Source organism: Pseudomaricurvus sp. ABR4_320, assembly GCF_056159445.1.
Genome location: NZ_JBSWVF010000009.1, coordinates 115,344 through 173,014 on the forward strand (window position 1 = coordinate 115,344; position 57,671 = coordinate 173,014).

The following is a 57,671-nucleotide window of genomic DNA, read 5'->3' on the forward strand; positions in this document are numbered from 1 at the left end:
CCGAATGTTTGAATGGCATCGACAGTTCATCGGAAGGCTGGTTGCATGCCGTCGACACTGTCATCGGTCTGGGTTCGGGATTGACCCCGACAGGTGATGACTTTCTGGCAGGTTTTATCCTGGGCTGCCATTGCTATAAAGATACCGGTGAGAGATGGCGATCCTGGCTAGGCTTCGGCCGATTACATCCGTTGCTGCAGAAGACGCATGTTCTGTCGAGAGAATTCATCCGCGCTGCCGCACAAGGGGGATGCAGTCGCACTTGGCAGCAGCTGCTGGCAGCTGGCCCAGGTGCACAGCTCTCGTCCTTTGTAACACGCATACTGTCGTTTGGCAGCTGCTCAGGTGCCGATATGCTGGCAGGTTTTATCTGGGCGCTTTACTGCCTTGATCGCTAACCTTAACCTCGGGTTGATTGATTAACGATGGCGTCTGCACCCGCTTGGGCAACCGCTTCGTCAATATCTCCGCTGGCACCACCTGCACCAATGGCGCCGACCAGAATGCCGTCGATCGTGATCGGCACTGCGCCCTGACCAAAGATCATATTGTTGCCTTCCAGCTCGGCGATGCGTCGCATCACGGGTTGCTCTGGTGGAATCTTGCCGCTGGCGACGCCGGTGGCTGCCGCGCAGAGTGCTTTACCCTGAGCGCCGTAGATGCTGGCCCAATTACAGCCATCCATGCGGGCAAAGGCCATCAGTCGACCTCCGGCATCGCAGACGGCGATGCAGAGCGCCACATTTCTTTCGGTCGCCGCCTGTTTCGCGGCAGCGAGGGCGTGTTCCGCGTTTTCCAAGGTAAGCAGAGTCATAGAGAAATATCCATTCATGCAAGGAGGTCTAAAACTTTAGTTCATAATACGAATAAATGTTCAAAAATAGTAGGGGGTCTGTTATGGTTTGGAAAATGGCCAGCGAGCGTGGAGCGGCACATTGCGGAAAAGTAAAAGCGGCGGTTACAAAGTTCTTCTCAATACGTGGGTTGCCTTAACGCTCATGTTGGCGTTGACCGGCTGTGGTAGCGAGAAGACATCCGTGAGTGGTTCCGCCGCGGAGGACCCTGCGGCGAGTCAGGCGAATGCCCGCTTTCAGCAGGGCCGTTTAATTCTCGCGGCGACCAAGCCGGGAACGCGACTGGATCCTCATCTCGATATCCAATGGGAAGTGCTCTACGTGCTCTCGGCGGTTTACGATACGCTCATTTATCAGGATGGCGAAGAATTTATTGCAGGGCTCGCCAAAGACTGGCAGCTGCTTGATGACGGCTTGCGATACCGCTTTACCTTGCGAGAAGACGTTCACTTCCACGATGGCAGTCGTTTTGATGCGGCTGCGGTAGCGTACAATATCGAGCGTATTCGCGGTTTTGGTCCCAGGTCTTTTAAAGCTGCGTCGCTTTTACGCAGTGTCTCGAGGGTAGAGGTTCAGTCACCTTTTGTGGTGGACATTGTGTTATCACAGCCTGATGGCAGTTTCTTGTTTAATCTAAGTTTGCCGTATCTGTCGATGGTTTCTCCCGCGGCCGCGCAGCAATGGGGCGACCAGTATCATCTACATCAGAGTGGTACTGGCCCTTATCAATTCAGTGAATATGTGCCCGGCGATCATTACACGTTAACTCGCAATCCCAACTACCAGTGGGCCCCTCAATTTAAACAGCAGGCTGTCAAAGAGGTTGGTGATATGCCTCGTGCGACGGATCAGCCGGTCGCAGAAATGGTCTGGCGATTTCTTCCCGAGCCTTCCACCCGAGCGCCGGCGTTGGAGGCGGGCGATGTGGATGTCGCTTTTGATTTGGTGCCGACGAATCTGCAGCGCATCAAAAACGCTCCGGATTTATCGGTGACCTACGCCTATCTGACCGGGCAGCCTGCCTATTGGTTTATCAATACTCAGAAGGCTCCAACCGATGAGTTGGCTGTGCGTCAGGCCATTCTTTATGCCGCCGATATGACGGCGGGAACTCAGGCCATTACTCGCGGTATTTGTCCACCGGCTCACGGCCCATTGTCTGCGGTAACGGCGGAATATTCACCCGCGCTGGACGATTTGTACGCGCACGATCCCGCCAAGGCAAAGCAGCTTCTCGATGAGGCCGGGTGGCGCGACCAGGACGGCGACGGTATTCGCGAGCGCGACGGCAAGCCCCTGGCCATCGATTTATCCATGGTTTCCTGGGGACAAAGTCGCCATTTCAGTGTGTTGCTGCAGGCGCAATTGCGAGACGTGGGCATACAGGTCAATCTGGAAATGATGGATTACGCGGTGCAGCTGGAAGCCGGACAGGCGGGCCGTAAAAATTTACTCTTTACAGGCAGTACAGGGTATTCGGCGGCGGATTCCCTGCGTCCGTATTTTCATTCAGATAATGTGGATTCCGGTTTTGCATTTTCCAAATACGAGGATCCGGAACTGGATCGTCTGTTGGATCGTGCTGCGGTCACCATGGAGACGGATCAGCGCACGGCACTGTATCAACAGGCTCAGACTCGCATTATGGATGCGGCACTGATTTTACCCATCTACGATTTTGCGCTGTTGATTGGAACACGCCAAGAGGTTGAGGGGCTCAGCTGGCGTTCTGTCGGCTTGGTGCCGACCTATGATCAAATGACTTTGCGCACGGCGGGAGATTAATCATGTTCAGATTTATCTGTCGTCGCTTGCTGCTGACTCTGCCCGTGTTGTTTGGCGTTATCAGTATTACCTTTGGCCTTCTGTATTTGTTGCCGGGGGATCCCGCCGCGACCATGTTGGCCCGCTCCGGCGCATCGGCTCAGCAGGTCGCTGAGTTGCGTGCGTCTCTCGGTCTGGATCGTCCGTTGGCGGTGCAGTTCTTCAGCTATATCGGTGACATCGCCCGCGGTGATCTTGGCAGCTCGCTGGCCAGTAATGAATCAGTACTGGCATTGCTGGCCGATCGATTGCCTAGAACCTTGGCATTAGTGCTGGCGGCACTGGCGATCGCCATACCCCTGGGAACCTTGATGGGGGTTGTCGCCGCCATCTACCGGGATAAATTTTTGGATCGGCTTCTGAGCGGAATCGCAGCGCTCGGCGTTTCTGTACCCTCGTTTTGGTCGGGGCTGATGTTGATTTTGATTTTTGCGGTCGGGCTGCGTTGGTTACCTGCCTCTGGGGCTGGAAGCTGGCAGCATCTGGTTCTGCCTGCAACGGTATTGGCGCTCGGTGCGATCGGCACCATTGCCCGGACCGCAAGGGCCAGTATGCTGGAGGCGCTGCGGCAGGATTTTATTCGCACTGCTCGGGCCAAAGGTCTGCGTGAATCCACCATTATTTGGCGTCACGCGTTGCCCAATGCGTTGATTCCTGTCGTGACCATTATTGGTTTGCAATTTGGCTGGCTGATCTCCGGTTCTTTTATTGTCGAAGAGGTCTTTTCCCGGCAGGGATTGGGCACTTTGTTAATCAATGCCATTCTCGATAAAGACTTGCCGATTGTGCAGGGCGTGGTGTTGGTTACCGCCGTACTTTATGTTTCCGTTAATCTCCTGGTTGATCTCGCCTACGGTTTGATTGACCCTCGTATCCGCTATGATTGATTGTCTATGTTATGCGCTTCCTTGTTGCTCTGCCAGGTAGTTTTCAGAGATCGCGCAGGGCGGGTCGCTCCGTGTTGAACCATCGTTTTTTTCGTCATCGAACGGCGGTTGTCTCTTCGCTTATTTTGCTGATTATGGCGGTTGCCGCGTTGTTGGCGCCCTGGCTGTCGCCCTTTGATCCGCTGGCGGTTAATCCGCCGGATTCTCTCTTGCCGCCGAACGCAACTCACTGGCTGGGTACGGATTTATTGGGGAGAGATATTTTCAGTCGGGTGTTAGCGGGGGCACGGGTGTCGCTCACCATTGGGTTTGTGTCCGTCGCAATTTCTGCCTCTGTGGGCGTCTTGCTGGGACTGTTTGCCGGTTATTATGGCGGTTGGCTCGATCAAGTCATTATGCGATTTATCGACATTCTGATGGCGTTTCCGGGCATTCTGCTGGCGCTGGCAATTGTCGCATTGCTTGGCCCCGGTCTGACCAACGTTATGATCGCGGTCGGTATCAGCGGTGTCGCCAACTATGCACGACTGGTTCGCGGCTCGGTGTTAGCCATTCGAGAAGAGGTTTACATTACTGCGGTGCGCAGTCTTGGCGCCAGCGATCTGCGCATTATTTTTGGCCATGTTCTTCCCAACGCCTTACCGCCCATTCTCGTGCTCGCCAGTATGTCCTACGGTTGGGCTCTGTTGAGTGCGGCCGGTTTGAGCTTCCTCGGATTGGGAGCGACACCGCCCACGGCGGAGTGGGGAGCGATGTTGAGCGATGGGCGTGAGTTGATTTGGGATGCGCCCTGGACAGCAATTTTCCCGGGTATCGCCATTATGCTGGTGGTTTTGGCGGCAAACCTGTTGGGGGATGCGCTGCGGGATGTGTTGGATCCCCGTATGCGTGTTTGATTGGAGCCTTCTGTGTCTGTTTCTCAAAGCGCTTTGAAAGAAACCTGTGATCTTTTGCTGCGTGCACGCTGGGCATTGCTGGATCCAGACTCGCCCGATGGTGCTCAGGAAAATGCAGGTTTGGCCATTCGCGACGGTGATGTTGTTGCTGCAGGGCCCTGGCAAGATATCGATGCACGCTTTGCAGGCCGGGAGCTACTGCACCTCGACGACGCCATATTGATGCCCGGCTTTGTCAATGCGCACGATCATGGGCGTGGTCTGACCGCGCGCCAGTTAGGCATAGAAGACGATTATCTCGAGCCCTGGCTGGTCGATTTAATGGCAATGCCGACATTGGACTGTCGGTTGGATACCCAGCTGGCGGCGCTGGACCAGCTGACAACGGGCATTACAACCTCTATTCATAGTTACTATCACGTCGACGGTGAGGGCTATGGTTCTACGCTGGATGCGGTTGCCGCTGGCTATCAGGACGCCGGGATGCGGGCAGGTGTCATCGCCAGTTTTCTCGATCGCAGTCAACTGCGAGAACTTTTGGTAGCCGTGCTGCCAGAGTTGGTCGGCGACGTGCGTGCGTTTGTTGACGACCGCTTAGCTCGGTCGCAAGCCCCCCTTTATGAGCCTTACTTCCAATGTCTTGAGCAACGTGCCGAGCAAATGAGTGATGCGCTCTGGTATTTATGCGGCCCGGTATCCATTCACTGGGCTAGTGACAGCTTGCTGTCTGAAATTGGCGTCCGCGCAAAACAGCTAAAAATGCCAGTGCAGGCTCATCTGCTGGAAAGCCCTCTACAGAGAATTCAGCAGGATCAAGGCGATGATTTGCTACAGCGATTGGATCGTGCTGCCTGGCCTTCTGACGCTGTTTCCATGGCCCACGGTGTCTATCTTTCGGAAGACGAAATGCGGGGGCTCGCGCAAAGAAACATCAGTGTTGTGCACAATCCCAGTTCCAATTTGAGGCTTGGCAACGGCGTCGCCCGTGTTACCCAGATGCTTTCAAAGGGGGTGACGGTGGCGCTTGGCTTAGACAGCCAGCCACTCGGTGATCGACCGGATATGTTTCAGGAAATGCGTCTTGCCGATGCCTTACAACGGCAGGCGGGTCACAACATTTCCCATCGGCAGTGGTTGGCTATGGCGACCAGCCAGGGCGCAAAAGCCATAGGCAAGTCCACACGGCTGGGCCGGTTGTTACCCGGCTACTGCGCGGATTTTATGGTGTTGTCGCTGGGGCAGATGGACCCTTGGTTGGGGGCAGAAGATCCCTGGGCGATGGCCGTTGAAACGGGCCGCCCGCAAGCCATAGAGCGAGTGTATGTCGGAGGACAGTTGCGAGTTAAGCACGGAGGCCATGTTGCTCTTGATCGCAGGCAGCTGCAGCGGCAACTCGAACAGCAGGCGCGATCCCAAGAGGCTGGATTGATGGAATTGCGCCGTCACCTTCGAGCGCTCAAACCCTTTTTACAAGGTTGGCGTCAGCGTCAGTTGGCATCGACCTTCCCGTGAGGCCAAACAGATGACCCAAGAAACCCGTTATTTTCCAGATGAAGAATACCAACAGCGCTGGGTGCGTTTGCAGCAGCACATGGTGCAGCAACAGATTCCGGCGGCGGTCATTCTCGGGCGTACCGCCGGTACTTATGATCGTTGCGCAGATTTGGTCTGGCTGACCAATTATTACGGTAATCAGCCTGGGCAGGGGCGGCGTGGTCCGGCGGGGTTTGCCGCGGTGTTGGTTGAGCAGGGCAAAGCTCCCGTGCTGATCGCCGATAACGTCGATCCGCAACTGCACCTTCTGGCGGCGAGTGACGTCATCCCCAGTACCAACATTTTTGCTGATCTTGCGGTGCAGGTGCAGGTGCGTAACCTGGATCAGCTCACCCTTTGTGGGTCAGACATAGTCCCGCTGAAGTACTGGTCGCAACTGAGTGAGAGTTTGCCCGGCGTCCAGTGGCGTTTTGAGGATTTATTGATTGCGACATTGCGGCAGCGTAAAAGCCCTCGTGAGCTGGTCGCCTTTCGGCAGGCCGGTAAGGTGGTCAGTGCCGCTTTGCTCGCAGGTTGTGATGCCTTGCGCAACGGTGCCAGCGAGGCCGATGCCGCCGGAGAGGCCGCGCGGGAAGTGTTTCGCGGAGGCGGTCAGGTTCATATGCTGCCGATTGCCCATGGCGAGGAGCTGCGCTATCTGGCATCAGACCCGCTGCCGGGCTTCAGTCGTCGAAAGCCTGCGACGGGAGATCTGGCGCGACTGTGGATTACCGGCCCGATGTTTCAGGGCTATTGGCTTGGACCCGGGCGCACGGTTGTGTGTGGACGAGATGCCGATGCCGGACAGCGCGAGTTGTTGGCCGCCAACGCCAACACGGTGAGCGAAATCATCGCTGCGATACGTCCGGGTCTTTCGGTGCGGGAGTTGGTCGCCGTTGGTGATCAGCAGTTGGAAAATTTCCGCGGAGATGCCGCCAGCTTGTCGAAAGAATGGCCCTTGTATGGCCACGGCAATGGTTTGTTTTTTGAGGGCCCTACCTTGTCGACGAAGGTGGGGCCAGATGCCGATATGATTCTACAGGCGGATATGGTCATCAGTATCGAGGTGTTTTATGAGCTCGAAGGGGTTGGCAGTTCCGGATTTGAAAACTGCGTCATTATCACCGAGCAGGGCACCGAACTCTTGACGACAACGCCTCTCCTGTTTTGATGTTTTTCTCTTTTAAACCTGTCTAAAAACTTGTCGTCAATGCTTGATCTGCGACGCAAAGTTGTTAATATGAACATAAGTTCATAATGCGCACATTTGTTTTGGGCGCTCGCATGCAAATGTTCTGCATGTGTTTATTGGCAGGCTGATGTCGTTTGTGGAGGGTGTATGGGTACAGCAGGGGCTAAAATTCGAGTAGGTGTTCACTACGAGCCCTCGACCGTAGATCCGCAGATTGGCGCCGCTGAGTTGGCGCTACAGATGACCAACGGTGTCTTTGATACCTTGGTGAACCGCACCGCCGATGGCAACTATTTGCCTGGTCTGGCTGAAACGTTCGAGATGTCAGAGGATGGTAAGCGCTATCGTCTGGTGTTGCGTCAAGACGTGCTCTTTCACGATGGCACGCCGTTTAACGCTGCGGCCGTGGCGTTTACCCTGGATCGCGCACGCGACCCCATCAATGAATCCAAGCTGGCCGGCTGCATGTTGGGCAGTTACCTGCGTTCTGAAATCGTCGATGAGTTCACCATCGATATGTATCTCGCCAAACCCTACGGACTGTTTCTCGATGCCTTGAGTCAAGGTTGGTTGGCGCCGGTATCGCCAACGGCAGTTGAGCGTTTCGGCGAAGCGTTCGGTCGCTGCCCAGTAGGCACAGGCCCTTTTCGTTTTAGCGAATGGCGAGCCGGTCACAGTATTACGCTGGTCCGCAATGAGGCTTACGCCTGGGCGCCACCTATGGTGAACAACACTGGGCCGGTGGCGATTGCAGAAATTCAATTTTGTTTCCTGGCCGATCCCGCTGAGCGCAGTCGCGCCCTGGAAAGCGGCGAAGTAGATATGATTTTCTATGTCGCGCCTGACACGGTTCAGACCTTTCGGGAATCCGCTGGCTTTAAGGTGGACACCTTTCCCATTCGCGGTATTCCCGTGTGCATGATGATGAATCTCGAAAAAGTGCCGACTGACTCTCTTCTTGTAAGGCAGGCCATCAATACGGCCATCGACCAGGACGCCTTAGTTGCTGAAGTGTTTCGCGGCGAGTTTGAACGCGCCTATGGCCCCGTCTCTCAATTTACTCTTGGGTTTGAGCCAGAGGTTCAACATTTTTACCCCTATCGGCCGTCTTACGCTGAAGAATTTCTGGACGAGGCCGGATGGCTGAAAGAGGCAGACGGTTATCGCTACCGCAATGGACGTATGCTGTCGGTTGAATTTTTTGCGCTGCCGGTTAATTTCTATCCGGAGTTTGGGCGCATTGTCACGGAGCAATTGCGCAAGGTGGGCATTGAGGTCAATGTTCAAATTCTTGATCCGGTACCGTGGATTCAAGCGGGAATGGCCGGTAATCACCATCTGATTCCCCAGGGTAAATATGCCAGCACGGCGGAACTTCTGCCCTTTGTCTATCACTCGCGCAACAGTGGTGCCGATGGTTATGGTTGGAGCAAACGCACCGCCGATCATCGCCCGGGTCTTGATGCTTTGTTGGAGTCGGTGGAAGAGGCCAGTGATCCTGAAGTCTATCTGCCGCTTTTAAAAGATATACAGAAAATGGTGATGCAAGAAGCCCTTGTTGTGCCTCTGCATTGCAACACCAACATTGTGGCCAGCCGTGATGACATTCGTGGTCTGGCATTTGATGCTATTGGCGCCTATCCCCTGTGGCACGATGTCGAACGAACTTGCAGTGAGGTTAACCATGCCCGTTAAAACGCTTGTAAGGCGTGGTGAATATCACGATTCGGTACGCTTGATGCAGCTTTCTGGGCAGCTCAGAACCTCCGCGGGCGTTGAAGAAGCCATGGTTATGATGGCGACGCCCAACAACTGCCGTATTCTCGCTGCCGCTGGGTTGCTGGAAGGAGACGCTGCTGACGCCCGTGCCGATGATCTGGTGATTGCGATTCGGGCAGAAGACAGCGATGCCTTAGACGCGGCTGTTACGTCGGCGTTGGAAAAATTGCAGCAGCGTATCGAGACTGCGTCACAGTCCTATCAGCATCGCAGCTTGGATACCGCGCTAAGGGATGCGCCCGAGGCGTCTCTGGCATTAATTTCAGTGCCTGGCATCTACGCTGTTCGGGAAGCGCGACGCGCGTTGGAAGCCGGGCTGAATGTCATGATGTTCAGTGACAATGTTCCGCTGGAAGATGAAGTGAGCCTTAAGCTTTACGCCCGCAGTCAAAATCTTCTATTGATGGGGCCGGATTGTGGCACGGCCATTATTGACGGCGTCGGGCTGGGTTTTGCCAACCGGGTTGAACGCGGCAAGGTGGGAATCATCGGTGCATCGGGAACTGGGATGCAGGAAATTATTTGCTTGCTGGACAGTATCGGCATTGGGATTTCTCAGGCCATTGGCACGGGTGGTCGGGATCTGTCGATAGAAGTGGGCGGCATCACCATGTTGATGGCGTTTGATCGATTGCTCGCTGACCCTCAGACTGAGGTGATTTGCCTGACATCCAAACCACCGTCCGCAGAAATTGCCAGCATACTGGTGAAAAAAGCCAGCGAAAGTGCTAAGCCAGTCGTTATCAATTTTCTCGGTTGTTCCCCTGAGCAGTTTTCTGACGATGGCGGAGATGCCGATCATATTTCTTGGGCTGGAACCTTAGAGCAAGCCGCCGAGGTGATCGCCGTGAATGCGGTCGCCGCGAATGTGGTCGCCGTGAATGCGGCTGCTGCGACCGCTGAAGAATCTCCAGCCCTGCCGCTCTTGTCTGCAGCAGAGCTGCAAGCTGCAGCGGCAGAGCAAGCCCAAAAGCTCGACGGCGCTCAACAGTATGTGCGAGCACTCTATGCCGGTGGAACCCTGTGCTATGAGGCATTATTGCAGCTGCAGCCGGTCATGGGGCCACTGCATTCGAACTTGCACGTGGACGGTGTGCTCGAGTTGGCAGACAGCTTTTCCAGCCAAAAGCACACCCTCCTCGATATGGGGGAAGATGAGTTTACCGCCGGTCGTGCACATCCCATGATCGATTCCAGCCTCCGTCATCAGCGCATTATTGATGAAGCTGGCGATCCAGACGTTGCCGTGTTACTGCTTGATCTGGTGATCGGCGAAGGCGCCGTCGCAGATCCAGCCGGAGAGCTCGTCCCGGTGATTCGACAAGCGCGAGACATCGCAGCCAAAGAGCAACGATGGCTACCGGTGGTGGTCCATGTCTGTGGCACACGGGCAGATAAACAGTCACTCGCTGAGCAGGTGGCGCAATTAATGGACGCGGACGTGATGGTCGCCGCGACGAATTGCGAAGCCATCCGATTGGCGGCGGCGATTGTTGCTCAGAATTCCATTTCTCCAAATTAATAAGCGGGAGTCTAAGCGTGAGTGAGCAAAGTTTTTTAGGCAAGCCCCTAACGGTGATTAATATTGGTCTCGATTTGTTTGCCGACTGTTTGCACGATCAACAGCAGCCGGTGATCGCTGTGCAGTGGGAGCCTCCCGCCAAAGGCGATTCCGAATTGCTCGATATACTTGATGATCTGCTTTAAACGCTTAGGAACCACTGATTAATTATCTGCGTTTCCATCGCCAACATTAATCAGAGGTTCCCTAACGTAGTGTTTTCAATGTTCCCTTTTTATTACCGACAGTTTTCTAGGAAGTAGATGTGACCAGTTTAAAAGAACACATTGCCTCGGCGAATGCGGAAGCCTTGCAACGCTTGTTGGCCGGGCGTCCCACTCTGGTTGATGTCGCACCGGCCATCGACGTTGTGCCCAATATGGCACCCAATCTTATTTTGCATTCAGCCCCGCAAATTGAATGGGCGCGGATGTGTGGTCCCCATCGTCACGGGGTTATCGGCGCGGCACTTTGGGAAGGTTTGGCAACCTCCGCGGAGGAGGCTGAGCGACTGATCGAAATGGGTGAAATTCGCGTTGAGCCCTGTCATCACCACGACAGCGTTGGTGCTGGCGCAGGGATTACGTCGGCCTCGACACCGATGTTGGTCGTGGAAAACCGTGGCTTTGGCAATCGTGCGTTTAGCTGTTTGTCTGAGGGTGGCGGCTTGCGACTGATCAAGTGGGGCAGCTACGACGACGAGATTGGACGTCACCTTTCGTGGCAGGCAAAGGTGCTGGGTCCCGCTCTGTCTGCGGCATTGCAGCGCACCGATGGTATTGATATTCGCAATATCATCGCCAAGGCGGTACAGATGGGCGACGAGTGTCACAATCGCAGTGTCGCCGCGACGGGTTTGTTTTTCCGGGAGTTGATTGGACCCTTAACCGAAACCGATTTGCCTGCTGATGATTTACAGAAGGTTATTCAGTTTTTGGTCGAAGCCGATCATTTCTTTTTGCACGGCATCATGGCGGCAGCAAAGGCGACCTTAGAACCCTGTAAGCATGTGGAATACAGCACAATGGTCACGGCAATGGCCCGCAATGGTGTCGATTTTGGCATTCAAGTGAGTGGCTTGGGGGATGAATGGTTTGTCGCACCGGCGGAAAATGTCGAAGGTCTTTTCTTCCGTTCGGAGTGGTCCGATGCCGACGCCGCGCCAGATCTTGGTGACAGTTGTATCACGGAAACTGTCGGCCTGGGCGGTTTTATTCAGCCCGCTGCGCCTACCGTTACACAATACGTCCAAGGCAGTATGGCAGAAGCCATTGCCAATACCCGGCAGATGGCGGAAATCTGTATCGGTGAGAATACCGACGTGCAAATTCCCGCTATGGATTTTGCGCCTGCACCTGTGGGTATCGATATTCGCAAGGTTGTCCAAACCGGCATTGCACCGCTGATTGATACGGCCATTACTCACAAAGAGGGCGGTCTCATTGGTGCGGGGCAGGTGCGTGCACCGCTGGCGTGTTTCGAATTGGCTTTAAAAGCTTTCGCCGCCCGTTATCAAAATCAGGGTTGATCGCAATGACCGACTTGCGCCAAAAAATTGCAGCAGCCAATCGTGAGGTGCTGTTGCGATTTAATCAGGCCCGCCCGCGTTGGGTCGATGTTCAGCCAGCTGGCGAAATCCTTAAGGGGATGACCAAAGAAACCATTCTGCACGCAGGTCCACCCATTGCGTTTGAACGGATGTGTGGGCCACAGCGAATGGGCGTGCTTAATGCGATTGTCTACGAAGGTCTGGCGGAGACGGAGTCGGAGGCCGAAGCGCTGATTGCGAGGAATGCGGTGCGCATTGCGCCCTGTCACGAATTGGGCACCACCGGCGGTATGGCGGGTATTACCAGTGCCTCCAGCCCGTTGGCGGTTGTTGTCGACGAAGCCAGTGGTGCGATCGGTTGCTCGCAGTTGTTTCAGGGGCCGGCAACCGGACTGCAAAAGCGGGAAGACTACAATCGTGAGGCACTGAATCAATGGCGCTGGTTGGATTCCGTGTTTGGTCCTGCTCTGTCCCGTGCACTGTTGTGCAGTGGCGGTATTGATGTTCGAACACTTATCGCGAAATCTTTAACCATGGGCGATGAATGTCACAACCGCAACTCGGCTGGCAGCCTGCTGTTATTGCAGGAGTTGGCGGCGCCACTGGCTGCGACAGCGGTTTCATCGCACCTATTGAAAGACGTCTTACACTACCTGAAGGTTGCCGAGCAATTTTCACTGTGTATTTTTATGGCAGCGGCGAAAGCGATGACCCTGGCCGTTAGCGATGTGCCGTATTCGACCGTGGTAACGACCCTGTCCCGCAATGGCGTCGATTTCGGTGTTCGTGTCGCAGGCATGCCCAATGAGTGGTTTGTTGCCGCAGCGAATCCGGTGCATGGTTTGTATTTTTCCTCCGACTGGAGCGATGCGGATGCCGTGCTGGATATGGGTGACAGTGCCATTATGGAAACCGTAGGTTTGGGTGGGCATGTGCAGGCGGCAGCGCCGGCGTTACAACAGCTTGTCGGTGGCAGTTTTGGCAGGGCATCCAGCTTAACTCAGGAAATGGGCGAAATTACCACTGGGTTTCTCGACGATTATCGTCTGCCGAATTTGGATTTTGCCGCGGCGCCCGCGGGTACCGACATACGTAAAGTCGTTGCCACGGGTATAACACCGGTGATTGATACCGCGATTGCTCACCGACTCGGGGGTGTTATCGGTGCGGGTCAGACCCGCGCTCCCTTTGATTGCTTTGCCGGTGCCCTGCGCCGCTTTGCTGAAATCTATCAATAGGAGCCGATTGTGGGAGAAACAGACCGTCTCGATCAGCCTCTCCCAAATGCTCCTGCTGTGAATTCTCCACTCTTACAGATCGACGATTTACAGGTCGTGTTTGATACCGGCGCGGGGCCTGTGGTCGCCGTTGATCACACCTCTTTTACGGTCTCGGCGGGAGAGACCCTGGCAATCGTCGGTGAGAGTGGTTCCGGTAAAAGTGCCACCATGTTGGCGGTTATGGGGCTGATTCAAGACCCGGGTCGTATTGCGGGTGGGCGTATTCAATTGCAGGGCCGCGACCTTGCCGACATGAGTCGTGCTGAATTACGCAGGGTGAGGGGGGGAAGCATGGCGATGGTCTTTCAAGATCCGATGACCTCTCTAAATCCTCTGCTCACCATTGGTCGCCAATTGGCTGAATCCCTTGCCGCTCACGGTCGTTACAATCGCAGGGAGATCAAGGCGCGCTCCCTGGAGATTCTGGAACGTGTGGGACTCACCGGTGGTGAGTCGCAATTGAAAAAATATCCCCATCAGCTCTCAGGCGGAATGCGGCAGCGGGTGATGATCGCCATCGCGCTGATTTGCAAACCAGAGCTGTTGATTGCCGATGAGCCGACGACGGCGTTGGATGTCACGGTACAGGCGCAAATTGTTGAATTGGTAAAAGAGCTTCAGGCCGAGATGGGCACGGCGGTGGTCTGGATCAGCCACGATCTGGGGCTGGTCGCGGGATTGGCCGATCGGGTGATGGTGATGTATGCCGGGGCGCCGGTTGAGGTGGCGACTGTCGAAGGGATTTTTACCGCTCCAGCGCATCCCTACACGGCGGCGCTTTTGGATTCTTTACCGCGCTTGGACTCCGAGCGTAAGCGGTCTCTGCAAGCGATTGCCGGCAGTCCGCCAAATTTGGCCATCGCTGCGCAGGGGTGTCGATTTCAGCCCCGTTGTCGTTGTGATCTGCCTCTGTGTCAAAGTGACGGCCCGGTGTTGCAAGCGGTGGCGGGAACCGACAGCCGGTCAGCCTGCTGGCGGTCCGAAGATCTGGTGCGAGCAGGCATAGACGAGCTGGACAGAGGTGCACTATGAGCCGTAGCTGGCCGTTAATTGAGGCGCGCAATCTCAGTGTTCACTACCCGGACAAGTCCGGCCGCCAGGGCAAGAGCTTTACGGCGGTCAATGGCTTGTCCTTTACCATCGAAAAGGGGGAGACCCTGGGTTTGGTGGGTGAATCGGGCAGTGGCAAATCCAGTACCGGGCGCGCCTTGCTGGGCCTTGAACAGAGTGTCTCTGGGCAGTGCCTGCTTGATGGCGTCGATTTACTGCGCCTGTCGAAGGTGATTTTGCGGCGCCAGCGGCGGCGAATGCAGATGATTTTTCAGGATCCTTATGCTTCGCTTAATCCGCGTCGCACAGCCGCAGAAACCATTGCCGAGCCTCTGCTTATTCATCGCCTGGGAAACCGGCAATGGCGTCGCCAGCGGGTGGCAGAGCTGCTGGACATGGTTGGGTTGACCGCGGCACAGGGAAATCGTTTGCCCCATGAGTTTTCCGGCGGTCAGCGGCAGCGTATCGGAATTGCGCGGGCGTTGGCATCGGCACCGGACTTTGTTGTCTGTGATGAAGCGATTGCTGCGCTGGATGTATCGATACAGGCGCAGATTATTAATTTGCTGTTGTCGTTGCAGCAGCAGTTGGCGCTCACCTTTTTGTTTATTTCTCACGATCTGGCGGTGGTGCGCCACGTGGCAGATCGTATTGCGGTGATGTATCGCGGTCGCATCGTTGAACTGCTGCCAGCGGCTAAAGTGCCGGAACATGCAGCACACCCCTATACCCAGCTGCTGCTCTCTGCGATACCTGAACCAACGCTGGAATCGCGAGCCCGTGGTGTGCCGGCGACGGCGCAGGTAGTTTCGGCGGAGGTTTCTTTGGATGGGTGTGCGTTTGCACCTCGCTGCCAGCGTGCCAGCGCTCAGTGCTGGGCGACGGCACCGGACGTTCGAGCCTTGACGCGCGATCACTGGATTGCCTGCCATCATCCAGAATGAACAATTTATGATCGATTTGGCGTGCGAAGTAGCTTGTCAGTGGTTCGCACTCTGAATATAATGAGAACATTAGTTCGTAGTGTGAACACGGAGGTTGAGAAGCTCTCATAGTGTTCACCTACCACGAATACAAGAGGAGTCTGCCTGTGTACGCGATGTTGATTAACGGTGAGATGGTCACCGGGAGCAGTGGTTTTGATGTTATTGATCCCGCGACAGAAAACGTCCTGGGGCAAGCGCCCGTTTGTACGGAAGCTCAATTAACTACGGCCATTGAATCAGCTCACGCAGCACTTGGACATTGGCAGAGCGACATCGAATCACGTCGCAAGGTGCTGGAAGCCTGTGCTGACGTGTTTCGGGCCAACGCCGATGAACTGGCGTCTTTGTTAAGTGCAGAACAGGGCAAGCCCGTGCCTCGAGCCCGCTACGAAATCATGGGGGCGGCCAGTTGGTTTGCGTTTACCGCAGGCATGGAATTGCCGGTAGAAGTCCTCAAGGATGACGAGCTGGCCCGGGTTGAAGTCCACAGAGAGCCTGTGGGTGTCGTGGCCGCGATCGCTCCCTGGAACTATCCATTGATGACCTTGGCGTGGAAGCTGGCGCCGGCGTTGCTCGCTGGCAACACTTTGGTTTTTAAACCGTCACCTTTTACGCCGTTGGCGACCTTGGCCGCCGCACGCTTGCTGCAGTCGATCATTCCCGCTGGGGTGGTCAGCATCGTGACCGGTGGTGACGAACTCGGCAAGGCCATGGTGGCTCATCCGTTGGTTCGCAAAGTGTCCTTTACCGGTTCTACCGAAGCAGGTTGTCATGTGGCGCAATCGGCCGCCGCAGCGCTCAAGCGTGTCACTCTGGAACTGGGGGGTAACGATCCGGCGATCGTTTTGCCTGGCGTCGATGTCGCCGCCGTCGCACAGAAAATATTTACCGCCGGTTTTGAAAACACCGGCCAGGTGTGTGCGGCGATTAAGCGTGTTTATGTGCACAAATCGATCAGCACAGAATTTACGACGGCTCTGGTTGAACTGGCAAAGGCTGCGGTTGTTGGTGACGGACGCGATGAGGCGACCACGTTGGGGCCGATCAATAACCGGCCTCAATTTGAGCGTGTGGTGAGCCTGGTGGAAAGTGCCCGAGCGCTTGGTGGTGAAATCCTGTGCGGCGGTGAGCGCATTGGCAATCAAGGTTATTTTTATGCGCCCACAATCGTTACCGGTCTGGCAGACGATGCACCACTGGTTGCTGAAGAGCAATTTGGCCCGGCCTTACCCGTTTTGGAATTCGACGAATTGGATGATGTTATCAAGCGCGCTAACGACACCAGTTTTGGTTTGTCCGCCTCGGTCTGGGGCGAAGAGGCCGATGCGCGCAAGGTTGCCAGCCAGCTGCAGGCCGGCACTGTGTGGGTCAATCAACACTTGGCAATCATTCCGCAAGCGCCCATCTGTGGCGTGAAGCTCTCTGGTCTCGGCGTCGAAAACGGCCGTTGGGGGCTGGAAAGTTATACCCAAATTAAAACGATATCGATGGCTAAACCGCAGCAAGTTTGAGGAGAAAAACTATGATCGTTCACGACATTTCAATGGATATCGAGCCTGGCATGCTTTATTGGCGCGATGGAAAGCCACCCGAGCATATTTCGGTTGAGCGTATGGATGATGGCGCGCCCTCAGAGGTGACCCGCTGGTTAATGGGCTCACACACTGGGACGCATATCGATGCGCCCAGTCACTTTGTAAAAGGTGCGCCAACCGTTGACCAGTTACCTTTGGATACCTTTGTGGGATCGACACGGGTTGTAGATTTAACCGCGAACGGCGATCGGGCCATTACTGCAGCGGACGTCGAAGCCGCTAATCTGAATGGCGCCACCCGGGTTTTGTTCCGCACGACCAATTCTGACAAGCGCATGCATAAAAAAGAATACTCACACGATTGGGTGGGTGTTGATCCCAGTGCGGCGCAGGCCCTGGTTGATGCTGGCGTAAAAATTGTTGGCTTGGACTATGTCACCATTGAAGCAAAAGAACACACCGAAGAGTGGCCCACACATCATATCTTGTGCGGTGCTGGTGTTGTGATTCTTGAAGGAGCCAAGCTCACCAATATCAAAGATGGCACCTATTTTATGTGCTGTTTGCCGATGCGCCTTAAAAATTCTGAAGCTGCTGCGACGCGCACGATTCTTATCGAAGGCGTTAGCGAAGACTGATCATGCAAGGTGCCATAGCAACTCCTCATCATCTCGCCTCAGCGGCGGGGCGCGAAGCCTACGCACAGGGCGGCAATGCTATAGATGCGGCCTTGGCTGCGGCGGCCGCTCTGACGGTGGTGTATCCCCACCAGTGTGCGCTCGGTGGCGATCTTTTCGCACTGGTGAAAACGCCTCAGGGAACCTTTGCCTGTAACGGTTCCGGTGCGGCACCGGCAGGGATGACGGCGGCGTGGCTGCGGCAAGAATACGGCCAGATTCCGGATTACGGTGTCGATGCTATTACGACGCCGGGTCTCGTGTCTGGTTGGGACAGCCTTCACAGTGCTGGTGCGACCCTCGCGTGGAGCGATCATTTTACCCGTGCTAAGCAATACGCATTGGACGGTGTAGAGGTGTCTTCCAGTCTTGCGGCGGGGATTCGCTATCGTCAGCCAGCATTGGCACAAGATCCTGGATGCACCGCCTTGTTGTTGCCCGGTGGTGCTCCTCTGCAAGAGGGCGAGACCTTTTATCAGCCAGCGCTTGCAGAAACACTCTCTGTGCTCGCACAGCAGGGCGCTGCAAGTTTTTATCGTGGTGACCTGGCTGGAAAGTTGGTCGCGGGGTTGCAGTCGCTGGGATCTCGATTGTCTGCCGATGATTTTTCCGCCCAGCAAGCAGAACTCGAAGAGCCGTTGCACTATCGGTTTGGTGAGCTAGATCTCTATACCTCAAAACCAAACTCTCAGGGGTTTGTCTTGTTTGAAATCCTTTCGGCGCTTACAGCGTTGAACATTCCTTTGGATGCTGCGGGTGAGAATGCCAAGTGGTTGCTTAAAGCCAGTATGCTGGCGGCAAGGGATAGAGACGCTTATTTAGTAGATCCGCGTCATGCGGATATTGATCTTCAACGTTTGATGGATCCTGCCCGCTTACGTGCATCCATGGGCCACCTTGACGAGGTCAGTCGCGGCATACCGGCTCACGGCGATACCGTTGCCGTCTGTACTATGGATGAGCAGGGCTATGGAGTTTCCCTGATACAGAGTGTCTATCAAACGTTTGGCTCCGCGGTACTGGAGCCTTCGACCGGTGTCATTTTTCACAACCGGGCGCGGGGCTTTTCTCTGGACGAAGGGGCTGTCAATGAGTATCGGCCGGGCGTCAGACCGCCACACAGTTTGATGCCCTTGTTGGTGAGTCGTAACCAGCAGTTGGAGGCGAGCCTTGGCACTATGGGCGGTAGAGCCCAGCCTCAAATTCTGGCTCAGGTGCTCGAGGGTATTGTCAAACAAGAACCTGATTTGCAGCAGATATTACGGCGTCCTCGTTGGGTGGTCGGTGCCAGAGATATCGATTTTCCTCGCGAGACCGTGGCCGTTGAGGCAGATGCCCCACGGATTTTGGATTCGGTGTTGTCCTTGCCAGATCTGGATCTCGCGCGAATTTCCGCGTGCAGTGAAAGCGTCGGCCACGCCATGGCGGTTCGCAAAAACGGAAATGGTCAGCTGGAGGCTGCCGCAGATCCTCGCTCTGATGGCAGTGGCTTGCTCAGCGAGTGAGAGAAACGATGAAGGCTGCAGCGCAGTATCCCTGCGGCTTGAATATTTAACAGTAGACTGTCAATGGCGAGTGCACTGATGGTTTGCGCAAGTCTGCATTGTGCGCAAGTCGCGCAACTGATGGTCTTGCACCCATGGCAGGGTAGTGCCCGAGTTCAATCGTCCTCTGGCCAACGGGCCGACAGACAATCAACAACCGGTTAGGAATCGAGGTGAAAGTGAGCAGTCAAAACGTCAAGCAACGTGCAGCCCAATTGGAGCAATTTCCCAGGCTGTCTGCCATGCCCCGCGTGCAGCACGCGCAGGTGCCTACGCCTCTCATGTATGCCGAGCGGTTAACGGACATGTTGGGTGGTCCGCGTATTTATATTAAGCGCGACGATCTGACAGGTACAGGATTGGGTGGCAACAAAGTGCGTAAACTGGAGTTTGTTATCGGCCGCGCGATTGCGGAAGGCGCCGATACGCTCGTGGTTTGCGGCGGCTTTCAATCCAACCTCGCACGTATTGCCGCCGCTATGGGTAATCAACTGGGGTTACAAGTCGAATTGGTGCTCGGTGGCGTGCCTGGCGAAGCGCGTGATTCCCGTGGCAATCTGGTGTTGGATCACCTTTATGGAGCCAACATTCATTTTGTTGAAACCGTTCCCCGTTGGGAATTCGGAACCAGTCTGCAGGATGTTTGCGATAGCTTAAAAGCCCAGGGTCGGAAACCGTATCTAGTGCCGCTTGGGGCATCCAGCCCGGAGGGCATGGCGGGTTATATCGAGGCGACTTCGGAAATGCTTGGCCAGTTTGACGAGCTGTCCATCAAGCCCGATCACCTGTACGTCGCGGTGGGATCGGGCGGCACCTATTCCGGTCTGATGTTGGGTCAGGCGAATCTGGGCGCGCCCTACAACGTAAGGGGAATCAGCGTCTCTCGTACGCGGGAGCACTACCTTGAAAAGCTACCCGAGGATATGGCCGTTGCTGCCAGTCAGCTCGACCTTAAAGCCGTGCCCGGTGCCGACGCGGTCGATATTGACGATGCTTATGTGGGTGACAGTTACGGTGATGTTACCAGCGGCTGTACCGCCGCGATCAGCATGATGGCACGGACTGAAGGCATCGTGCTCGACCCAGTGTATTCCGGCAAGTGTCTACACGGTTTGATCGACCATATTGAAAAAGGTCTTGTACGCCGGGATGAGACGGTTGTCTTTCTGCACACCGGTGGTTGGCCAGCACTGTTTGCCTACTCTCCGGAAACGCTCGGCTTGGCGTCTTAATGCCGCAATTGATTTCACTCTAGTTCATGGGCTCCTTCGGGGGCCATTTTTTTGCCCGCCGCTTTTGCAGAACGCATCTAATCGCCAATTAACTCTTGCGGGGCTCTTCTGTGATAGATAGAATGACGAACATAAATTCGAAATGCGAACATTATCTGTTGAAGCTGTTAGCAGACAGCGGTTTTAAAAAGCGGTAAAAAAAAGCCGTTTAAAAAACAGTTTCAATGGGCCGTTTGCGAATACAGACCGATTGTGCCTCGCGGCGATACGGTTTACGTTCAGGGCAGAAAATACATTTCAGTGATCCGGCCGCATGTGCCGACGCTGTGTAAGACGGTTTTATAACAGGGATTCATCGCTTTGTGATGAGTTCGGTAAAGTTAAGACGGAGATGGTCATGACTGACAAATTACCCCTGGAACAATCGGCACTGGACCATATCTGGTTCCATGTGACATCCCCTCAAGCGCTGAGAGCGCCGGGTGGAATGACGGTATTTACCCACGGTGAAGGATGTTACCTAACCGATGTTCATGGTAATCGCTATTTGGATGGTCTATCCGGTGGTGCGTTCGTCACCAATATTGGTCACGGTCGTCGCGAGGTGGCAGAGGCAATGGCTGAGCAAGCTGCGAAACTCGCCTATGTAACACCGTATAATTTTGCTGCGCCTTCGACCATTGCCCTGGCGGAAAAACTGTCTCAGTTGGCGCCGGGCGATTTGAACCGAGCATTTTTTACTTCTGGTGGCACTGAGTCCGTCGAGACCGCCTTAAAAATTGCCAAGCAGTACCACTGGCTGCGTGGTGAACAAAAACGTACCAAGGTGATCAGCCGCCGCGGCTCCTATCACGGCTCCAGTTTTTACGCGATGAGCATCTCCGGCGCGAGCCACGAGTTTAACAGTAAGATTTTTGCGCCTATGGTGCCGGGTTGTGTGCAGGTGCCGCATCACAATGTGTATCGCCACGACCCAGCGATGTCGGAAGAGGCCTATGCTGAGTTCTGCATTAATGCGGTAGAACAAACCATTATGCACGAAGGTCCGGAAACCGTCGCTGCGATTATTGCCGAACCCATTCCCGCATCCGCGTCGATTTACCTGCCCCCTGATCAGTACCTGCCGCGTTTGCGAGAAATTGCGGATAAGTATGGTGTTGTTCTGATTATTGATGAAGTGATCAATGGTTTTGGTCGTACCGGAAAGATGTTCGCGTCTGAACATTGGGGCGTGCAGCCAGACATCATGACCGTTGCCAAAGGCTTGACCAGTGGCTACGCGCCTATGGGAGCGACCTTGGTCAGCAGTCGTATCACCGATGTGTTCGATTCCGCAGTAGGGCGTGAGTCCGGATTGAATCATGTGATCAGCTTCGGTGGTCATGCGACGGCAGCTGCCGCAGCTTTGAAAAATATCGAGATTATGGAGCAGGAAAAGCTCGTCGATAATTCCGCTGCGATGGGTGACTATCTGCTCGAAGGGTTGGAAACCTTGAAGAAATACCCGATTGTCGGTGACATTCGCGGTAAAGGTTTGCTGACGGCGGTTGAGCTGGTTGCTGACCGTAAAACACGTGCACCTTTTCCTCCTTCAGAGCAAATGATGGTCAAAGTCACCAACAAATTGCGCGATTGCGGCGTGTTGGCGAGAACCTACCAGGTTATTGAGTTTGGTCCTCCGCTGAATGCAGGCCGTGAAGAAATTGAGAAAATTGTTGAAGCGACTGAGCAGGCAGTTGTCTGGTTCAGCAAAGAAACCGGGACTCCGTTATGAGCGAGAAAAAAACGGCAGTTATTATCGGCGCAGGTATCATCGGCTGTGCCATTGCTCTGCAACTCGGGCGCAGAGGCTACCAGACCATCAACATCGATAAAAATCCGGAAGTCGGCTACGGTTCTACCAGTCATTCCTGTGCGGTGGTGCGGTTTTCCTATTCTTCGCTGGCGAGTACACATCTCGCGTGGGAAGGGTACCACTACTGGAAAGATTGGGCGGCGTTTCTCGGTGTGGAGGATGAGCGGGGACTGGCAAAATACCATCGCTGTGGCCATTTAATGTTGCGCATCGATGAGCAGGACCGCCAGTCAGTGCTGGAATTTTATCGTGCTCTGGATATTCCCCATGAATTCTGGGACAACGAAACCATTCACTCGCGGCTGCCACTCTTCGATCTTAAAAAACAGGGGCCAGCGGTTTCAGTGGATGACCCTGCATTTTGGGAGTCGAGTGAATCTGACAGTGAGCTGGCAGGAGGCGTTTTTGCCCCAGACGCGGGCTATATTGGCGATCCTCAATTGGCCGCTCACAATTTGCGTCGAGCGGTTGAGCACATCGGCGGACAATTTTTGCTAAAGCAGGCGGTAACCGATATTCAATCGGAAGCTGGGCAAGTCACCGGCGTTGTGCTTTCTGATGGCACACATATTGATGCACAGGTTGTCGTCAATGCCGCCGGACCTTATTCGCGACAAATTAATGCCCTGGCAGGTGTTGCAGAAAATGCGGGTATTGGCACCCGAGCGTTAAGACGTGAAGTCTACCATTTGTCCAGCCCTCCGAATTTCGATTTTGAAAACAAGGGTGTCATGACCTCTGACGGTGATCTGTACGTGTATTTCCGTCCGGAAACCGGCAATAAAGTTACCATCGGTTCCGGTGATCCAGAATGTGACGAGCAGGTTTGGGTGGATGATCCCGATACGATGGATCGCGGCTTTACCGACCGTCAATGGCAGGCACAGGTTTACCGTGGTGCGCGGCGTATTCCAGAGCTGCCTATTCCCAGTCAGGCGCAGGGTGTTGTCGATATGTATGATGTCTCTGACGATTGGGTTCCAATCTACGATAAGTCCGATTTGGGCGGGTATTACCTGGCGATCGGAACCAGCGGGCACCAGTTTAAAAACGCCGGTGTGGTGGGCGATTTGATGGCGACCTTGATTGATTCCTGTGAACAGGGTCAGGATCACGATCGCTCTCCGGTTGAGTACGCCTGTAAGTACACTGGAGGAAAAATTGATCTGGCGGTGTTCTCTCGATTGCGCCAGCTCAATACCGAAAGCAGCTATTCGGTGCGGGGATGAGTATCGCCCTGTAGCGAGTGACAGCAGGCGTTCGCAGCCCGCTATAACACACGGGCATAGCGCAGGAATCAGGCCGCAATAATTAGCTGACCAGCAATCTTTGTATGGTATCTGAGGTTTGTTGCAACTTCGGCAGAAGCTCTCCGGTCAGACGTTTGCTGGGTGTGGATGCAATGGTTGTCAGAATGTTCATTGCTGCCACCAGCTTGCCGTCGTTGTTGAAAATAGGCACGGCGAGCGAGCGTACGCCTTCTTCAATCTCCGAATCCACAATCGCATACCCTTGCTTGCGAACCTTCTCCAGAATCGAAACCAAATCGACACTGTATTTTTCATTCCATGCTTCAATGGTATCCGACCCGATCGCCTGTAAAGCCTTGCGCAGATCGTCGTCGCTCATAAACGCCAACAACACACGACCAGAGGAGGTCCCAATGGCGGGAAAACGGCGTCCAATGGTGACCACCGGCGCCAGCATCTTCGGAGAATTGGTACGGGCGATATGCACCACTTCGGTGTCATCCAAAATGGCAACGGCGGAGGTTTCACCGGTCGACTCGGTAATGTCATCCAAATATTGCTGGACCACTTTAGACAATGGAATGGTGGCCAGATAGGAGTAACCCAGTTCCAGGACTTTAGGTGACAGAAAGAAATTCTTTTCCTCCTGTTTGATGTAGCCAAGGTGGGCCAAAGACAGTAAATAACGGCGCGCGCCAGCACGGTCTAACCCCGTACGTTTGGACACTTCTGACAGGGTCATCTTGGGGTGGTCGGCGTCAAACGCCTTCAGGACTTCCATGACATGAACCACTGCGCCAACAAAATCTCTGGGTTTATCTTGGGTTGTCGCGCTGGACATTAAAACTCCTTGTGTAAGCGATACAGATCTCGGGCCGTGTAAGCCCATATCCGCGCAATTTTTACGGTAAAAGTCTATTTGCCGAAGAGTGTTGGGGATACGGACCTCCAGGGGTAGCGGCGAATAAACCCTAATACATCGGCCATTATAACCGCACTGGCGGTTTTTCAGGCAGTGATCAGTGGATATTAGTTGCCGACACGCCTCAGGTAAGTATAATAAAAAACAAATGTTCGATATACAAACTTTTATTGTGCAGTAGGTGGCCCATGATCAGTCAGCGTGAAAATGAATTGCTCACCAGTGTCCTGCCGCAGACAGCGGGTGGTCACTTACTTCGACAGTATTGGCAACCAGCCGCTCTGGTCGATGAGCTAAATACAGAAAGGCCGTTGATTCCTCTGACGCTGTTGGGTGAGGCGCTTATCCTGTTTAAAACGCCGGAAGGTGACTATCGCGCCATGGAGAGACACTGTCCCCATCGCGGAGTTGATTTGGCCTTCGGCCGCCTAGAGCAAACGGGTGTACGCTGTCCTTTCCATGGCTGGTTGTTTGATGGCGCCGGTCGTTGTCTGGAACAGCCGGCGGAGCCGCCGGAAAGCCCCATGTGCCGAAACCTGCGAACGACGGCCTATCCCTGTCAGGAACGCAGTGGTGTTATCTGGATTTACATGGGTAAGGGAGAGACGCCGCCACTGCCGGATCTGGATTGCTTTCTGGCGCCAGACAGTTACACCTTCGCGTTTAAAGGCTTGTGGGACTGCAACTGGCTGCAGGCGTTAGAAGTGGGTATTGATCCTGTGCATGCATCTTTCCTGCACCGGTTTTTTGAAGACGACGCGGTAGAGGAATCCTACGGTAAGCAGTTTCGTGATGCGGCTGCCGATTCCGATGCTCCGCTGACACAGATTCTGCGGGAATACAGTCGCCCTGCAATAAACGTCGAGCCGACGTCATTTGGGTTGCGCCTGGAAACCGTTCGTAAACTGGATGAGCAGCGCACGCATTACCGCATCACCAATTTACTGTTTCCCAATGCCATTACCATCCCCATGAGTAATGAAATGATCATTACCCAGTGGCATGTGCCGGTGGATAATCATCGCACCTATTGGTATGCCGTCTTTACCAGCTTTAAAAAACCGGTGGATCGTCAATTGATGCGCGAGCAGCGGTTGGAGATGCACGACCTTCCAAATTACGCACCTAAAGTCGGTCGCCATAATGACTGGGGTTACAATCCCGAGGAGCAGGCAACGTCGACCTACACGGGTATGGGGCAGGACATTAATGTGCATGACCAGTGGGCTGTCGAGTCTCAGGGGCGCATCCAGGACCGGACCCGCGAGCATTTGGCCAAAAGCGATATTGCCATCACCGCCAATCGGCGCTTGATGAAGCGTTGTTTCAAACTGATGGAAGAAGGGCAGTTAGCCGAACTGCCGGGATTTCCTGTCAGCGCAAAAGGCGGGCCGGTTGCGATCGATGCGATTGTCGGCGGTCCGTCTGGTGATGAGAGCTGGCGGGAGAGAGATATGCAGCGCCGCGATGCGGCCCCGTGGGAGGCGCCCTTACAAGCTGATTCCGTCGGCGTTGTGGAGCAAACGTCATGAGTCAGTCATCCAGTTCTATCGGGGCGACAGGCTTTGCGGCGCGAGTATGTCATGACGACAATCGGCAAACCCTGTGCGCGGATGTTCTGCAACAGATGACGGCAGCCGGTATCGAAACGCTGCGTTTATCTTTTGTCGATCAGCATGGCGTGTTGCGCGGTAAAACCTTGGTGGCAGATATGGCTGCTTCAGCGATGGAGAATGGTTGCAATATGACAACCACATTGCTGCTAAAAGATACCGCTCATAAAACGGTTTACCCCGTCTGGCAGAAGGGTGGCGGTATGAATCGCCGCGAGATGACCGGTGCTAGCGATTTTGTCATGTTGCCGGATCCCGCGACTTTTAAAATTCTTCCTTGGGCAAACAAAAGCGCGTGGATGCTGTGCGACTGTTATTTCCCCAATGGTGAGCCGGTTCCTTTTTCGACGCGCCAACTGGCGCAGCAATCATTGCAACGTTTGAGCGATGCCGGTTATGACTATCTGGCCGGTTTAGAGTTGGAGTTTTACGTCTATCGCCTGGACGATGCCAAGCTTGCCGCTGCCCAGTGTGGTCAGCCTGGTGCTGCGCCCGAGGTCAGTATGCTGGCGCAGGGGTTTCAATACCTTACCGAAAATCGCTACGACCAGCTGGAGCCAGTCTTTGACGAATTGCGTCAGGTGTTACAGCAACTGAATTTACCGGTGCGCACGTTGGAATCCGAATTTGGACCCAGTCAGTGTGAAATTACCTTTGCTCCGGTCAAGGGGCTTGCGGCAGCGGACAACGTGGTACTGGCGCGCAGTGCCATCAAGCAGTTCTGTCGCAGAAAAGGTTTGCTCGCCACGTTTATGTGTCGGCCGGGGCTACCGAATGCATTCAGTAATGGTTGGCACCTTCATCAATCCCTGGTAGATCCAGCAACCGGTGCCAATTGTTTCCAGTCGGAAGGGAGTAGCGAGCCACTATCGGAGCTAGGGCGTCACTATGTGGGGGGGCTGTTAGAACACGCTTATGAATCCTGCATTTTTGCCACTCCGACAATCAACGGTTACAAGCGCTATCGGCCATATTCACTTGCTCCCAAACAGATTGTCTGGGGGCAGGATAATCGCGGCGCCATGATTCGAGTGATCGGTCAACCGGGTGATCCTGCGGCACACATAGAAAATCGCGTGGGTGAATCTGCTGCAAATCCCTATTTGTATTTTATGTCGCAAATTGAAACCGGGTTGGCGGGTATTCAGCAGCAAATAAATCCTGTGGATGCCGTCGACGCGCCCTACGATGACAGTGCAAAAACCCTACCGGATAACTTGTTGGAAGCCGTTGATGCCTTTAGCCACAGCGACTTCTGGCGGCAACGTCTGGGAGAGTTTGTCGACTACTATTCCACCATCAAGCGCGCTGAGCTGCATCGCTTCCTCGCTGAGGAGGTAACCGATTGGGAGCAGCGTGAGTATTTTGATCTGTTTTAATGTCCGCTCTGTTGGGGAATGATGAATTACCCCAACTGCATATGCAGCGCTTTTCGATAAGCGCCGTAGGCGGGCAAAAAGCCAATGACTGCCGCACTACCAATAACCATCCCCAGCAGGTTGATATTGGGTGTTAGCAATTGGTTTATGTCAATAAATAACCCAAAGCCCGCCAACCAGTCATTGCCCGCAACCAGAAGCAGTGACAGTAAGCTGTAACCGGCCAAGGTCGCTACGACGGTAATGACCAACGTTTCCGCCTCAATCAAGGCAAAGATAAATCCAGGAGATGCGCCTAATATGCGCATGACAGCAATTTCTTGTTGCCGCTCCCGTATGGTCGCCAGCAGCATGGCGGCTAACCCCAGCAATGAAGCCAAAAGTACCAGTGCTGCAATCAAGCGCAAGGTGTCTTCCATTGCCGACAGCGTTTGCCAGAGTTGCGTGAGGGTTACGCCGGGTAGAATTGCCAGCAAGGGTTCATCCGTGGCCGTATTGATCTGTCGTTGCAATTGAAAAGTTGCCAGTTTGGATTTCAACCCAACCATAAAAGCGGTAATCGACTCTGGTGTTAAATCGGAATTCATGGTCGTACGAGGCGAAGACATCTGTGGTATAGGCACGCCGTTGCGCCAGTTCTTATGGATGGCTTCCATGCCTGCCAATCGGATATGCAGCGTTTCATCGACAGGCGTTCCAGTAGGCTTAAGAATACCGCTGACACGAAACGGCGAATCCTTGTGTTCACTGAAACTGGTTGCGCCGATGCCGTGCGCGAGCACCAGCTGGTCACCTAATTGGTACCCGAGCGCTTCTGCTACGCGACTGCCGAGAACAACGTCGTAGGTGTCCGCAAACGCTTTTCCGGATGCAAAGGCGAGAGCCTGCTGTTGGCCATAGTGAAAGTGGGTAAAGTAATCTAGCGACGTCCCCATGACTCGATAGCCTTTGTGGGAGTCGCCCAGAGAAATGGGAATGGTCCAGGCTACTTTGGGATTGTTGGCGATGGTTTGGTAGCTCTGCCAGGAAATATTGCTGGTGGCATTACCCAGCCGAAATACTGAATAGAGCAGCAGGCTGATATCCCCGGTACGCGCACCGACGATTAAATCAATACCTGAAACCGTACTGCCAAAGCTGGATTTCGCCTGCTGACGTATTTGCTCCACGCCAAAAAGTACCAACACACTGACGGTGATCGCGAGAAACGTCAGAGCAACAGATGATTTTCGGTTTATTAGACTGAGTAAGGCTAATCGTATAAACATCAGCGATTGACTCCTGCTCGATTTAGCGATTCCAAAGAGTCGACACGGGAAAAGTGCTCAGCCAGTGCGTCGTCATGGCTGACAAAAATAACCGCAGTGCCTTGCTGCGAGGCTCGTTCAAACAGTAGCGACAGGAAACTGTCTCGATTGGCCTGGTCGAGCGCCGATGTGGGCTCATCGACAATCACGAGCTCGGGATTATTGATCAGTGCGCGGGCGATCGCGACGCGTTGTTGCTGGCCAATGCTCAGATGACTGGCCGGGCGTTTGAGCACGTCTTGCTTCAGACCCAACGACTGAAGTAGTTGTTGCTCCTCTTGTCGGGGTTGGCGATTTTTCGTGTGGTTACCTGCAAAATGTTTCGCCAGGCGCAGGTTATCAATAGGAGATAAGTGGGGCACCAAATTGAATTGCTGAAAGACGATGCCAATATGTTGTGCTCGCCAGGCGTCCCTTTTGCGACCGCTCATGTCGCCAAGGCTCTGGCCTCGAACCTCAATGCTGCCTGCGGTGGGCGTCAGTATTCCTGCCAGCAGATTTAAAAGCGTCGTTTTACCACTGCCAGAGGGACCTTGAAGAAATACCCGTTCGCCTTCTTGCAGCTGCCAGGTAGGGATGTCCAGTAGAGGGCGGCTATCGCCATCGTAGTGAAAGACGAGATTGGAGATATTGACAATCAAGGTGGGCATTTCCGAAAGATGGGGTTAAGTCTAGGGATGAAATAGGGGGTGACTTTTTCTGTTGGGGTAGCAAGTCAACACAGCGTCGGTTACATAGGCCATAATGTTATGATATAACGTTTCTGTTAAAGTTTCGATGGTTTCGTGTTATGAAGAATGGCCCGGTTCAGAATGAAGGTTTGTCCTACCCAAGATTGCGCCGATGGAGAGCGTGGGTTGTCGCGCTCTTGTGTCTTTGGATGTCTGCGGTGTGCGGGGAAAATCAGTATAAAACCGTTGAGTGGACGGATCTTATGCCCAAGGCAGATCTTGATGCGTTGCTGAATCCTCCGGACTCTCTAAATGATATCGCCGATGGTTCAGAGCAGGATCAAATTGCCAGTCAGATGCAAATGGCCATTGATCAAGCCGTGGACAATGCTTACCAGCAAGCGTTGGTCAGTACCACTGTTGTGCCGGAATACAACGGACAGAAGATTCGGGTGCCGGGTTTTATTGTGCCGTTAGAATTTGGCAAGGGGCCGACACAGATTACCACCTTTTTTTTAGTGCCTTTTTTCGGCGCCTGTATCCATGTACCGCCACCGCCGCCGAATCAAATCATCTTCGGCGAGTATCCCGAAGGGTTTGAAATGACGTCTTTGTACGATCCCTACTGGGTCTCCGGAACCTTAAGTACGACGCTCGTGGAAAACGATACCGCGACATCTGCCTATTCTATGACGGTAGATCTACTGGAGCCCTATGAGGAATAGCGAGAGGCTTGTGCAAGCCTCTCAGCGTGCTGTCGGTCTCATTAAAACGAAGGGTATGCGTCCTTGCTCTGGGGTCTGGTTCGTTAGGGAGAGGCTCTTTCCAACTCCAGATTAATGTCGAGTTTGACCTCAAAGGCAACACTGTCATCGGTGGCCCAGGAGCCGCTTCCAACCTCAAAGTCTCGGCGGTCGATGGTGGCGGTGCCAATAAACATCGCCTCTTCATTTTGCTCTTGCCAAACAAAGGTGACCGCAATCGGTTTGGTGATGCCCTTTAATGTCAGATTGCCGTCGGCAACAAATCCATCCGGCGTTACTCGAATACCCTCACTGAGGTAATGGGCTGTGTTGTATTGGCTGGTTGCAAACCACTGACTGGATTTTAGGGTTGCATCCCAATCTTTGTTGTTGGTTGTAATGCTGGTGGTATCGATAGTGACGTCCAGCAGACCCTCTTCGGGATTTTCTGGATCAAAATAAATGGCCGGCTGAAAAGAGGGGATAGATCCAGTAAAGGCTTCTCCGGCATAGCTATTGTGAAACCGGAAATTATCCTTTGCGGGAATCAATTGCCAGAGAGGGCTCGTGGATTGGCCGCCTGCTGTCGCAGGGTTATCCGTTTCAGCGGCGCTCGCAGATTCTACTGCATCTGCAGATTGATTCTCGGTAGGTGTATCAATGTTATAGGCTTTGTTGATGGTGTAGCCAACAAGAGCTGCCAATACGGCGACCAAGGCCATTGCTGTCACGGCTGTTTTCCCCGGCAACATCCGGGGCAGAAGATTGAGTCCGTCGGCAAATTTGTGATGAAACAACATCAATACATGTCCGATGATCATTGCAGCGATCACGTAAAAAAGCGCGACATGAATGGAGGCAAACAGACCTCTTGCCTCTTTATCTAAACCCGGCACATGGGGAATCGAGATCAAATTGAACCAGGCAAAGGGATAGCCCGCAGTGGAATTTAATAACCAGCCGCTGAGCGGTACGGATATCATCAGCGCGTATAGCCCCCAATGCCCCAGCTTGGCCATGGATTCCTGCTTTTGGCTGAGTCCCAAGGGCGGTGGCGGTGATTTTAATCGCCAAAAAAGTCGAAGGATGGCGAGGACCAGTACCGTAAAGCCCGCTGACTTATGAAGGACAAAGAGTTCAATCTTCTCGGGAGAATTAGGCAGTTCTTCGGCGACCAGCCCGAGGACGATCGCCCAGAAGATGAGTAGAGCAATCAACCAGTGCAGCGATCGCGATATAGCGTTATAGGATTGAGTTGTTGTCACGTAAATTACCTGAAATCGCATGAAACATCACGTCCGAGCACAGCTGGCTGCGGCCGCCGGAGCCCCATTTGGATGGACTGTTAAATAGAGCCTGAGCCCGCCATGCTACGGGAGGATGCACTGAAAAACTATTCAAAAAAATTGATTAATTCGGTGGTTGTGAAATCGTTAATTGTCATTCGTGGGAGTGAAAACGGATAGGGGATTCATAGCCTCGGCGCGAAGGAAGTCTATCAGCGCGATCAGGGGTAGGCCGACGAGGCTGTTGGGGTCTTCCGTGTGCATTGACCTGATCAAGGTAATGCCAAAACCTTCTGATTTAAAACTGCCTGCACAGTCGTAGGGCTGATCCGTTCTAACGTAGCTCTCGATATCGGCATCTGACAGGGATCGAAAATGAACATCGGTATCAATGCAGGTGGTGTGACATTGGAAGGTCTGGGAGTTTAACAGGGCGAGCCCGGTCGAGAAGGTTGCTGTCTGTCCACTAAGGAATCGTAATTGTTCACAGGCATTCTCAAAATTTCCGGGTTTGTTGAGAACTCTGCTGCGGCAGTGAGCTACCTGATCGGATCCGATAACCAGCGCCGGAGTATTCAGTGTTTGCGCCACTGCTTGCGCTTTCTTTTCAGACAGGCGGCGTGCGCGGGATTCCGGCGACTCACCTGCAATCTCGTCCTCCTCGACAGCGCTGGCGATCTGACGAAAGGGCAGGTTGAGCTTGCTCAGAAGTTGAGCACGGTAGCGGGACGTTGAGGCGAGGATCAGTTCCATATTGAGGTTTTCTGTGTCTGTCTGAAATAGTAGGGATTGTGACATCTGATCACTTAAGACGACAGAGTTTAAATAGATATGAATGGAGAAAATGCGGGCTATTATAGTGCCAAAGGAAAAAATTGGCTGTTGACGAATCTACTGCATTTCACTTCGTGACTTTTAAAGGCCGTACAATGAAATTATTCTTATCTATTGCTATCGTAGTGAGTATTTCAGCGTACTGTTTTGGCGGCAATAGCTCTTTTAATTCTCCAGAAAATTCTAAACGGCCTTCTTCCAACTACGAAGAGCTCCCTCTCTTCGTGGCAATGAATTTTTCTGGACATGAGAGAGAGCCAAGAACGTTCGGTGAAAAAATAGAGAAGGCCAGTATCAAGTTTGAACCGCGACAATAGTGATTAAAACCCATAAAACATTTCCTCTGGTGTTTTGTAATTAAACCGTTTTCTTGGGCGCCGATTTAATTGGTTAGCTATTTGGTCACACTGTTGTTGGGTGAGTGTGGCCATACTTTCAGTCTTTGGCAGATATTGGCGAATCAAGCCATTAATATTTTCATTGCTGCCTCTTTCCCATGAATGGTAAGGGTTGGCAAAATAAAACTTCACAGCGTGCCGTTCTTCAATTTTTTGTACTGGTGAAAATCAGTGCCATTATCTGCCGTGATTGTTTTAAAAATAGCAGGATAACGGTTGATTAAACTGATGGCTTTCTTATTCAGTACATCAGTCGATTTATCTGGCAGCTTTCCAATCATGACAAAGCCCGTCTTTCGTTCAGAGAGCGTGACGATACAGTGGCTGCTACCTCGCCCATGAACTGTGTCTATTTCCCAGTGACCTATATATTTGCGGGTTTCAACACTGACTAGGCGATCAGAAATGTGCCTTTTATCTACTAGTCGGCCACGGCTATCGTAGGCTTTATAGCGTTTTCGGCGTTGCTTTGGTGATTGTCTCAGGTGTTGCCAGAGCGTCCCGCCTTCGGTTTTATCACGCCATATATATCGGTAAATGGTTTCATGGCTTGGACGTCGCTTCATCAATCCCAATCGCCGGATGATGCCTACAATTTGTTCTGGGCTGAGCTTGCGGCGGAGAAGGTGTCTTACTAACTTAAAGTCATCGTGTGTATAGTGGCAATTGCGTCTCGATCTTCGGCTCCTAGCCATTCTTCTTCTTTGGGCTTTGCTCGGTCTATAGGCTCCGTCAATGTGAGGACAACTGTTTCTATCAAGGCCATGACCGGGAGGGGGAGCTGGTGTTAGATTCCAACAACCAACCCATACCCGTGATGACCTCTGACGACCAGGGCAATGTTCATCTTGCCGACCCGGTACTTGAACAGTTCGCGGAAATCTACGCGACAGCACTGGCAGAATTGCCGTCTAAAGGGGATTATGGCAAAGCGCAGATTCAACAATATGAACAAATTTCTCAAACACTGAACGAAAACAGAAATCACCTGGCGCAACCCGATCGGCCTTCTTTCGACACCGAACATCTGTACCAAGACGGAGAGCGCGAAGATAAATAGGGAGGCCATTCAGAGTAACGCCCTGTCCGTAAGTTATGCGTTGACTGAACACAGCATAACCTACGGACAGCTCGCGCTCAGAGCGCTGGGATTATCAGATACCTACCTGATGTACATCAATGTTGGAATTCAGCCATCCTCTACAGCCAAATTTTGTAGTTGGTATCATTAATGAGTTCATCCCTAAACTGCCGATATCCAACCATAGAGCTTTCCTTGTCATTCATCTCCGCAAGCTTTTCAGCGGAAAATTCAGTGTCCTCGGTAACCCGGCTGCGCTCAGTTTTTAACGCCCTGCTTTTCACCGATTCACGGTGACGCCGATGCTTGGCCTTCCGTTTTAACGCTGGGTAAACCAGAAGCCACACAAACAAGATCAACGATAAAGGGGGCGACACTAAGAAGAGTGCAACCACAAAAACGAAGTTTGATAACAGGCATTTCATGTTCCACCTCCGCGTTACGTTCTGAGGAAAATATAAACGGCCTATGTGATCTTCAGCCGCCGATCAAGGGTCAACGTTCTACAGTATGACCAAGTATTGACCAACAAGCAATAAAGAGACCAATAACTCTGCGAAGATCTAGGTCGAACGAAAAAGCTCTTTAGCTCTCTGTATATAGAGCTGCGGTGACGACTAAGGTGTCTGGCTATAGCTGTAATAGAAAATCCTTGTTTTCTTAACGCAGCCAGGACATACCTCTCTTCTAAGGTGATCTGTTGATACTTCATGGTTACTTTTCACTTCTTGGCGGGAGTAAAAAGACTCTAGTATCACAGGTCCCATCTCTTAATAATGAGAGTGTCGCACTTAGTATATGAATTCGGCAAGTCATCAAAAATTGTCAGAGGGACGATTGATTCAATAACTGAGGGTAGATTCATATCGTTACATGAGGGCGTTGAGCCGGTTCATAGAGAATATCATACCGCGCTTTTTAAAATAAAAGTAAATAAGATTATAAAAGGAAGCGCGGCTCAAGAGCATGTCTATTTTGAATATCTAGTCGGTGGAATTCCAGCTAGCTATTTCGATGAAAGGAAGTATCAGAAAGAAATTCTATTTATGTTGATAGAAACGACATATAAAGGTCCACACCTTTCTATTAAAAATTCCAGGGAAGGGCTCATGGCAGAGGTGGACACATTGTATGAGCTAACCGACGATAGCGCTTTGTTTCTTGAGGGAAAGGTGGGAGATAAAACAGCGGTAGTTACACCGCTTGAGCAAGTGGGTGAAAATCCCACTGAGATGATGGGAGAATCTCTCGATCAGTTAGAAAACACAATCGTTGAACAATATTTAAGGAACCTCTGATTAACGCAGCGATGGCAGCGCAGGTAATTAATCAGAGCTTCCTTAAATTGAATTGACGATGCCCTGAACACTGCTCTCCACGATTCTAGTCTATCAATAACTTAGGTCTCTAGATTCTCTTCAAAAGTTTGATGTTCATTTTGGTGTTGTAAGTTGCTGTGTTATTTACCATTGAGAAGAGAGTGAACACTACAGATCCTGTGGCAGGTTAACCAACCTGCCAAGAAGGGGGCCATGTTATCAATTTTGTGGATAATACCTATACTTTAGGTGTAATTCACTCAGATGTTATATAGGTCTATGGGAAAGCCAAGTTTACGTGTCTATGTTCTGACTGTTGGTATCGGCAGTACATTCCTAATAGGAATATGCGCCTTTATTTGTCTCTATTTTTCGAATAAAAAGATTGAAGAGTATCAAGCGCTGATCGAGCATGATATGGCGAGATCCTTTGCGATTGAAAGTGCTGTCAGTGACTATAAAAAGCAGGTTCAGGAGTGGAAAAATGTCTTGTTGAGAGGACATAACCCCAAAGATCTGGACAAATACTGGCAGCGGTTTCTAGCGTTGCAAGCGTCATTGCAGGACACCAGCCAAAAGATGATCAGGGACGAGAGGATTGATAGCGTAAAAGTGTTATTGGAAGGTTTCAGGCAGTCACACGGAGCTGCCTTGGAATCCTATCGTAACGGTAAGAAAGCCTACGAAAATGATGGATTTAATCCATCAACTGGAGACCAGTTTGTTCGTGGTATTGATCGAGAACCTACTGAAAAATTAGAAGCGGCGGCAGAAGAGATTTTGCAGACCGCAAATAAAATGGCGACGCAATTAGCGGATGAATCAAAAACACTTTTCAGTACTCTGGCTCTGATGATGCTCGCGGCACTTGCTCTGGTTTCCGGGCTTGCATGGTATATCAGTATGTATCGAATTTCACGGCCGGTAACGGAGATGGTTGAAAAGATCAAAGGCCTGGACAGTGGCAGCTATGATCAGCATATTTCTGAGCAATCCTGCGCGGAACTCAGCGATATGGCCCATTGTATTTCGCAGTTGCAGAATAAACTGAAAGGCTTCGTCGGTCGTATGAGCACAGCTCTGATGGAATTAAAAGACAGCGACGATATGCTCAACCAAACCAGTGAAAGAATCCATGCCGGGACGCAATCTCAACATCAACGTACGGATCTTGCCGCTGCTGCCATGGTCGAGCTATCAAGTACGGCCGTAGAGGTAGAAAAGCAAGCCAATGACGCTGCTAATGCATCTGGCCATGCATCGGAGCAGGCCGTTGAAGGTCGCAGAGTGATGGATACGGCGATCGAAGCGATGTCGAACATGAAAGCGCAAGTGGCCGATACAGCGAGCATCATGCAGGTGCTGGAAGAAAATGTGGAATCGGTCGGAAAAGTTCTCGAAGTGATCCGTGGGGTCGCAGAGCAGACGAATCTTCTGGCGCTGAATGCAGCGATTGAGGCGGCTAGAGCGGGAGAGCAAGGGCGAGGTTTCGCCGTAGTTGCCGACGAGGTGAGAACGCTTGCACAGAGAACGGAAGAATCAACCGCAGAGATTCATCAGATCATCAATAACGTGCAGTCCAGTGCCCAAAATGCAGCTGCGGCGATTTCATCCGGAGTATCGACGTCTGAGCAAAGCGTTCGTAATCTGAATGAGGCGGGTCAATCATTAGATAGCATTCGTGAACAGGTAAAAGAGATTTCTGATACCAATCGTCGCATCGTCTTGGCCGCCAATGAGCAGGCCAAGGTATCTTCTGAAATGTCAGAAACCATCTCGGATGTAGCCAGTACCGCGAGCGAGTCTGCAAGTCAGGCCGATACGGTAATGAGCGCCGCCGGTCGCATCAAGTCGATTCGTGAAGACTTTGATGTGATTATGCGTCAATTGGCCGAGTCTCGGTAGTGCAAAACTACCTTATCTTTTGGATCACGCTATAAGGTCTCTTATGGCCTTTACGCATTTCTCAATATCTTGCTCGGTTGCACTCGCAAATCCGAGCACCAATCCTGACTCTGGCGTATCAGCAAAAAAGTGATCGCTTAGAGGTGCTGGCCCAAAACCCCGTTGGTACAGTGCTTTCGCCAGCTCGAGATCATCGGCCTGGCATTTTGTGACTAAGTGCATGCCAGCGCTTTCGGCAATGGGGGTGACAAGCCCGTTGAGCTGTTGTGCAATGGCCGCCATCAGTCTTTCCCATTTCTGTTTGTACAATTGCCTCATACGGCGTAAGTGCCTTTGAAACTGCCCGGTTTCGATAAACTCCGCCAGCACGGCTTGAATCAGCAAGGGGCTTTCGCCGCCGGAAACCCGTTTGCGAAATACCATGGGTTCGACCAGAGTCTCTGGTACAACGAGATAGCCAATCCGCATGGCGGGCAGTAAAGTCTTACTAAAACTGCCTACGTAGAGTACAGGCGCTTTGTCTTCCATACCTTGCATTGCTGCGAAAGGTTTGGAGGCAAATTGAAATTCGCTGTCGTAGTCATCTTCAATAATCCAGCTCTGTTGAGCCGTTGCCCAGCGAATGAGTTGCAGACGCTCTGCGATGTCCAGGCTGCCGCCCATTGGGTATTGATGGGTTGGGGTACAGTACAAGAGCTTTGCGGTGGCCGACGTCGTCAGTGCAGAGACATCAATCGCCTGATGCTTAAGGGGAATTGGCTTAAGCCGAACCTGCTTATCTTGGAAGACCCGGCGGGCACCGCGATACCCTGGGTTTTCCATAAGAACGTCGTCGCCCGCCTGCAGAAGAACATCGGCAATAATCGAGAGTGCCTGTTGGGCGCCCTGGGTAATGATGATCTGATCGAAGTGACAGCGCAGTCCCCGTGAAACCTGCAAGTAGTGCGCGAGTATCTGTCGTAGCGGTAAAAATCCCTGGCTGGAATCATAGCCCATAAGCGCGGTGCGGGATTCATGATGGTGCCAGACGCGATTCCAGGCTTTGATGGGAAAGGCGCTGAGATCGGGTAATCCGGGCGTGAACGGCAGTGTGTTGTCTTGATCGCTGGCCCAGGTTCCAACGGCGTTTTCCCCGGCGCGGTTTGGCGGCGGCCTTACCTGATCTTGTGATGCGCCAATGGGGGAGGGTTGCACCGAGCGAATATCGTGGTGAACAAATATTCCTCGTCCCGACTGCGACTGGACAAAGCCTTCTGCCTTTAATTGATCGTACACCGCCAGCACAGTATTGCGGCTGATGTTAACGTCTTCCGCCAATTGTCGGCTGGAGGGCAAACGGGTTGCTGCCGGGAGTCGTCCGCTCAGAATCATCTCAACCAACTGTCGATAGAGCTGCGGCTGCAGGGGCTGAGCTCTGTTCAACACAATGTCTTTCAACGCGGTCTGACGCACTTGCTGGTACCATGGCTTGTTACATTCTGGATCTTACCAGGGTATCAGTTTCAGGGTTCAATCGTGAAGTCCCAGGTGCTAACCACCTTTTTTGTTATCGATTGAGACAGAGATTATGAACGATGTAAACCCGCTGAGTTGTTGTCCTCGCAGTCAGGTTAAACGCGCCGCGCAACGTGCCAGTTATGAACGGGCTCCGGCTTATGCGCTCATCGACCAATTAAAAACCGGTCACATTGCCTTTGTTGAGGGTGGCGAGCCGCGCATTATCCCAATTACCTTGTGGCGACTGGACGACGATCTCTACGTTCATACCTTAAACGGAGGGCGGCTCTCAAAACAGATGGATCGTGGCGATATTTTGTGTGTTAGCTTTGCTCGTACCAACGAGTGGGTGCTCAGCAAATCCGCGTTTCACCACAGTGCCAATTACGAATCTGTCGTACTCTATTGCCGACCTGAGCGGGTAACGGATTCCGCCATGTTTGATCGCGCGTTTGAGGCTGTGATTGATCAGATAGAGCCCGGTCGCTGGGATAACGTAAGGCCACCCAATGAAAAGGAGCGCAAAGCGACAGCACTCTACAAACTCCCGATAGAAGAGGGCGCTTTCAAAACAAGGAGCGGCGGCCCCAAAGAAGAGCCTGAAGATTTATTGTTGCCGGTTTGGAATGGTGTCATTCCTGCTTAACCCTGCAGGCGTGGCTCAAAGAGTCCCTTTGAGCCACGCCATTTGCAGTTAATGATAGAGATTAGTCGGCAATTGATCCGCCACAGTCAACGCTGCCTAAATTTGAATTGGAGCTGTCTCTGATTCGGCAGTTGGCCGTGCCCCCGGAGCGTGCAATACCGCGACCGACGCTGACATCACTGCTTCCCTGAATATAGATGGCTTCACGATTGGAGCGGTGAGCATCAACTTTCGCAACACTGATGCCATTCGAACCGGATACGGTAAAAAAGCCACGGCCGGAATCACGGGAAAACACTTCATTAGCGCTGAGATTCGGACCTGCGTTATTTGCGAATCGCAATGTGGCATAACCACCAAATTGATCATTGCGATAGCCAGTGACATTGCCGATGGTGCCATTGCGACTTCTATTCACCAATAAGCCGCAACCGCCTGTATCATTGGCGCTGACATTGCCGATGGTAAAACCGTTTACATCCCAAAGTTCCAGTGCGTGGCCGCCTTGAACATCGGCTTCGATGTTGTTGATTGTCACGGAGAGATTTGCTGTGCCCTGATCAAAACGAATGCCACCAACGCTGTTGGGGTTGTTGACCATTTTAAAATTTTCAATGGTAAAGCTACTGCATCCTCGAGCAAAAAGCGCATAGCGAGGACTGCCGGTGACCGTGACATTTTTGATGACGACGCCGCGACGGTTCATACATCGAAACAGCCCGCTGTCTTGAATATTATCGCCATTGATGGTGCGCCCACCAAAATCATAGGTTTCATAGTCAAGCAAGCTAATGGAGGACGTAGGGTTACTGGGAATCGTACTGGTATCATACGCGTGGGATTGTGCTGCGTTGAGTGCCAAAAAGAAGATCGATGTGCTAATAATTTTCCGTAGATAGCGTTTGTTGTCCATATCGAAAACACCTGAGTAGATGGATTTTTATTGATTGTAAGCCTGCATATAACTTGCTGGCCGTCAGTTGGAGGCTTTGACTGAGCCGCGAATGTTGGACGCAGCAACCTCACGTTGAAGTTAGTCAAAATAAATCAATAGAAATTCCGTTGACCGGAACCGGTGTTTGTTTTTGTTTTATTTGGATCGGTGACTAATGACGGTGGTGTTTTACAATCGAAAGACTACGCATTTATTGTTATGGGCTACACATACAAGCTTCTGTTATTTTTTTCTAGGAAAATTGTTCCTTTTTAAAAATAAATTCAATTATGAACCAAAACAGCATTCAGCAAATCGACTTCGAGATGAGACAGCGTTTGGAAATCACGACTGATGCATTCTATGCGGCTATCAACGCTGTAGGTCAGTGTACGTTCGGTCAAGACACAGTCCGCTTTGTTGTATGCCGTCACGCCTTTCTCCGTTCGAAAAACACCTTTTACGCGTTCGGCGTCGACTCCCGATATAACGTTTGACAGTTTGTGGGCGTTAAAAACCCAGTCAGGATGAAAGATCCAGCCGCGGCTCACAAAACCCTCGCCTGCGTTATCAATACTGAGATAGCCCTGTTCAGGCAGATCCACAGGCAGTGACGTTAACGCATTATCGAGGGAATCTGTGTGATGGTGATGGTGATGGTGATGGTGATGGTGATGGTGATGGTGATGGACGTTCTGATATTCCCGAGCTTTTTGATTCAAAAGATAGGTTTTGATTACACCTTGTGAGGTGGGCAAGACCAGTTTTTGATGCAGGTTCATATGACTTTCCAGAAAATAAAGCAGATCTGGAAAGTCTTGGGGGGTGTAGAGGTCGCATTTGTTGGCGACGATAATATCGGCGATATCCAATTGCTTTAGAAACGTGGGATGTTCCGTATAGCGGGAATCGCTAACTTTGCGGGCGTCTACAAGTGTTATGGTCGCTCGCAAATCCAGTAGTTCGCGATAATAATCTGTCGTCAACAGAGCCATGACCTCATGAGGGTGGCCGAGACCGGTAGGCTCGATCAATAGTCGATTTGGTTTGGCTCGCGCCAGAAGCATATTTAAGGCAATCTGCATTGGCAATCCAGAGGCACAGCACATACAGCCTCCAGGTACTTCGCGGATAAAGATACCTTGCTCTTCGGTGTTGTTTCCTACAAGCATTTCCCCATCTATTCCGACTTCTCCAAATTCATTTACAAGGATCGCCCAACGTTCGTTTGAAGGCTTTTGATGCAGAAGATCGAGTATGGCAGTTGTCTTACCCACGCCGAGAAACCCGGTAATAATGTTGGTGGGAATAGCGGCCAGAGGAGGTGCTTTTTTCAATTTTTTTTTGAGCTTTTCATTGCGTTGAGTTTCGGATTGTTTCATCGTCTGGTGCCTTTTACGTTATGTTGAGATTGCATTCAAACGAGTGGCTAGGAATCAGTTAGAATGAAGGAGTACTCGGTGTGGCGACCCGTATAAAACAGAAATGTTGTACGGAGCCTAACTGGAAGTAGTTACAGTATGTTGGTTACTAAGTGTATTCATTGCAATTTACTCAATAGTAATAACGGGATCGCAGTGTGTTGTATTGCAAATTTTGTAATTTTTAAGATGACTAAACGCAATCAGAATGCTGCCAACCAGCGTTGTAACCTTTTCTCCGGTCTCGCCAATCAGGTCATGCCCCAAAACAGCGGATAGGCATATTATACCGAGCCCTGCTAGTCCAGTGGCCATAATTGACCAGCGCCGGTGTTTTCTGCAGCCTAGAATTAACGCTGCTAGACTGGTCGGTACGATAATAAATAACAGCCAGAAGTGAAATTCCTCGTCCGCCAGAAAGCCGATAGATAAAGACGGTAGTATGACGAGAAGAATTGGAAGTATTAGGCAATGCAGAGCGCAAAGGAAGGATATTCCGATGGCTAAGGAATCAAAACGGGAAGAAATGTGTTTCATTGGTATCATCCTTTTTAAGTCTTCTTGATACATTCATGGCAGAGACAGTGCATTTCCAGCTTTGGGCTCTGCAAAAGATAGCCGGTTTGTTCAACCTGCTGTTTTAATTGCTGAATGACGCGGTCGTTAATCGTAACTTCCATAGCATTGCCGCAGGAATAGCAGATTAAGAATTGCGGTGCGTACTGGTCAACGCAATCATTGGTGAGCGTGCGGGCTATATATTTTTGAGAGGAGTTGAGTTTATGTACGAAATGTCCTTCCTGAAGAAAGTTGAGGATCCGATATACTGAGATAGCCGGAAGTGTTAGAGAAAATTGTTGCTGACAATAGGTGATTAGTTCATAGGCCGACAAGGGTTTAGGAGACTGCAGTAGTGCGGTCAACACTAGGCGTCGTTTTTGTGTTAGCCGTCTGCCGCTTGCTCGACAGCTGTTGTCAGCGAAGTCGAGAATCTCCTGAATATTCAGCATCGTCGTTGTGTTAGAACCTTATCTGTGATTCGTCCGGTGTTAGCGTCGCAGCCCCCTGTATGCCGTTGACGATCCATTGAACTTGTAGTGTTTTCACTCCAGGAAAATCCTCAAACAGACGTGTCCGCAATTCAGTAACGGAACTTTCCGTTGGGCATTGATAGGTGTACGTTAATGTAATATCACTGTGTTCGTGTTCGTGTTCGTGTTCGTGTTCGTGTTCGTGTTCGTGTTCGTGTTCGTGTTCGTGTTCGTGTTCGTGTTCGTGTTCATGTTCTTCTGGATCGTCATGATCATGTTGCTCATGTGTATCCATCCCTCCCATATCGAGCGACTGCTGTTGTAGCTTGCAGCCACTTTGGGGGAAATCAAGTAACGACTCTTGTTCGAGTTGTCGTTGAACAGCGGCTACCGCTGCCCGCTCTGCTTCACTGGTCGGTTCGGATTCGAAACCCAACAAATTCATCGCCGGAGAATGCAATTCAACGATGAGATCTCTGTTGTCGAGAGCGACGAGCATTTCGGCAACTCCATGGACGTGGGGTTGCTGCGAGTGGTTTTCTGCAATTCCATTGGGAATGGCTAAAAATAGTGACAAACCAAAGATTGTCGCTGTTAATACAGAGGGTTTATTCATAATTCTGTTCCCAAGGGCTGTAAAACAGCCCAGAGGTTTCCTTGTTGATCAGTGTTTAACGATGCCTAAGGTTGCGGGAGATTCTTCTGCCTTGATGGGCGGTGTATCGTGCAGCATGAGCAGAGTGCCATCTTCCGGTGCCAGAACTTCCATCAGTGGGTCGCCGAAATAGTCGGTGACGACGCCGATTAAATCTCCTTTTTTCAATCGATCTCCAACGTGTCGCTTCGGTGTGAATATACCCGTGGCGTTACTTTTAACTGATTGCAAATGGCTATAGATGATTGCGTCCGAACTTTCTTCGGAAGAGGCCGTCAGCATATTTAGGTGTTCCATGGCACGTCTGCAGGCGATAACGGTCGCGTCCACAAACGAAGGGTCTCTGAGTGCGAGATGACCGATTTCAACGGTTAATGACGGTTTGCCTTGCAGTTGAGCGGTATTTGGATACGAGATCGAATTGGCTGGATCCTTGGGGCGCTCGTCATAGAGAACAACGTGTTTTAAGCCGGTGGCCTTGGCGAAAGCGAGTGTTTTGCTATCCAGCGGCTCTTCATAGAGAACCGGCGCGTACACATGAGGCAATAGCGATTGATAGGCGCTGCCCGAGTGTAAGTCGATTAAGTAATCGGTCACGGGAATAATGTTCTTGGTAATGTAATCCGCCAGTTGTTCGGTCGGGGTGCCTTGGGGATCTCCGGGAAATTCTCGGTTCAGATTTTTTTCGTCTTGCGGGTGCACCGCGATTCGACGCGCGTGAAAACCCGGCAGATTGGCGAGATGAACAAGCACCAGTGTGCCCCGTAGGCTCGCTGGATCAATGGTTTTTCGCAATTGTTGCAGGGCAAAAATGGAAGGGTATTCATCGCCATGAACGCCTGCTGTCAGGGTCAATACAGGACCTTCCTGACGGCCATGAATGACAGTGGTGGGGATTCCGTCACCAGGTGCAGGGAGCATAAATGAGCGGCTGTCGCCGGGTTCGATCGTCTCTGTGTCTATGGTAAACGGCTCTCGAGCTTCTGCGCTGGTTAGCCAAAACACCAGTACAGGTATCAGTGATAGAGATTTAATGCGTAACATCAATGGTCCGTTTTTAAAGAGTTAGTTGTTGGTTGGTAAGCTGGAATCTTGTCTAGCGTGGCACGATCAAACGTGGGGTTTTCGAACAGCAGTGGGTAATAGAATTCCCGCAGGCGCTGATGAAACTGCCGTACAGATCTTTCATAGCGTGCTGAAGCGGCGTAATCCGTTTGTGATAGGTTTGTCATCAGGTTGTTAAACAGTAGCGGTGGCGCGATTAGTCCAAGCCAATGCGCCGTACTTTCCTGTTGTTTAATTCCGTCGCGATACTGTTTAGATAGGTCGGCAACTTCTAGATCCCCCAATTGATGAAAGGCAAAATACCATTTCCATTCAAAGGGTTTTTCAATCGTTGCTTGCTCACGCCATTCTGGATATATCGTTAAAAATTTAGCCATTGTTTCAGGTTGGGGGTGATCCCAGCCGGCGTTTACCGCTTCTCGTTGCTGCAAGAGAATGTCGCCAGGTGCAGGAATGTCGCTGCTATTTATAATGGCAAGGCGACCCAACACAGGTACAGCAACAGCAACAAGAAACCAGACGCCAAGCAGTCTACACGCAGAGACTTCGGCTTTTGCTGAGCTTCGGGCAAACAGATAGATCACCAACGCCCACAGTGAGAGATAGGTGATGACCAATACGGAGGCGAGCAGCCAATCCATAACGGCAACGTGATTTAAAAGGCAGCCGATCCAGAAGGGGATGATGGCCGACCCACCTAACAGCCCTGTGAGAATTACCGCGCGTCTTAGCCAGAGCGAGTTTCCACCCGTTGCGACCAGCAGTAGAAGCTCTCGGTTGGTGCTGCGTTCCGATGCGCGAACATCGTGAATTAAAACAATCATCAGCAGAGGCAGTAAAAACGCAACGACAAAGGCAAAATCCAATTGCCCAATTTGCGCGAGCACCGGGTTGGAGACTTCCCGTTCGTAGATTTGACCTTCCAAGGCGAGCATACGAATACGATGTTGCCAGGGAAGCAGGTTGCGTTGTCCTAGCGCCGCAAAGGCGAGCGGATGTGGTCGGTCGTAGGTGTAGTGGAAACCATAGTAAGCGGAATAGCCCCAGTCATCATCGTGCGATTCCCAGGCATGAGACCGCTCTTTCTTATCGAGCTCGATAAGCTTGTCAATGGTCGCCTGTTGCTCCTGTACCTCGGTTGTACCTAGCCACACCGCACAGGAGGATAAAAGGAACGCCAAGACAAGCGTCAGTTTGACCGCGGTGCGTGAAAGTTGAAAGCGGCATTCATTCAAAAGATGTTGGGTCTTTGTACTCATGGCTGCAACCTCCTACCCGCGATAGCAAATAAGCCAAGGGAAATGGCCAGCCAGAGAATCAGACTCGCTAGGGCACCGTGAATATCACTGAGGCGAATCGAAACGCTTGCTGGCCTAAAGGTGAACTCGGGAAGAATTCGCCAGTTTGCGGCGTCAACGCGAGTTCGTTGCTCCGACTCATAGTTATTACTTTTTTGTCGATCGTCTTCGTAGTTCAGTTGCTCTGCATGAACCTGGTTCAGGCTTTGTACGAAGGTGAACCTGAGCTTTTCCGCTTCCCGCATAAACTTATGCTGATGATTTAAGTCTGTCGCAGACAGCGCCATGGAAACCTGGCGCAAGGCGGATGTCGGTGACAAGACTGCGAGTCGATCCAGCCAGCTGACTTGGGCCGTTTCACCTGCGTATTGCTGTTCGGCAAAATGATTTAGCTGATCGGTTAATTGAGATTCACCTTCCATGGCAGTGACGCCACGGATGTTCATGGGCAGTTGCGAGACATCGTCCACGCCATACTGTTCGAGAAGGCTGGCGATTAGGGCCGAGTAACCCGGATCTGATGAATTGTGTGCGTCCGGTGTTTGTTCTGCTGTCTGCATGGTAAGGTCAGTTTCGATTTTTCCCGGCATGGGGGCCAGTGCCGCAACACTGGTCGCTGATAGGCGTGGCAACGCCACAACCAAGAAAATCCAGGCCATAATCAATGTTGCCAAAGCGGTCGCTGAGCGCGAGGTTAATGCCGAGATGCTGGTGACGAGAAGACACCAAACCAGAAGATAGACCGCATAAAACAGCACAAGAAGAAGTAAGGCACCGATACTTGCGCCGTTAAATGCGACTAACGCTAATCCCAACATCACGAGAGGAATTAACAGCAGGATAGCGGCAGACATCAGCGCCAAGGCTTTACCCGCGAGTAATATCGGCGTTGATAAGCCGCTCGCTTGCAATTGCACCAAGGTTTGATTTTCTTTCTCTCGGGTGAGTCCGCTAAAGCCCAGTACGATGATGATCAGCGGTCCGAGAATCTGTAGCGCAAACGCGGGCGTCAAGTCGCCAAATCCTGTTAGAGAGCTCAGCTCTGTTGCGGGTGCAAACATAGCCGAGTTTTGTCGATGGCCTTCCAGAAAAATAACACTGCCGGTGTAGGCTGATATGCCTGAGTCGAGACTGGCAAGCGGCACCGGATTACGAAATGCGTAATGGCCGAAATGCACCATACGATGGGGATGGCGTGCTGGCTGGGCGAGGAAGGCCGCTTCGGCGGCGTCTTGAAATTGCTCCCGTGTTTCTTTTTCTGCCTGACCTTGAAACCAGGTGTTGACTGCGGCGCCTGTGAGAATCAAAAAGGCGATTGCAAAGGCCGAGGCAGAGAGCCGCGAACGCTTCCAATACAACCATTCTTCCCGAAGGATTAACGTCAGTATGCTCACGCAGCCTCCAGCGGGTTGAAGCTCGCCAGGAGGTCGCCAAGTTGAATTCTCTCCCCGGGGGCAGCGTTAAAGGTTTTCACCAGATGCCCATCCCGCAACAGTCCGATGTGATTGGCAGATTGGCAGGCGCCGTAAAGATCATGGGTGACCATGAGAATGGCGCACCCAGTCGATGCGAGTTCTGTCACCAAGCGATTGAAGTCGTTGATGGCGACAGGATCTAAACCCGACGTTGGCTCATCCAAAAGCAGAACGTTTGCTTTGCGCAAAATGGCCAGTGCAATGGCCGTTTTCTGGCGCATACCTTTCGAATAATCCTGAAGCCTTTTCTCTCGAGCTTCCTCGGGCAGAGCGACCCGGTTGAAAGCCATATCCATATCTTCCCAGGTGGTTTTAATGCCAGAAAGCCCAAGGAAATAACGCAAATTTTCATAGGCGTTCATATGGGTATACAGGTTTGCCGATTCCGGCAGATACGCCATATGTTGGCGAGCTTCTGCCGGGGCGTTGCTCACCGACTGGCCGAGTATTTTACAGTCACCACTGTCCGGGGTTAGAAAGCCCAGCAATGACAGCAGCGTGGTGGACTTGCCCGCGCCATTGCCGCCGAGCAGCGCGTAAACTTCACCTTCGGCAACGGAGAGGTTTAGGCCATTCAGAACCGTCTTGGAGCCACGGCGAACGACAAGTTGATGGATTTCAATGACAGACATCGTTACTTCCTAAAATGAAATCTTTGGTTAAAAGCTGACTTTGGCGCTGATGCGATAGGTCAATGGTGTTCCGGGTTGAACCCAGAGGCTCGAATAGGAATTGGGGTAGTAGGTTTTATCGAACAGGTTGTCGATGTGTGCCGATAAGGAAATGGCATCCGACAGTGTTACTTCTGTAAACAGGCTGGTGAGCGTGTACGAGGGCAGTTCAAAATCCGTACCTGTTTCCCCAAGCCGCTCACCCACATAATTGATGGTTGCACCGGACCTCAAAGGTAGTCCCGCCAGTTGATAGTCTCCAGATAACTGCACACTGGCAGCGTGTTCGGGCACGTTCAGTAAACGATCTCCGGACTCAACCAGTAAACCAAAATCTGGATCGAGCAAATCGTTGACGGTATAGGCATCGGTATAGCTGTACGACAGCCAGACATTGATGTTGTCGACAGGTTCGCCGAAAACGTCGACTTCAACACCACGGCTTCGGGCCTCACCGGAGGCGATGAGATAGCCAGAATTAACCGGGTCAGACGAGAGGATGTTTTTCTGTTCGATATAAAAAACACTGACATTCGCCGCCAATTCCCGTTCATCAGAAATCCATTTGACGCCCAGTTCAGTCGATTTGGATGTGTTTGGGTCGAAGGTGTTGCCGTTGAAGTCGGCACCACTCAGGGCTCGAAAGCCTTCACCGTATACGCCATAGGCGGATAGGGTTGGGCTGAATTTATACACGATTCCGAGCTGTGGGCTAACCCGTTCATCGTCCTGTTCACTGCGCGTGCTGCTGGCGCGATTGTTCATCTTTTGCTCGAAGCGGTCGTAGCGCGCGCCTAGGCGCAGATCCAGTTGGTCTGTCAGGCTAATTTGATCCTGAAAATAAATGGCATTGGACTCTTGCACCTCGACCCTGTCGGTCAATGGATCGGGCGTCGGCAGGGAATAATTACCGTAAACAGGCTCAAAAATATCGATGGCTTGCAGTTCTTCCAGAGATGGATTGCTCGATAGGGATGGCGCTCTTGCCCTGAGCTGAATTTGATCGTTCTCGAAACGGTCTGTATCCACACCAATGATGATTCGGTGTTGCAAGCCAGCGATGTCTAGATTGCCGCTGAATTCTGCACGTAACATCCAGTGGTCGGCGGTGTAATCCCGATAGCGTCGTTGACGGGTGAGTGTGCGGCCGTCTTCCAATAGCAATTGGCGGCTGGATGACAGTTCCGGTTCGGTGGAATAGCCTTTGATTTGGGAGTTGCGATAGTTTGCGCCTGCAAGAAAGCTCCAGTCGGGTGATATATCGTATTGCCATTCAAGTTGGTGACCGGTGACACTCGCTTCGATATCACCATCGCCAGGCTCTCCTAAGAAACGGCTGTCTGGAATGACGCCGAGATCGCCGTCGACAGAAACCACGCCTCGATCAAAGGGCACTTTTGATCGTGAGTATTCGAGTTCATAGATCAGCGTGCTGGCGTCACTGAGTTGCCAGGCAACGGAAGGGTAGAAGCCTTGTTTGCTGGATTCGATGGTATCGCGAAAGCTCTCCGATTCTTCCGCAAAACCAACCAAGCGATAGCCAAGGCGATCACTGACTGCGTGGTTCCAATCGACATCGGTGCGATAGTCATCGTAGCGTCCCGCAGAGACCTGTAAATCGCCCTCGGTAGTTGCATAGGGGCGCTTGCTGATCAGGTTGACGGTACCGCCGGGTTCGCCTCGACCGTAGAGTGCTGCACGGGGGCCTTTTAAGACTTCGACCGATTCAATGCCCGCCAGGTCTTTCGGACCACCAAAGCCGCGACCCGCGTTAAACCCGTTGATGAGATAGTTACTGGGTAAGTTGGCATCACCAATAAATCCTCTTACCGCAAAGCTGTTCCAGAGACCGCCGAAATTATTTTGGCGCGCCACAGAGCTGGAGAGATCCAGCGCATCATTGAGGTTCAGGGCACCGCTGTTTTGCAGGATATCTTCGGGGATGATCAAATCGGTGGCTGGTGTTTCCAAAAGCGAGAAGTCGCCTCGGTAAGCGCGTTTGCGATCGACGACGAGAACTTCTTCTAGGGTTTCTGAGCGAGGCTTGGATGCGGTTTCTGCCAGTCCGATGGCGGGTAACAGAGTGATCGACGTTGCAATGGTCAGAGGCAAACTCCGATAGAGAGGGGGAATCCTGTTCATGTTGTCCTTTTCGTGGTTAATTGGCGAAATCGAGGGTCAGCAAAAGCCGTTTGCTGTTTGGGAGCATTGGTGGGGAGCGGTGGATGGCGCCGGCGCCCGCGTTATCGAACCAAGTTTCACCTTTTAGCAGAGCAACGTCTCCTGCACAGAGTTGGGAAATGTCATTTTCGGATTGATAAAGCCCGCTTTGATCATCGGGTAATCCTTGGGAGCCTCGACCGAGTTTGCTGCGGTCAGCTTGTTGATCTGCTAGCCAGTCTGTTGCGACACCTACGTAGGTTGTAATCAGTCGGCAGGGCACGTGATCCACATGAAAGCGAGGGCACATTTGCTGGCTAAGGGTGGATAGCCGCAAGCCGACAGCGTCCAGCTCAAACAAACAGCAGAACATTTCAATTAACAGTTGGATGTCTCCCCGCAGGTAAGGAAATTCTGTGAGGCTGGGGATAAATGCTGTCAAATCTTTTGATTGTTGTAGGGTTAAAATTCGGCGCTCGCTGAGTAAGGCTTTGCTATTTATCAGCGTTTGGCATTCAGAGTTTATGCTTGGAGACAGAGTTCGCTGCCAGACCGTTAGGCAAACGTCGTTTTGATAAATTTCGGAAAACACTTCTGGCGTCTCTCCGAAATGGGCGTCGTTTTTACTGGGCTGTCCTGTAACTTGGGATAGCATCATGCTTCGGATCTCCAGGTGGGGAATGGGTCGGGGAATTCTTCCCATAACTGCGGGCCCGCTGCGAGTTCGGTATCTGAAAGTAAGCAATTGTCCAGCGCTTGAGTAAACCGCTGTTCATCTAACTGCTGGCCAATAAAAACTAATTCCTGACGCATGTCGCCAAAGGGTTCTTGCCAGCTCTTTTGAATAGATTCCAGATACTCTTCATCGCTAGGCCAATTTTCTTTTGGAACGGCTTTCCAGAACATCCCGGCGAAACCATAGTGGGCGATGCCCCCGGCCTGGTTCCATTGCCCGGCAAATTGAGGACGACTTGCCAGCCAGAAATAGCCTTTGGAGCGAATAAGCTTGCCCCCAAAGCCATCACCGTGGAGAAAATCAAAGAATTTCTGGGGGTGGAAAGGACGGCGGGCGGTATAAGTAAAACTGCCGATGCCGTATTCTTCAGTATCGGGAACATGCTCACCGCGCATTTCCTTTAGCCATCCGGGCGCCATTTGTGCTCGTGCGAAATCAAATTTTCCTGTTCCTAAAATACTCTCGATAGCGGTATTCCCGTTGGATATCGGAATGATATCCGCTTGGGTATTTAGGCTTTTCAGCACTGCGATCAAGTTATCCAGGGTTGGTTGATCAACCAAATCTGTTTTACTGATGAGAATGGTGTCGGCGAATTCCACCTGCTCCACGAGCAGATCGGTGACACTACGAGTATCATCTTCGCCGAGACTTTCCCCAGTGTCCTGTAGATAGTCAGCGGTTTCATAATCGGTTAGAAAGTTCGCTGCATCGACAACGGTAACCATGGTGTCGAGGCGGGCGATATCGGAGAGACTTGATCCATCTTCGTCGGTAAAGGTGAAAGTTTCCGCCACCGGCAAGGGTTCGGAGATTCCCGTCGATTCAATCAACAGGTAATCAAATTTGTTTTCAGATGCCAGTCGACGGATCTCCACCAGGAGATCCTCTCGCAGGGTACAGCAGATGCAACCATTACTCATTTCAACGAGCTTTTCTTCACTGCGATTGAGATCAACTGATTGCTGAATTGAGTTGGCGTCTATATTGATTTCGCTCATGTCATTTACGATCACGGCGACTTTGAGCCCTTCGCGATTGTTGAGGACGTGATTAAGTACGGTGGTCTTGCCGGCTCCGAGAAATCCCGAAAGCACGGTAACTGGGAGCGGGCGAATTTGTGTTGTCATAATTTGATCTCTGGGGTTGATCAAGTAGGTACCGTCAGATAACACCGGCAGGTCTTCCATATGGAATGTTATAATATAACATTTTGGGAAGGAACGAAAAGATCCCTAGCAAACCTGTGATGAGCTAGGTTAGTCCACAAATGACTTGTTCGAAGCTTTCCAGAGCTTACCCAGATCACCCGCGACTCAATAGATACTCAAGCGCAAATGATGGGACTTGGAGAAATACAAAAAGAGGCGTAGTTAATTCTTGGTTGGGAGTTTAGGTATCAAATTGCCTCTGAGCAGAATAATTGATCCAGGTTGTTTCTGAAAAGTTGCGAAAATAGTAGCTTCTAGCATGGGCTCTATCCATGCAACCTATATTCATCCAATATAAGGAACGCCCCATTGACACCAAGTTACTGAATCAGAATGAAACAGAGAAGCTTGCCATTTCATGGCAGTCGCTTACAAATTTTTATTCGTAAGCAACTCTGCTGCTAAGGAAGTTGCAGCAGTATTGACGCCGATGACTGGAGCTTTCGAATAGAATTTGTCCAGGTCTGTTGTTACAAGGGCAATCTACTTAAGCAAGACATCGCGCAAATGACTCTCGAATTGAGGTTTCGTTTAGATTCTTGCCAATGAAAACCATGCGATTGACAGGATTTTCCGAGCCCCAGGGAGTGCCTGCCTGACTGCCAAACATCATGTGAACGCCCTGGAAAACAACTCTGCAGTCTTCACCTTTAATGCCAATGACACCTTTCATTCGATAGATGTCCGCGCCCTGAACCTCAAGAAAAACATTCAACCAATTATTAATTTTCTCCAGATCGAACAAACCTGGAATTTCTAATGCGACTGAGGATACCTCACTATCATGTGAATGTTCTGGATTGAAATAATGTTCTGAAACAGGTGTTGCTAAACTGCCGGCAGAAGAAACGAGTTTCATATTGAATTCTTCCGGCGTATGTTCCGTGATAAAAACGATACTTTTAGGTTGATCTATAGAAAAACGGAATTCAAATTCATTTCGGTCCTCGAGTTTTAGGCTGTAATGAGTTTCCGATTCCTCTAATACTTGATTATTTTCGACGTTAAGGGGAGTGCTCGAAAATTTTGTAAAGAGTTTTTCCGCAAGTTGTAGCAGATTCGGTTCTGTTTCAGTTTTGTCAAAGTGCATTAGAATAGACATTTCGGGGTCGGGTCCAGCCGCTAATTGTAAACGATACTCTCCAGTGGCTAGCTCCCAGGCTCCCGCCCATTCAAACGGATATTCAGGTTCTAAAAAGTTGGGTTTGATATCCATTGCACGGGAAATGTTAAAGCCGCCAATATCCAGTAATTCTCTAATAGGGGCTTCTGCCATCGTTGCAGGATAGATATCGGCTAATTGATTAATCGTTAATAGCTGAGATTTTAAGGAATGTAGTTCTTTCTCAGAAACAAGATCAATTTTATTTAAAATAATGCGATCCGCAAAAGCGATTTGCGCTAGCACTTCTTCGGTATTATCAATTAGATGTTGCGAAACATGTTTTGCATCAACCAATGTAATAATACCGTCGAGATCAAAGTGCTGCTGAATCTCGGGGTCAACGAAAAATGTTTGCGCAACAGGACCTGGATCAGCCATTCCTGTTGTTTCAAGAATAACGCGATCGAAGCTATTTTTTCTAGTCGCCAGGTCACTTAAAATACGAATTAAATCGCCTCTTACAGTACAGCATATACAACCGTTGTTCATTTCAAAGATTTCTTCATCGGCATTAATCACTAAGTCTTGATCAATTCCAATTTCACCGAATTCATTTTCTATAACAGCGATACGTATTCCATGTTCTTCAGATAAAATTCGATTCAGTAAGGTAGTCTTTCCACTTCCTAAAAAACCGGTCAACACTGTAACTGGAATTTTATTCGACATAACTAACTCCCAACGTTATTGTTAAAGGTTATTTTTCGATTCCACGGGGTGTTACTAAAGCGCTGTATATCAGGGTCAGATTGTGGCGCATCATGTTTAGATAGGTAGATGCCGGTTGCTCGATTTCGCTTAATGCATCGGAATACAGTCGGCCTCCTATCGCAACTTTCGTTTCAGATGAAATTTGCTTCAGAAGCCTGGGGTCGCTGATGTTCTCTAAAAACATTGCCCTTACATTCTGAGATTTGATCTGATCGATAAGATCCGCAACATCGCGAGCTGTTGGCTCGGTGTCGGTGTTGAAGCCCATTGGAGCGATAAAACGTATACTTAACTCGTTTCCCAAATATCCAAATGCATCGTGGCTCGTAACGACCAAGCGATCTGATTCCTGGATGCCTTTAAGCTTATCGGTAAATTCTTTCTGCAGGCGCTCTATCTTATCGAGTAAAGATTTCTTTCTTAGAATTAATTCGTTTTCGGCATCGGGAATATGTTCGATCAACGCTGTGGTGATATTATTAATATATATTTTTATGTTATCTAAACTTTGCCAAGCGTGTGGATCGACCTCATCATTAAGTAAAAGAGACATGACGCCATTACTTGCTACAATGAGTTCGGCGTTGCTCTGACTATTACCTATCAGGCGAGATATCCAGCCTTCAAAACCTAATCCATTAATGACAAGTAATTCCGCGTTCGCAACGGCAACTGCATCGGAGGGTGTCGGCCGATAGACGTGGGCATCACGATTTCGACCCACTAAGTTTGTAATCTCAACCTGCGGTCCACCAAGTTCTTGCACTAAGTCCTCTAGGATGGAAAAGCTGGTGACCACCTGAATTGTTTGATTTTTCCCATGAACAGCCCCAGTAAACATACTGGAAAGAATGACGAGTATTAGTACGCGGGAAATTTGGTTCATAACTTACGCCTCCATTTGCCGATGACTAGAGGCTTTTAATAAGTATCCACCATGGCGGCCCACGAGCAGAGACAAGAGATAGATTGAGCCAAGGGACATTACGATAGAGGGGCCTGCAGGAAGATCCAGATAGTACGATGCCAGTAAACCAACATAGCATCCGCTAATACCAAAACCCATGGCTAGTAGAAGAATCCGGTCTAACGCTGTAACCCAAAAGCGAGCCGCCGTTGCAGGTAGAACCATAATTCCTATGGCCATTAATGTTCCCAACGCATGAAATCCGGCTACAAGATTGATGACCATCATGCCAAGGAAGCCGAAATGGGAGATTGCACTGGCGACACCAAAACGGCGTAAATATTGAGGATCTACACAATCGATAACAAGCGGTCTGTAAAGTAGCGACAGGCATAGCAGGCTGATGCTACATATACTCGCTAATAGCAATAGGGTTGGTTTGTCTAAAGCTAGAATGTTACCGAAAAGAACGTGAAAGATGTCAAGATTGCTGCGTTTCAAAGAAAGGATTAATACGCCTAGGGCGAGAGAAATTAGATAGAATGCCGCTAAACTGGAATCCTCCTGAAGTTGGGTGTTACGGGCTACCCAGCCTGACATTGCGACCACGAGCAGTCCGGCAATTAATCCACCCAGTGTCATTCCTATAAGTGAAACGCCTGTAGCTAGGTAGGCGAGGGCTGCTCCGGGGAGAATTGCATGGGACATAGCATCGCCTGTCAAACTCATCCGTCGCAGAGTCATGAATACTCCTATCGGTACAGATCCCAAGCATACTGCGAGGCTGCCCACCAATGCTCGTTGCATAAATAAATAATCAGTGAATGGCTGAGTGAACATCATTTTTTGGGGTGGCGGACCATGGTATTGTTTTAGAGAGTGGCTTGTGTAACTGGTATGCAAGGGTGATATTTTCTTCTGTTAGTACGTCTTCTGTTTTGCCATAACTTAGTCCTTTTCGGGCTAGTAACAGCGTAGTAGGAAAAAATTTTCGAATATGCTGAAGGTCATGAGACACCATAATTACTGTCCTCTTTTCTTCATGCCAAGATTGCATAACTAGAGTAAGGTCGGAGATCGTTTTCTCATCGATTGCGTTGAAAGGTTCGTCCAGTAAAATGACGGGCTTATTTTCTACCAGGACACGGGCGAAAAGTGCCCGTTGCAGTTGTCCACCTGACAAGGTGTTAATCATCCTATGTTCGTAGCCCTCTAAACCTAATGCGCTAATTGCGGTGTAGCATCGCTCAAGATGGTTCCTCATTATCGGCCGGAAGGCTCCCAGAGATGACCAGAGTCCTGTTGCAGCTAGCTCCAGTACCGTTAGAGGGAAGGCCTGTTGGATATGTGCGTGCTGTGGCAAGTAGGCGATATTTTCCCGGTTGGGTCCTTCAATGCGGCCCTGGGTAACCGGAATTGTCTTAGCGAGGGCATTAAGCAAGGTTGATTTGCCGGCGCCATTGGGTCCGACGATGGCTAATAACTCACCACAATTAATATTCTGCGTTAGGTTTTGAATCACGACTTGACGAGAATAAGTGATCGTTAGGTTGATCAGCCTAATCGCAACGCTCACGTCACGACTCCATACACGCAAAGCCAAATGAACAGACATAATGCTGTCGCCAATGTGATACGGGCACTGGTGCTCCAATAGAATAACGGTTTTATATCATTCGGGGTTCTCAAATTGAGATCCTTTTTCGCGTTCTTTCCAGAGAAATTTTTGTCAGAAGCAGAAGGCCAAACGCTTATCTCCTGCTTCCCAACATCATCAAGTCGCTCCGTCGACAACAAAATGATACGGGCCGAGTCTAGCCCTTTTAGAGTATAGATATGTTATAACATAACATATTGCTACTTGAAAACTGTATTGAAGAACGAATTAAGGGTATGGGTGTAGAGACCTATACCGTCTACCGAGCGGGCGAAAATTACCAGGCGAGTCGCTGACAGATATTTACCATCCCTTGTATCTGTCGGCGAAACCTTGGTTACCTTAAGTTTTTCTCCGCGAAATAGGCTAAATTTGGTCCAGTCGGAACAATCCCAGTCGGGTTAATCGCTTTGATGCTGTAGTAGCCCGCTTTGATGTGGTCGGGTCGCACACTGTTGGCAAAAGCGGGAATGCGTAACATCCGTTGCAAATACGCTAATACGTGTTGGTAGTGGCTCAGCGGATGCAGGTTACATTTAAACGCGCCATAGTAGGCCAGATCAAACCGAACCAGGGTGACAAAGACACGAATATCGGCCTCGGTTAATTGATTGCCAGCCAGCCATTGTCGCTCGCGTAATCGCGATTCCAGCCAGTCTAACGATTCAAAGACGTCGTTGACGGCTTCTTCATAGGCGGTTTGTGTGGTGGCAAAGCCTGCGCGATAAACCCCATTATTAAAGCGTTCATAAAGTCGATCATTGATGTCGTCTATGTCGTGGGCTAACGCTGTCGGGTAGAGGTCGTGTTCGTTACTGGCGAGGTCGCCAAAGCCTGAATTCAGAAGTCTGACAATATCGGCAGATTCATTATTGACGATCGTCTGCTGTTGTTTGTCCCAAAGAATGGGAACGGTTGCCCGTCCGCTGTAGTGGGGATCTGCTTGAGTGTACAGCTGATGGGCAAACTGCCGGTCGCCAAGCTGATCACCGGTTGCGCCGGGAAAGTCTGTACGAAACGTCCAGCCCTGGTTGGATAAGACAGGGTGTACGAAGTCGATAGTGATGTGGTCCTGTAAACCTTTTAAGTAGAGCGCAATTAAAGTGCGACTGGCCCAGGGGCAAATATAGGCCAGATAGAGATGGTAGCGTCCTGAGTCCGGGGTAAATCCATTGGCGCTCTTCTCATGAATCTGGTGACGAAAGCCAGACTGCTGGCGAAGGAAACGACCTTCGCCATCGCTCGCTTGGACCGGTTGCCAATTTTCTTTCCATTCGCCGTTGATCAACATGGTTTTTCCTCCTTCACGAGTCTTTTGTAAATTGCCGTGCGCTTAGAGTGCGACGGCTTCGATGGCAATGTTGAGAGTGATTTCGTCGCCGACAGCCGGCGCGTATAAGCCCAGCTCAAAGTCGGAGCGTTTAATGATTGCGCTGGCATCGGCGCCAATAGCGGGCTTTTTCGCCATGGGGTTTTCGGCAGTGTGGAA

The 57,671-nt window shown here is 51.4% G+C and carries 53 protein-coding genes and 1 pseudogene (2 of these 54 cut by a window edge); 26 read left to right on the forward strand and 28 right to left on the reverse strand.

The features are described from left to right. Nucleotides 1–398: the end of an oxamate carbamoyltransferase subunit AllH family protein gene (locus tag ACXAFR_RS18045; RefSeq protein ID WP_475179229.1), read on the forward strand. It extends 544 nt beyond the left edge of the window; only the last 398 of its 942 coding nucleotides appear in the window; the start codon falls outside the window, past its left edge; the stop codon is at nt 396–398. 2 nt (nt 399–400) lie between these two features. Here ACXAFR_RS18045 and ACXAFR_RS18050 read toward each other — a convergent pair whose 3' ends face one another. Then, nucleotides 401–814 (reverse strand): GlcG/HbpS family heme-binding protein, encoded by a 414-nt coding sequence (locus tag ACXAFR_RS18050; protein WP_475179231.1) that lies wholly within the window; start codon nt 812–814, stop codon nt 401–403. 121 nt (nt 815–935) lie between these two features. Here ACXAFR_RS18050 and ACXAFR_RS18055 point away from each other — a divergent pair, with 121 nt between their 5' ends. From ACXAFR_RS18055 to ACXAFR_RS18140, 18 genes are all read left to right on the forward strand, one after another. Beyond that, entirely contained in the window at nt 936–2,639 is a 1,704-nt protein-coding gene (locus ACXAFR_RS18055) for an ABC transporter substrate-binding protein (protein ID WP_475179234.1), read from the forward strand. A 2-nt stretch (nt 2,640–2,641) separates the two neighbouring features. Further along, nucleotides 2,642–3,565 carry an ABC transporter permease gene (locus ACXAFR_RS18060; protein WP_475179236.1) on the forward strand — a complete coding sequence of 308 codons (924 nt, stop codon included), beginning with the start codon at nt 2,642–2,644 and terminating at the stop codon, nt 3,563–3,565. A 71-nt stretch (nt 3,566–3,636) separates the two neighbouring features. Continuing rightward, entirely contained in the window at nt 3,637–4,461 is an 825-nt protein-coding gene (gene nikC / locus ACXAFR_RS18065) for a nickel transporter permease (RefSeq protein WP_475179238.1), read from the forward strand. A gap of 12 nt (nt 4,462–4,473) precedes the next feature. Next, on the forward strand, nt 4,474–5,973 hold the full coding sequence (locus tag ACXAFR_RS18070) for an amidohydrolase family protein (protein WP_475179241.1): 1,500 nt from the start codon (nt 4,474–4,476) through the stop codon (nt 5,971–5,973). Nucleotides 5,974–5,983: 10 nt separating this feature from the next. Then, nucleotides 5,984–7,165, forward strand: a complete 1,182-nt coding sequence (locus ACXAFR_RS18075) for a M24 family metallopeptidase (protein ID WP_475179243.1) — start codon at nt 5,984–5,986, stop codon at nt 7,163–7,165. A gap of 168 nt (nt 7,166–7,333) precedes the next feature. Beyond that, nucleotides 7,334–8,881: an ABC transporter substrate-binding protein gene (locus tag ACXAFR_RS18080; RefSeq protein ID WP_475179244.1), complete on the forward strand. Its 1,548-nt coding sequence runs from the start codon at nt 7,334–7,336 to the stop codon at nt 8,879–8,881. Continuing rightward, the gene (fdrA, locus tag ACXAFR_RS18085) at nt 8,841–10,487 is read left to right on the forward strand and encodes an acyl-CoA synthetase FdrA (protein WP_475179247.1); all 1,647 of its coding nucleotides are present in this window, start codon (nt 8,841–8,843) and stop codon (nt 10,485–10,487) included. The genes ACXAFR_RS18080 and fdrA overlap by 41 nt, the downstream gene beginning before the upstream one ends. A 17-nt stretch (nt 10,488–10,504) precedes the next feature. Continuing rightward, the gene (locus ACXAFR_RS18090; protein ID WP_475179250.1) at nt 10,505–10,672 is read left to right on the forward strand and encodes a hypothetical protein; all 168 of its coding nucleotides are present in this window, start codon (nt 10,505–10,507) and stop codon (nt 10,670–10,672) included. A gap of 119 nt (nt 10,673–10,791) precedes the next feature. Beyond that, nucleotides 10,792–12,054 (forward strand): YlbE family protein, encoded by a 1,263-nt coding sequence (locus ACXAFR_RS18095; RefSeq protein ID WP_475179253.1) that lies wholly within the window; start codon nt 10,792–10,794, stop codon nt 12,052–12,054. A 5-nt stretch (nt 12,055–12,059) separates the two neighbouring features. Continuing rightward, complete coding sequence (locus ACXAFR_RS18100) at nt 12,060–13,313, forward strand: YlbE family protein (RefSeq protein WP_475179255.1); 1,254 nt, start codon at nt 12,060–12,062, stop codon at nt 13,311–13,313. Nucleotides 13,314–13,322: 9 nt separating this feature from the next. Beyond that, entirely contained in the window at nt 13,323–14,387 is a 1,065-nt protein-coding gene (locus ACXAFR_RS18105) for an ABC transporter ATP-binding protein (protein ID WP_475179256.1), read from the forward strand. Continuing rightward, nucleotides 14,384–15,349, forward strand: a complete 966-nt coding sequence (locus ACXAFR_RS18110; RefSeq protein ID WP_475179259.1) for an oligopeptide/dipeptide ABC transporter ATP-binding protein — start codon at nt 14,384–14,386, stop codon at nt 15,347–15,349. The genes ACXAFR_RS18105 and ACXAFR_RS18110 overlap by 4 nt, the downstream gene beginning before the upstream one ends. A gap of 155 nt (nt 15,350–15,504) precedes the next feature. Next, complete coding sequence (locus ACXAFR_RS18115) at nt 15,505–16,902, forward strand: aldehyde dehydrogenase family protein (protein ID WP_475179438.1); 1,398 nt, start codon at nt 15,505–15,507, stop codon at nt 16,900–16,902. A gap of 11 nt (nt 16,903–16,913) precedes the next feature. Further along, nucleotides 16,914–17,564, forward strand: a complete 651-nt coding sequence (locus ACXAFR_RS18120; RefSeq protein WP_475179262.1) for a cyclase family protein — start codon at nt 16,914–16,916, stop codon at nt 17,562–17,564. A gap of 2 nt (nt 17,565–17,566) precedes the next feature. Beyond that, the gene (locus ACXAFR_RS18125) at nt 17,567–19,108 is read left to right on the forward strand and encodes a gamma-glutamyltransferase family protein (protein WP_475179264.1); all 1,542 of its coding nucleotides are present in this window, start codon (nt 17,567–17,569) and stop codon (nt 19,106–19,108) included. Between the two features lie 212 nt (nt 19,109–19,320). After that, the gene (locus ACXAFR_RS18130; protein ID WP_475179266.1) at nt 19,321–20,379 is read left to right on the forward strand and encodes a D-cysteine desulfhydrase family protein; all 1,059 of its coding nucleotides are present in this window, start codon (nt 19,321–19,323) and stop codon (nt 20,377–20,379) included. Nucleotides 20,380–20,776: 397 nt separating this feature from the next. Then, nucleotides 20,777–22,153 carry an aminotransferase family protein gene (locus ACXAFR_RS18135; protein ID WP_475179268.1) on the forward strand — a complete coding sequence of 459 codons (1,377 nt, stop codon included), beginning with the start codon at nt 20,777–20,779 and terminating at the stop codon, nt 22,151–22,153. Then, entirely contained in the window at nt 22,150–23,463 is a 1,314-nt protein-coding gene (locus ACXAFR_RS18140; RefSeq protein ID WP_475179270.1) for an NAD(P)/FAD-dependent oxidoreductase, read from the forward strand. Before ACXAFR_RS18135 ends, ACXAFR_RS18140 begins: the two co-directional genes overlap by 4 nt. A gap of 82 nt (nt 23,464–23,545) precedes the next feature. Here ACXAFR_RS18140 and ACXAFR_RS18145 read toward each other — a convergent pair whose 3' ends face one another. After that, entirely contained in the window at nt 23,546–24,325 is a 780-nt protein-coding gene (locus ACXAFR_RS18145; RefSeq protein ID WP_475179271.1) for an IclR family transcriptional regulator domain-containing protein, read from the reverse strand. Nucleotides 24,326–24,594: 269 nt separating this feature from the next. Here ACXAFR_RS18145 and ACXAFR_RS18150 point away from each other — a divergent pair, with 269 nt between their 5' ends. Together ACXAFR_RS18150 and ACXAFR_RS18155 are read left to right on the forward strand one after the other, a co-directional pair. Then, nucleotides 24,595–25,938, forward strand: a complete 1,344-nt coding sequence (locus ACXAFR_RS18150) for a Rieske 2Fe-2S domain-containing protein (RefSeq protein ID WP_475179274.1) — start codon at nt 24,595–24,597, stop codon at nt 25,936–25,938. Continuing rightward, a complete protein-coding gene (locus tag ACXAFR_RS18155; protein ID WP_475179275.1) occupies nt 25,935–27,398 on the forward strand; it encodes a glutamine synthetase family protein in 1,464 nt (487 codons plus the stop codon). The genes ACXAFR_RS18150 and ACXAFR_RS18155 overlap by 4 nt, the downstream gene beginning before the upstream one ends. 26 nt (nt 27,399–27,424) lie before the next feature. Here ACXAFR_RS18155 and ACXAFR_RS18160 read toward each other — a convergent pair whose 3' ends face one another. Both ACXAFR_RS18160 and ACXAFR_RS18165 read right to left on the reverse strand, forming a co-directional pair. Further along, nucleotides 27,425–28,666: an ABC transporter permease gene (locus ACXAFR_RS18160; RefSeq protein ID WP_475179276.1), complete on the reverse strand. Its 1,242-nt coding sequence runs from the start codon at nt 28,664–28,666 to the stop codon at nt 27,425–27,427. Next, on the reverse strand, nt 28,666–29,355 hold the full coding sequence (locus ACXAFR_RS18165) for an ABC transporter ATP-binding protein (protein WP_475179279.1): 690 nt from the start codon (nt 29,353–29,355) through the stop codon (nt 28,666–28,668). Before ACXAFR_RS18165 ends, ACXAFR_RS18160 begins: the two co-directional genes overlap by 1 nt. Nucleotides 29,356–29,495: 140 nt before the next feature. Here ACXAFR_RS18165 and ACXAFR_RS18170 point away from each other — a divergent pair, with 140 nt between their 5' ends. Next, nucleotides 29,496–30,101, forward strand: coding sequence for a DUF3299 domain-containing protein (locus tag ACXAFR_RS18170; protein WP_475179281.1), 606 nt, complete (start codon nt 29,496–29,498; stop codon nt 30,099–30,101). An 83-nt stretch (nt 30,102–30,184) separates the two neighbouring features. On the opposite strand, the gene ACXAFR_RS18175 is transcribed toward ACXAFR_RS18170, so the two are convergent. The 3 genes and pseudogenes from ACXAFR_RS18175 to ACXAFR_RS18185 form a co-directional block, all read right to left on the reverse strand. Next, complete coding sequence (locus ACXAFR_RS18175; RefSeq protein ID WP_475179282.1) at nt 30,185–31,384, reverse strand: cytochrome b/b6 domain-containing protein; 1,200 nt, start codon at nt 31,382–31,384, stop codon at nt 30,185–30,187. Nucleotides 31,385–31,552: 168 nt separating this feature from the next. Next, complete coding sequence (locus ACXAFR_RS18180) at nt 31,553–32,203, reverse strand: Maf family protein (protein ID WP_475179285.1); 651 nt, start codon at nt 32,201–32,203, stop codon at nt 31,553–31,555. A 356-nt stretch (nt 32,204–32,559) separates the two neighbouring features. After that, nucleotides 32,560–33,398: pseudogene (locus tag ACXAFR_RS18185) on the reverse strand (IS30 family transposase); the annotation flags it as partial. 23 nt (nt 33,399–33,421) lie between these two features. On the opposite strand from ACXAFR_RS18185, the gene ACXAFR_RS18190 reads away from it, so the two are divergent. After that, on the forward strand, nt 33,422–33,697 hold the full coding sequence (locus ACXAFR_RS18190) for a hypothetical protein (protein WP_475179449.1): 276 nt from the start codon (nt 33,422–33,424) through the stop codon (nt 33,695–33,697). A gap of 140 nt (nt 33,698–33,837) precedes the next feature. On the opposite strand, the gene ACXAFR_RS18195 is transcribed toward ACXAFR_RS18190, so the two are convergent. Beyond that, a complete protein-coding gene (locus tag ACXAFR_RS18195) occupies nt 33,838–34,143 on the reverse strand; it encodes a hypothetical protein (RefSeq protein WP_475179289.1) in 306 nt (101 codons plus the stop codon). Between the two features lie 41 nt (nt 34,144–34,184). Next, nucleotides 34,185–34,430 (reverse strand): helix-turn-helix domain-containing protein, encoded by a 246-nt coding sequence (locus ACXAFR_RS18200; protein WP_475179291.1) that lies wholly within the window; start codon nt 34,428–34,430, stop codon nt 34,185–34,187. 64 nt (nt 34,431–34,494) lie between these two features. On the opposite strand from ACXAFR_RS18200, the gene ACXAFR_RS18205 reads away from it, so the two are divergent. Together ACXAFR_RS18205 and ACXAFR_RS18210 are read left to right on the forward strand one after the other, a co-directional pair. Beyond that, nucleotides 34,495–35,016, forward strand: a complete 522-nt coding sequence (locus ACXAFR_RS18205; protein WP_475179294.1) for a hypothetical protein — start codon at nt 34,495–34,497, stop codon at nt 35,014–35,016. Nucleotides 35,017–35,316: 300 nt separating this feature from the next. After that, nucleotides 35,317–36,942 (forward strand): methyl-accepting chemotaxis protein, encoded by a 1,626-nt coding sequence (locus tag ACXAFR_RS18210; RefSeq protein ID WP_475179296.1) that lies wholly within the window; start codon nt 35,317–35,319, stop codon nt 36,940–36,942. A gap of 24 nt (nt 36,943–36,966) precedes the next feature. Here ACXAFR_RS18210 and pdxR read toward each other — a convergent pair whose 3' ends face one another. Next, nucleotides 36,967–38,367 (reverse strand): MocR-like pyridoxine biosynthesis transcription factor PdxR, encoded by a 1,401-nt coding sequence (gene pdxR / locus ACXAFR_RS18215; RefSeq protein ID WP_475179298.1) that lies wholly within the window; start codon nt 38,365–38,367, stop codon nt 36,967–36,969. 142 nt (nt 38,368–38,509) lie between these two features. Here pdxR and ACXAFR_RS18220 point away from each other — a divergent pair, with 142 nt between their 5' ends. After that, nucleotides 38,510–39,085, forward strand: coding sequence for a pyridoxamine 5'-phosphate oxidase family protein (locus ACXAFR_RS18220; RefSeq protein ID WP_475179300.1), 576 nt, complete (start codon nt 38,510–38,512; stop codon nt 39,083–39,085). A 61-nt stretch (nt 39,086–39,146) separates the two neighbouring features. Here ACXAFR_RS18220 and ACXAFR_RS18225 read toward each other — a convergent pair whose 3' ends face one another. The 18 genes from ACXAFR_RS18225 to ACXAFR_RS18310 all read right to left on the reverse strand — a co-directional run. Next, nucleotides 39,147–39,998, reverse strand: coding sequence for a right-handed parallel beta-helix repeat-containing protein (locus ACXAFR_RS18225; protein ID WP_475179302.1), 852 nt, complete (start codon nt 39,996–39,998; stop codon nt 39,147–39,149). A 305-nt stretch (nt 39,999–40,303) separates the two neighbouring features. Next, nucleotides 40,304–41,401 (reverse strand): CobW family GTP-binding protein, encoded by a 1,098-nt coding sequence (locus ACXAFR_RS18230; protein ID WP_475179305.1) that lies wholly within the window; start codon nt 41,399–41,401, stop codon nt 40,304–40,306. Nucleotides 41,402–41,569: 168 nt separating this feature from the next. Further along, on the reverse strand, nt 41,570–41,977 hold the full coding sequence (locus ACXAFR_RS18235) for a MerC domain-containing protein (protein WP_475179308.1): 408 nt from the start codon (nt 41,975–41,977) through the stop codon (nt 41,570–41,572). A gap of 14 nt (nt 41,978–41,991) precedes the next feature. After that, nucleotides 41,992–42,450, reverse strand: coding sequence for a Fur family transcriptional regulator (locus tag ACXAFR_RS18240; RefSeq protein ID WP_475179309.1), 459 nt, complete (start codon nt 42,448–42,450; stop codon nt 41,992–41,994). A gap of 10 nt (nt 42,451–42,460) precedes the next feature. Further along, complete coding sequence (locus ACXAFR_RS18245) at nt 42,461–43,087, reverse strand: ZrgA family zinc uptake protein (RefSeq protein WP_475179311.1); 627 nt, start codon at nt 43,085–43,087, stop codon at nt 42,461–42,463. 48 nt (nt 43,088–43,135) lie between these two features. Continuing rightward, nucleotides 43,136–44,170 carry a succinylglutamate desuccinylase/aspartoacylase family protein gene (locus ACXAFR_RS18250; protein ID WP_475179314.1) on the reverse strand — a complete coding sequence of 345 codons (1,035 nt, stop codon included), beginning with the start codon at nt 44,168–44,170 and terminating at the stop codon, nt 43,136–43,138. Continuing rightward, a complete protein-coding gene (locus ACXAFR_RS18255) occupies nt 44,170–45,450 on the reverse strand; it encodes a DUF3526 domain-containing protein (protein ID WP_475179317.1) in 1,281 nt (426 codons plus the stop codon). The genes ACXAFR_RS18250 and ACXAFR_RS18255 overlap by 1 nt, the downstream gene beginning before the upstream one ends. Next, on the reverse strand, nt 45,447–46,883 hold the full coding sequence (locus tag ACXAFR_RS18260; RefSeq protein WP_475179319.1) for a DUF3526 domain-containing protein: 1,437 nt from the start codon (nt 46,881–46,883) through the stop codon (nt 45,447–45,449). The genes ACXAFR_RS18255 and ACXAFR_RS18260 overlap by 4 nt, the downstream gene beginning before the upstream one ends. Then, the gene (locus ACXAFR_RS18265) at nt 46,880–47,596 is read right to left on the reverse strand and encodes an ABC transporter ATP-binding protein (RefSeq protein ID WP_475179322.1); all 717 of its coding nucleotides are present in this window, start codon (nt 47,594–47,596) and stop codon (nt 46,880–46,882) included. The genes ACXAFR_RS18260 and ACXAFR_RS18265 overlap by 4 nt, the downstream gene beginning before the upstream one ends. Nucleotides 47,597–47,623: 27 nt before the next feature. Then, complete coding sequence (locus tag ACXAFR_RS18270) at nt 47,624–49,777, reverse strand: TonB-dependent siderophore receptor (protein WP_475179323.1); 2,154 nt, start codon at nt 49,775–49,777, stop codon at nt 47,624–47,626. Nucleotides 49,778–49,793: 16 nt separating this feature from the next. After that, nucleotides 49,794–50,453, reverse strand: a complete 660-nt coding sequence (locus ACXAFR_RS18275) for a DUF1826 domain-containing protein (protein ID WP_475179324.1) — start codon at nt 50,451–50,453, stop codon at nt 49,794–49,796. Further along, nucleotides 50,450–51,661, reverse strand: a complete 1,212-nt coding sequence (gene zigA / locus ACXAFR_RS18280; protein WP_475179326.1) for a zinc metallochaperone GTPase ZigA — start codon at nt 51,659–51,661, stop codon at nt 50,450–50,452. The genes ACXAFR_RS18275 and zigA overlap by 4 nt, the downstream gene beginning before the upstream one ends. 568 nt (nt 51,662–52,229) lie before the next feature. Continuing rightward, nucleotides 52,230–53,576, reverse strand: coding sequence for a CobW family GTP-binding protein (locus ACXAFR_RS18285; RefSeq protein WP_475179327.1), 1,347 nt, complete (start codon nt 53,574–53,576; stop codon nt 52,230–52,232). A gap of 28 nt (nt 53,577–53,604) precedes the next feature. Then, nucleotides 53,605–54,504, reverse strand: a complete 900-nt coding sequence (locus ACXAFR_RS18290) for a metal ABC transporter solute-binding protein, Zn/Mn family (protein ID WP_475179329.1) — start codon at nt 54,502–54,504, stop codon at nt 53,605–53,607. A gap of 3 nt (nt 54,505–54,507) precedes the next feature. Then, nucleotides 54,508–55,368 carry a metal ABC transporter permease gene (locus ACXAFR_RS18295; RefSeq protein ID WP_475179331.1) on the reverse strand — a complete coding sequence of 287 codons (861 nt, stop codon included), beginning with the start codon at nt 55,366–55,368 and terminating at the stop codon, nt 54,508–54,510. Continuing rightward, on the reverse strand, nt 55,343–56,140 hold the full coding sequence (locus ACXAFR_RS18300) for a metal ABC transporter ATP-binding protein (RefSeq protein WP_475179332.1): 798 nt from the start codon (nt 56,138–56,140) through the stop codon (nt 55,343–55,345). The genes ACXAFR_RS18295 and ACXAFR_RS18300 overlap by 26 nt, the downstream gene beginning before the upstream one ends. A 379-nt stretch (nt 56,141–56,519) precedes the next feature. Further along, the gene (locus tag ACXAFR_RS18305) at nt 56,520–57,473 is read right to left on the reverse strand and encodes a glutathione S-transferase family protein (RefSeq protein WP_475179334.1); all 954 of its coding nucleotides are present in this window, start codon (nt 57,471–57,473) and stop codon (nt 56,520–56,522) included. A 42-nt stretch (nt 57,474–57,515) separates the two neighbouring features. Then, a protein-coding gene (locus ACXAFR_RS18310) for a YceI family protein (RefSeq protein ID WP_475179336.1) crosses the window boundary here: on the reverse strand, nt 57,516–57,671 show its end. 414 nt of this gene lie beyond the right edge of the window; only the last 156 of its 570 coding nucleotides appear in the window; its start codon lies beyond the right edge, outside the window — the gene reads right to left on this strand; it ends in the stop codon at nt 57,516–57,518.

Bases quoted from the DNA above. Each gene is read 5' to 3' on its own strand.
- ACXAFR_RS18180 (WP_475179285.1), bottom strand. From the start codon at position 32,203: ATGTCACAATCCCTACTATTTCAGACAGACACAGAAAACCTCAATATG.
- ACXAFR_RS18240 (WP_475179309.1), bottom strand. From the start codon at position 42,450: ATGCTGAATATTCAGGAGATTCTCGACTTCGCTGACAACAGCTGTCGA.
- ACXAFR_RS18145 (WP_475179271.1), bottom strand. From the start codon at position 24,325: ATGTCCAGCGCGACAACCCAAGATAAACCCAGAGATTTTGTTGGCGCA.
- ACXAFR_RS18300 (WP_475179332.1), bottom strand. From the start codon at position 56,140: ATGTCTGTTCATTTGGCTTTGCGTGTATGGAGTCGTGACGTGAGCGTT.
- ACXAFR_RS18285 (WP_475179327.1), bottom strand. From the start codon at position 53,576: ATGTCGAATAAAATTCCAGTTACAGTGTTGACCGGTTTTTTAGGAAGT.
- ACXAFR_RS18210 (WP_475179296.1), top strand. From the start codon at position 35,317: ATGGGAAAGCCAAGTTTACGTGTCTATGTTCTGACTGTTGGTATCGGC.
- zigA (WP_475179326.1), bottom strand. From the start codon at position 51,661: ATGACAACACAAATTCGCCCGCTCCCAGTTACCGTGCTTTCGGGATTT.
- ACXAFR_RS18135 (WP_475179268.1), top strand. From the start codon at position 20,777: ATGACTGACAAATTACCCCTGGAACAATCGGCACTGGACCATATCTGG.
- ACXAFR_RS18140 (WP_475179270.1), top strand. From the start codon at position 22,150: ATGAGCGAGAAAAAAACGGCAGTTATTATCGGCGCAGGTATCATCGGC.
- ACXAFR_RS18250 (WP_475179314.1), bottom strand. From the start codon at position 44,170: ATGTTACGCATTAAATCTCTATCACTGATACCTGTACTGGTGTTTTGG.
- ACXAFR_RS18230 (WP_475179305.1), bottom strand. From the start codon at position 41,401: ATGAAACAATCCGAAACTCAACGCAATGAAAAGCTCAAAAAAAAATTG.
- ACXAFR_RS18080 (WP_475179244.1), top strand. From the start codon at position 7,334: ATGGGTACAGCAGGGGCTAAAATTCGAGTAGGTGTTCACTACGAGCCC.
- ACXAFR_RS18125 (WP_475179264.1), top strand. From the start codon at position 17,567: ATGCAAGGTGCCATAGCAACTCCTCATCATCTCGCCTCAGCGGCGGGG.
- ACXAFR_RS18160 (WP_475179276.1), bottom strand. From the start codon at position 28,666: ATGTTTATACGATTAGCCTTACTCAGTCTAATAAACCGAAAATCATCT.
- ACXAFR_RS18305 (WP_475179334.1), bottom strand. From the start codon at position 57,473: ATGTTGATCAACGGCGAATGGAAAGAAAATTGGCAACCGGTCCAAGCG.
- ACXAFR_RS18200 (WP_475179291.1), bottom strand. From the start codon at position 34,430: ATGAAGTATCAACAGATCACCTTAGAAGAGAGGTATGTCCTGGCTGCG.
- ACXAFR_RS18115 (WP_475179438.1), top strand. From the start codon at position 15,505: ATGTTGATTAACGGTGAGATGGTCACCGGGAGCAGTGGTTTTGATGTT.
- fdrA (WP_475179247.1), top strand. From the start codon at position 8,841: ATGTCGAACGAACTTGCAGTGAGGTTAACCATGCCCGTTAAAACGCTT.
- ACXAFR_RS18205 (WP_475179294.1), top strand. From the start codon at position 34,495: ATGAGAGTGTCGCACTTAGTATATGAATTCGGCAAGTCATCAAAAATT.
- ACXAFR_RS18170 (WP_475179281.1), top strand. From the start codon at position 29,496: ATGAAGAATGGCCCGGTTCAGAATGAAGGTTTGTCCTACCCAAGATTG.
- ACXAFR_RS18060 (WP_475179236.1), top strand. From the start codon at position 2,642: ATGTTCAGATTTATCTGTCGTCGCTTGCTGCTGACTCTGCCCGTGTTG.
- ACXAFR_RS18120 (WP_475179262.1), top strand. From the start codon at position 16,914: ATGATCGTTCACGACATTTCAATGGATATCGAGCCTGGCATGCTTTAT.
- ACXAFR_RS18100 (WP_475179255.1), top strand. From the start codon at position 12,060: ATGACCGACTTGCGCCAAAAAATTGCAGCAGCCAATCGTGAGGTGCTG.
- ACXAFR_RS18195 (WP_475179289.1), bottom strand. From the start codon at position 34,143: ATGAAATGCCTGTTATCAAACTTCGTTTTTGTGGTTGCACTCTTCTTA.
- ACXAFR_RS18245 (WP_475179311.1), bottom strand. From the start codon at position 43,087: ATGAATAAACCCTCTGTATTAACAGCGACAATCTTTGGTTTGTCACTA.
- ACXAFR_RS18165 (WP_475179279.1), bottom strand. From the start codon at position 29,355: ATGCCCACCTTGATTGTCAATATCTCCAATCTCGTCTTTCACTACGAT.
- ACXAFR_RS18050 (WP_475179231.1), bottom strand. From the start codon at position 814: ATGACTCTGCTTACCTTGGAAAACGCGGAACACGCCCTCGCTGCCGCG.
- ACXAFR_RS18290 (WP_475179329.1), bottom strand. From the start codon at position 54,504: ATGAACCAAATTTCCCGCGTACTAATACTCGTCATTCTTTCCAGTATG.
- ACXAFR_RS18270 (WP_475179323.1), bottom strand. From the start codon at position 49,777: ATGAACAGGATTCCCCCTCTCTATCGGAGTTTGCCTCTGACCATTGCA.
- ACXAFR_RS18265 (WP_475179322.1), bottom strand. From the start codon at position 47,596: ATGTCTGTCATTGAAATCCATCAACTTGTCGTTCGCCGTGGCTCCAAG.
- ACXAFR_RS18155 (WP_475179275.1), top strand. From the start codon at position 25,935: ATGAGTCAGTCATCCAGTTCTATCGGGGCGACAGGCTTTGCGGCGCGA.
- ACXAFR_RS18275 (WP_475179324.1), bottom strand. From the start codon at position 50,453: ATGATGCTATCCCAAGTTACAGGACAGCCCAGTAAAAACGACGCCCAT.
- ACXAFR_RS18255 (WP_475179317.1), bottom strand. From the start codon at position 45,450: ATGAGTACAAAGACCCAACATCTTTTGAATGAATGCCGCTTTCAACTT.
- ACXAFR_RS18220 (WP_475179300.1), top strand. From the start codon at position 38,510: ATGAACGATGTAAACCCGCTGAGTTGTTGTCCTCGCAGTCAGGTTAAA.
- ACXAFR_RS18235 (WP_475179308.1), bottom strand. From the start codon at position 41,977: ATGAAACACATTTCTTCCCGTTTTGATTCCTTAGCCATCGGAATATCC.
- ACXAFR_RS18225 (WP_475179302.1), bottom strand. From the start codon at position 39,998: ATGGACAACAAACGCTATCTACGGAAAATTATTAGCACATCGATCTTC.
- ACXAFR_RS18110 (WP_475179259.1), top strand. From the start codon at position 14,384: ATGAGCCGTAGCTGGCCGTTAATTGAGGCGCGCAATCTCAGTGTTCAC.
- ACXAFR_RS18295 (WP_475179331.1), bottom strand. From the start codon at position 55,368: ATGATGTTCACTCAGCCATTCACTGATTATTTATTTATGCAACGAGCA.
- ACXAFR_RS18075 (WP_475179243.1), top strand. From the start codon at position 5,984: ATGACCCAAGAAACCCGTTATTTTCCAGATGAAGAATACCAACAGCGC.
- ACXAFR_RS18150 (WP_475179274.1), top strand. From the start codon at position 24,595: ATGATCAGTCAGCGTGAAAATGAATTGCTCACCAGTGTCCTGCCGCAG.